At 39.7% G+C, this 57,671-nt stretch carries 52 protein-coding genes and 1 riboswitch (2 of these 53 only partly in view); of the genes, 26 read left to right on the forward strand and 26 right to left on the reverse strand.

The genetic code is table 11. From position 1 onward, the window contains the following. Window positions 1–485, reverse strand: the 5' portion of a protein-coding gene (locus CH377_RS06545) for an alpha/beta hydrolase (protein WP_165780465.1). 370 nt of this gene lie to the left of the window's left edge; only the first 485 of its 855 coding nucleotides appear in the window; the start codon lies at window positions 483–485; the stop codon falls past the left edge of the window. A gap of 163 nt (window positions 486–648) precedes the next feature. On the opposite strand from CH377_RS06545, the gene CH377_RS06550 reads away from it, so the two are divergent. From CH377_RS06550 to CH377_RS06580, 7 genes are all read left to right on the forward strand, one after another. Next, a complete protein-coding gene (locus CH377_RS06550; protein ID WP_100722989.1) occupies window positions 649–1,311 on the forward strand; it encodes a TetR/AcrR family transcriptional regulator in 663 nt (220 codons plus the stop codon). 169 nt (window positions 1,312–1,480) lie between these two features. Continuing rightward, complete coding sequence (locus tag CH377_RS06555) at window positions 1,481–2,386, forward strand: NAD(P)H-binding protein (RefSeq protein ID WP_100722990.1); 906 nt, start codon at window positions 1,481–1,483, stop codon at window positions 2,384–2,386. A 7-nt stretch (window positions 2,387–2,393) separates the two neighbouring features. Further along, entirely contained in the window at window positions 2,394–3,317 is a 924-nt protein-coding gene (locus tag CH377_RS06560; RefSeq protein ID WP_243402002.1) for a helix-turn-helix domain-containing protein, read from the forward strand. A gap of 180 nt (window positions 3,318–3,497) precedes the next feature. Beyond that, window positions 3,498–5,087, forward strand: a complete 1,590-nt coding sequence (locus tag CH377_RS06565; RefSeq protein ID WP_100722991.1) for an ATP-binding cassette domain-containing protein — start codon at window positions 3,498–3,500, stop codon at window positions 5,085–5,087. Continuing rightward, window positions 5,074–6,717, forward strand: coding sequence for a DUF3556 domain-containing protein (locus CH377_RS06570; RefSeq protein WP_100722992.1), 1,644 nt, complete (start codon window positions 5,074–5,076; stop codon window positions 6,715–6,717). The genes CH377_RS06565 and CH377_RS06570 overlap by 14 nt, the downstream gene beginning before the upstream one ends. Then, window positions 6,717–8,168: a phytoene desaturase family protein gene (locus CH377_RS06575; RefSeq protein ID WP_100722993.1), complete on the forward strand. Its 1,452-nt coding sequence runs from the start codon at window positions 6,717–6,719 to the stop codon at window positions 8,166–8,168. The genes CH377_RS06570 and CH377_RS06575 overlap by 1 nt, the downstream gene beginning before the upstream one ends. A gap of 2 nt (window positions 8,169–8,170) precedes the next feature. Continuing rightward, on the forward strand, window positions 8,171–8,812 hold the full coding sequence (locus CH377_RS06580; RefSeq protein WP_100722994.1) for a TetR/AcrR family transcriptional regulator: 642 nt from the start codon (window positions 8,171–8,173) through the stop codon (window positions 8,810–8,812). Here CH377_RS06580 and CH377_RS06585 read toward each other — a convergent pair. The 6 genes from CH377_RS06585 to CH377_RS06610 all read right to left on the reverse strand — a co-directional run bounded on the left by CH377_RS06585 (window position 8,760) and on the right by CH377_RS06610 (window position 19,112). Beyond that, window positions 8,760–9,320: a hypothetical protein gene (locus CH377_RS06585; RefSeq protein WP_100722995.1), complete on the reverse strand. Its 561-nt coding sequence runs from the start codon at window positions 9,318–9,320 to the stop codon at window positions 8,760–8,762. The genes CH377_RS06580 and CH377_RS06585 overlap by 53 nt on opposite strands. 161 nt (window positions 9,321–9,481) lie before the next feature. After that, a complete protein-coding gene (locus CH377_RS06590) occupies window positions 9,482–9,931 on the reverse strand; it encodes a TIGR04452 family lipoprotein (RefSeq protein ID WP_100722996.1) in 450 nt (149 codons plus the stop codon). Between the two features lie 48 nt (window positions 9,932–9,979). Next, window positions 9,980–10,594, reverse strand: coding sequence for a hypothetical protein (locus CH377_RS06595; RefSeq protein WP_243402003.1), 615 nt, complete (start codon window positions 10,592–10,594; stop codon window positions 9,980–9,982). 97 nt (window positions 10,595–10,691) lie between these two features. After that, entirely contained in the window at window positions 10,692–11,360 is a 669-nt protein-coding gene (locus CH377_RS06600) for a hypothetical protein (protein WP_100722998.1), read from the reverse strand. Between the two features lie 10 nt (window positions 11,361–11,370). Further along, a complete protein-coding gene (locus CH377_RS06605; protein ID WP_125172145.1) occupies window positions 11,371–12,033 on the reverse strand; it encodes a hypothetical protein in 663 nt (220 codons plus the stop codon). Continuing rightward, window positions 12,030–19,112 (reverse strand): RHS repeat-associated core domain-containing protein, encoded by a 7,083-nt coding sequence (locus CH377_RS06610; RefSeq protein ID WP_100723000.1) that lies wholly within the window; start codon window positions 19,110–19,112, stop codon window positions 12,030–12,032. Before CH377_RS06610 ends, CH377_RS06605 begins: the two co-directional genes overlap by 4 nt. A 430-nt stretch (window positions 19,113–19,542) precedes the next feature. Between CH377_RS06610 and CH377_RS06615 the strand changes: the two genes are divergently transcribed. Genes CH377_RS06615 through CH377_RS06625 form a run of 3 tightly spaced genes read left to right on the forward strand, consistent with a single transcriptional unit; the run spans window position 19,543 to window position 22,381 of the window. Next, a complete protein-coding gene (locus CH377_RS06615) occupies window positions 19,543–20,409 on the forward strand; it encodes an LA_3334 family protein (protein WP_100723001.1) in 867 nt (288 codons plus the stop codon). Further along, entirely contained in the window at window positions 20,406–21,767 is a 1,362-nt protein-coding gene (locus tag CH377_RS06620) for a Kelch repeat-containing protein (protein ID WP_100723002.1), read from the forward strand. The genes CH377_RS06615 and CH377_RS06620 overlap by 4 nt, the downstream gene beginning before the upstream one ends. Further along, window positions 21,764–22,381, forward strand: a complete 618-nt coding sequence (locus tag CH377_RS06625; protein WP_100723003.1) for a tetratricopeptide repeat protein — start codon at window positions 21,764–21,766, stop codon at window positions 22,379–22,381. Before CH377_RS06620 ends, CH377_RS06625 begins: the two co-directional genes overlap by 4 nt. Window positions 22,382–22,409: 28 nt before the next feature. Here CH377_RS06625 and CH377_RS06630 read toward each other — a convergent pair whose 3' ends face one another. From CH377_RS06630 to CH377_RS06640, 3 genes are all read right to left on the reverse strand, one after another. Then, entirely contained in the window at window positions 22,410–23,048 is a 639-nt protein-coding gene (locus tag CH377_RS06630) for an ankyrin repeat domain-containing protein (RefSeq protein WP_165780468.1), read from the reverse strand. Between the two features lie 95 nt (window positions 23,049–23,143). Then, a complete protein-coding gene (locus tag CH377_RS06635; RefSeq protein WP_100723004.1) occupies window positions 23,144–24,304 on the reverse strand; it encodes a YncE family protein in 1,161 nt (386 codons plus the stop codon). Between the two features lies 1 nt (window position 24,305). Beyond that, window positions 24,306–26,408, reverse strand: a complete 2,103-nt coding sequence (locus tag CH377_RS06640; protein ID WP_100723005.1) for a TonB-dependent receptor — start codon at window positions 26,406–26,408, stop codon at window positions 24,306–24,308. Between the two features lie 26 nt (window positions 26,409–26,434). Next, a riboswitch (cobalamin riboswitch) is annotated at window positions 26,435–26,609 on the reverse strand. Between the two features lie 359 nt (window positions 26,610–26,968). Here CH377_RS06640 and lsa26 point away from each other — a divergent pair. Then, window positions 26,969–27,709: a surface adhesion protein Lsa26 gene (lsa26, locus tag CH377_RS06645; RefSeq protein WP_100723006.1), complete on the forward strand. Its 741-nt coding sequence runs from the start codon at window positions 26,969–26,971 to the stop codon at window positions 27,707–27,709. A 117-nt stretch (window positions 27,710–27,826) separates the two neighbouring features. Here the strand turns inward: lsa26 and CH377_RS06650 are convergent, their stop codons facing one another. Continuing rightward, a complete protein-coding gene (locus CH377_RS06650) occupies window positions 27,827–28,873 on the reverse strand; it encodes a CapA family protein (protein ID WP_207797597.1) in 1,047 nt (348 codons plus the stop codon). Window positions 28,874–28,936: 63 nt separating this feature from the next. Beyond that, complete coding sequence (locus tag CH377_RS06655; protein ID WP_100723007.1) at window positions 28,937–29,449, reverse strand: hypothetical protein; 513 nt, start codon at window positions 29,447–29,449, stop codon at window positions 28,937–28,939. Window positions 29,450–29,606: 157 nt separating this feature from the next. Here CH377_RS06655 and CH377_RS06660 point away from each other — a divergent pair, with 157 nt between their 5' ends. Further along, window positions 29,607–30,476 (forward strand): class I SAM-dependent methyltransferase, encoded by an 870-nt coding sequence (locus CH377_RS06660; RefSeq protein ID WP_100723008.1) that lies wholly within the window; start codon window positions 29,607–29,609, stop codon window positions 30,474–30,476. Window positions 30,477–30,494: 18 nt separating this feature from the next. Here the strand turns inward: CH377_RS06660 and CH377_RS06665 are convergent, their stop codons facing one another. The 4 genes from CH377_RS06665 to CH377_RS06680 all read right to left on the reverse strand — a co-directional run bounded on the left by CH377_RS06665 (window position 30,495) and on the right by CH377_RS06680 (window position 33,131). Then, window positions 30,495–31,205 (reverse strand): hypothetical protein, encoded by a 711-nt coding sequence (locus CH377_RS06665; RefSeq protein WP_100723009.1) that lies wholly within the window; start codon window positions 31,203–31,205, stop codon window positions 30,495–30,497. 98 nt (window positions 31,206–31,303) lie between these two features. Next, window positions 31,304–31,849 carry a hypothetical protein gene (locus CH377_RS06670; protein ID WP_100723010.1) on the reverse strand — a complete coding sequence of 182 codons (546 nt, stop codon included), beginning with the start codon at window positions 31,847–31,849 and terminating at the stop codon, window positions 31,304–31,306. 134 nt (window positions 31,850–31,983) lie between these two features. Next, window positions 31,984–32,718, reverse strand: a complete 735-nt coding sequence (locus tag CH377_RS06675; RefSeq protein WP_100723011.1) for an LIC_13076 family protein — start codon at window positions 32,716–32,718, stop codon at window positions 31,984–31,986. A gap of 50 nt (window positions 32,719–32,768) precedes the next feature. Then, the gene (locus tag CH377_RS06680; protein WP_243402004.1) at window positions 32,769–33,131 is read right to left on the reverse strand and encodes a hypothetical protein; all 363 of its coding nucleotides are present in this window, start codon (window positions 33,129–33,131) and stop codon (window positions 32,769–32,771) included. 23 nt (window positions 33,132–33,154) lie between these two features. Here CH377_RS06680 and CH377_RS06685 point away from each other — a divergent pair, with 23 nt between their 5' ends. After that, window positions 33,155–34,045 carry a hypothetical protein gene (locus CH377_RS06685; protein WP_243402005.1) on the forward strand — a complete coding sequence of 297 codons (891 nt, stop codon included), beginning with the start codon at window positions 33,155–33,157 and terminating at the stop codon, window positions 34,043–34,045. A gap of 68 nt (window positions 34,046–34,113) precedes the next feature. Continuing rightward, window positions 34,114–35,058, forward strand: coding sequence for a DMT family transporter (locus CH377_RS06690; protein WP_100723013.1), 945 nt, complete (start codon window positions 34,114–34,116; stop codon window positions 35,056–35,058). 7 nt (window positions 35,059–35,065) lie between these two features. Here the strand turns inward: CH377_RS06690 and CH377_RS06695 are convergent, their stop codons facing one another. Further along, complete coding sequence (locus CH377_RS06695; protein ID WP_100723014.1) at window positions 35,066–36,796, reverse strand: SpoIIE family protein phosphatase; 1,731 nt, start codon at window positions 36,794–36,796, stop codon at window positions 35,066–35,068. A 141-nt stretch (window positions 36,797–36,937) separates the two neighbouring features. Here CH377_RS06695 and CH377_RS19680 point away from each other — a divergent pair, with 141 nt between their 5' ends. The 5 genes from CH377_RS19680 (at window position 36,938) to CH377_RS06715 (ending at window position 40,096) form a co-directional block, all read left to right on the forward strand. After that, the gene (locus tag CH377_RS19680) at window positions 36,938–37,075 is read left to right on the forward strand and encodes a hypothetical protein (protein ID WP_165780466.1); all 138 of its coding nucleotides are present in this window, start codon (window positions 36,938–36,940) and stop codon (window positions 37,073–37,075) included. Between the two features lie 74 nt (window positions 37,076–37,149). Continuing rightward, window positions 37,150–37,761: a LemA family protein gene (locus tag CH377_RS06700; RefSeq protein ID WP_100723015.1), complete on the forward strand. Its 612-nt coding sequence runs from the start codon at window positions 37,150–37,152 to the stop codon at window positions 37,759–37,761. 21 nt (window positions 37,762–37,782) lie between these two features. Next, window positions 37,783–38,637 carry a TPM domain-containing protein gene (locus tag CH377_RS06705; protein ID WP_100723016.1) on the forward strand — a complete coding sequence of 285 codons (855 nt, stop codon included), beginning with the start codon at window positions 37,783–37,785 and terminating at the stop codon, window positions 38,635–38,637. A 4-nt stretch (window positions 38,638–38,641) separates the two neighbouring features. Then, entirely contained in the window at window positions 38,642–39,160 is a 519-nt protein-coding gene (locus CH377_RS06710) for a TPM domain-containing protein (protein ID WP_100723017.1), read from the forward strand. Between the two features lie 39 nt (window positions 39,161–39,199). Next, complete coding sequence (locus CH377_RS06715; protein WP_100723018.1) at window positions 39,200–40,096, forward strand: TPM domain-containing protein; 897 nt, start codon at window positions 39,200–39,202, stop codon at window positions 40,094–40,096. 35 nt (window positions 40,097–40,131) lie between these two features. Here the strand turns inward: CH377_RS06715 and CH377_RS06720 are convergent, their stop codons facing one another. After that, a complete protein-coding gene (locus tag CH377_RS06720; protein ID WP_100723019.1) occupies window positions 40,132–40,530 on the reverse strand; it encodes a SufE family protein in 399 nt (132 codons plus the stop codon). A 118-nt stretch (window positions 40,531–40,648) separates the two neighbouring features. Between CH377_RS06720 and CH377_RS06725 the strand changes: the two genes are divergently transcribed. Further along, window positions 40,649–42,496: an SLC5 family protein gene (locus CH377_RS06725; RefSeq protein WP_243402006.1), complete on the forward strand. Its 1,848-nt coding sequence runs from the start codon at window positions 40,649–40,651 to the stop codon at window positions 42,494–42,496. Between the two features lies 1 nt (window position 42,497). On the opposite strand, the gene CH377_RS06730 is transcribed toward CH377_RS06725, so the two are convergent. From CH377_RS06730 to CH377_RS06745, 4 genes are all read right to left on the reverse strand, one after another. Beyond that, window positions 42,498–43,388, reverse strand: coding sequence for a DUF4349 domain-containing protein (locus tag CH377_RS06730; RefSeq protein ID WP_100723020.1), 891 nt, complete (start codon window positions 43,386–43,388; stop codon window positions 42,498–42,500). A 135-nt stretch (window positions 43,389–43,523) separates the two neighbouring features. Then, the gene (locus CH377_RS06735) at window positions 43,524–44,939 is read right to left on the reverse strand and encodes a jacalin-like lectin (RefSeq protein ID WP_100723021.1); all 1,416 of its coding nucleotides are present in this window, start codon (window positions 44,937–44,939) and stop codon (window positions 43,524–43,526) included. 90 nt (window positions 44,940–45,029) lie between these two features. After that, window positions 45,030–45,935 carry an aldo/keto reductase gene (locus CH377_RS06740; protein WP_100723022.1) on the reverse strand — a complete coding sequence of 302 codons (906 nt, stop codon included), beginning with the start codon at window positions 45,933–45,935 and terminating at the stop codon, window positions 45,030–45,032. Beyond that, entirely contained in the window at window positions 45,932–47,083 is a 1,152-nt protein-coding gene (locus tag CH377_RS06745; RefSeq protein ID WP_100723023.1) for an LLM class flavin-dependent oxidoreductase, read from the reverse strand. Before CH377_RS06745 ends, CH377_RS06740 begins: the two co-directional genes overlap by 4 nt. Before the next feature lie 188 nt (window positions 47,084–47,271). Between CH377_RS06745 and CH377_RS06750 the strand changes: the two genes are divergently transcribed. The 3 genes from CH377_RS06750 to CH377_RS06760 all read left to right on the forward strand — a co-directional run bounded on the left by CH377_RS06750 (window position 47,272) and on the right by CH377_RS06760 (window position 49,997). After that, window positions 47,272–48,399: a TauD/TfdA family dioxygenase gene (locus tag CH377_RS06750; RefSeq protein ID WP_100723024.1), complete on the forward strand. Its 1,128-nt coding sequence runs from the start codon at window positions 47,272–47,274 to the stop codon at window positions 48,397–48,399. Between the two features lie 65 nt (window positions 48,400–48,464). Further along, entirely contained in the window at window positions 48,465–49,364 is a 900-nt protein-coding gene (locus tag CH377_RS06755; protein WP_100723025.1) for a bile acid:sodium symporter family protein, read from the forward strand. Window positions 49,365–49,379: 15 nt separating this feature from the next. Continuing rightward, a complete protein-coding gene (locus CH377_RS06760) occupies window positions 49,380–49,997 on the forward strand; it encodes a 2-hydroxychromene-2-carboxylate isomerase (RefSeq protein WP_100723026.1) in 618 nt (205 codons plus the stop codon). Here CH377_RS06760 and ygiD read toward each other — a convergent pair. The 3 genes from ygiD to trhO all read right to left on the reverse strand — a co-directional run bounded on the left by ygiD (window position 49,990) and on the right by trhO (window position 52,459). Continuing rightward, window positions 49,990–50,859, reverse strand: a complete 870-nt coding sequence (ygiD, locus tag CH377_RS06765; protein ID WP_100723027.1) for a 4,5-DOPA-extradiol-dioxygenase — start codon at window positions 50,857–50,859, stop codon at window positions 49,990–49,992. The genes CH377_RS06760 and ygiD overlap by 8 nt on opposite strands. 4 nt (window positions 50,860–50,863) lie before the next feature. Continuing rightward, window positions 50,864–51,304 (reverse strand): nuclear transport factor 2 family protein, encoded by a 441-nt coding sequence (locus CH377_RS06770; RefSeq protein WP_243402007.1) that lies wholly within the window; start codon window positions 51,302–51,304, stop codon window positions 50,864–50,866. A 105-nt stretch (window positions 51,305–51,409) separates the two neighbouring features. Then, the gene (gene trhO / locus CH377_RS06775) at window positions 51,410–52,459 is read right to left on the reverse strand and encodes an oxygen-dependent tRNA uridine(34) hydroxylase TrhO (protein WP_100723028.1); all 1,050 of its coding nucleotides are present in this window, start codon (window positions 52,457–52,459) and stop codon (window positions 51,410–51,412) included. A 137-nt stretch (window positions 52,460–52,596) separates the two neighbouring features. Here trhO and CH377_RS06780 point away from each other — a divergent pair, with 137 nt between their 5' ends. From CH377_RS06780 to CH377_RS06790, 3 genes are all read left to right on the forward strand, one after another. Beyond that, window positions 52,597–53,355 (forward strand): DNA alkylation repair protein, encoded by a 759-nt coding sequence (locus tag CH377_RS06780; protein WP_100723029.1) that lies wholly within the window; start codon window positions 52,597–52,599, stop codon window positions 53,353–53,355. 179 nt (window positions 53,356–53,534) lie between these two features. Continuing rightward, window positions 53,535–55,079, forward strand: coding sequence for a DEAD/DEAH box helicase (locus CH377_RS06785; RefSeq protein WP_100723030.1), 1,545 nt, complete (start codon window positions 53,535–53,537; stop codon window positions 55,077–55,079). A gap of 112 nt (window positions 55,080–55,191) precedes the next feature. Then, the gene (locus CH377_RS06790) at window positions 55,192–56,544 is read left to right on the forward strand and encodes a DNA recombination protein RmuC (protein ID WP_100723031.1); all 1,353 of its coding nucleotides are present in this window, start codon (window positions 55,192–55,194) and stop codon (window positions 56,542–56,544) included. 7 nt (window positions 56,545–56,551) lie between these two features. On the opposite strand, the gene CH377_RS06795 is transcribed toward CH377_RS06790, so the two are convergent. Then, window positions 56,552–57,671: the 3' portion of an adenylate/guanylate cyclase domain-containing protein gene (locus tag CH377_RS06795; RefSeq protein ID WP_100723032.1), read on the reverse strand. Its footprint extends 962 nt past the window's final position; the window shows 1,120 of its 2,082 coding nt (coding positions 963–2,082); the start codon falls outside the window, past its right edge — the gene reads right to left on this strand; it ends in the stop codon at window positions 56,552–56,554.

A 57,671-nucleotide genomic window follows, 5' to 3' on the forward strand; every position in this document is an offset into this window, starting at 1 on the left:
AATCCGATTTTACGCAGAAATAGGTCCAGAAAAACTTTTCCAGCAAGTGCCGGAACCGCCTGAAGCGGCGGCGATATATATGGAATAATTGCCAGAATACTTTTTACCCGATTATCAGTCGCTGCCACTACTAAAGAATGACCTCCGGAAAGACTACTCCCCCAAATACCTAAGCGATTTGAATCAAAACGGGTATCTGAAACAAGATAATCTAACGCAGAATAATAAGAAGCATGATGAGATTTGATATCTATATGTTGCCTAGGTTTCCCTTCGCTTTCGCCAAAATTCGGATAATCAATCGCAAGAGTTGCAATATTCTTCTTTAATAAAGCCTTTGCGTAATAAGGAATCAACATTTCCTTTACGCCTCCGAAACCTGGCGCCATAATAACGGCCGGAATTTTTCCCTGATTACCTTCAGGTAAATAGAGATCTCCCACTATCTTCACTCCATTTGCCATTACGTGTATTTTTTCGATCATATACCAACAACTCCTCAGGCGAATTAATTCTTCTTTAAGAGAATAAAATAGATCATGATCTAATTTATGGAAACTGTCAATCTGCATTTTAGATCATGATCCAATTTATCTTGAAATTTTAAAAAACAGATCCATTTATGGATGCAGTTAAAGGTTAAAAGAAATGAAACGAGAACAGCAGTCTGCGGCCGTACGGAAAAAAATATTAGAAACCGCTCGTAAACTTTTTGTTTTACAAGGTTACGAACAAACAACCACCAGAGCGATTATATCAAAGGCAAAAATAACAACTGGGACTTTATATCATTTTTATAAAAGCAAAGACGAAATATTACTGGCGATATCTGAAGATGTTTTTGAAGAAGCAGTAGCTTTAGCTGAAAGCTGGTCCAAATCTAAATCTCCAGCTTTGATATTTGCCTTAGAGATTGGAATCCAACTCCAATTATGCCAACTGGAAAAGATGATCGCCGAGACTTACACAATCGCATATCAAACTCAAGGAATTTCACAAATGATAGATCTAAAAGGATCTATACGAAATTCAATTTTATTCCAAACCTATAGTCCCGCTTTAACCAAAGAAGAATTTCTAATAAGAACCCGATCATTTCGGGGAATGCTCCAAGCTAATATTAAAGAAATCGGAACAATAAAATCTCAGACAAACCAAAATATAATGTCTACAGTATTAGAAATCGGGCTCTCAATTTTTGGAGTACCAAAAAAAGAATGCTCCGAAACGATCAAAAAGGCGTTATCCATTCTGAAAGAAAAGAGAGCAGAAATCGATAAATTGATAAATAATATCCGTCATTTCGGATAGATTAAATCACCATTGCTTAGTTGGCAAGGATGAGCAACCGCAAAACGGCTACATTCATCTGAAGTTCTGCTACACGAATAATCGCAGGAAAAAGAACTTCTCATATCCTTAATAGATCTGAATAGGAAATACCGCTTATACAAAGCATCTCTAATTAAGGAGAATACCTATGAAGATTATTATTACCGGTTCACTTGGACATATAAGTAAACCACTCGTTGAAGAATTGATCACCAAGGGTCACTCAGTTACCGTTATCAGTAGTAAACCTGAAAGAGCTAAGGAAATAGAAGCGATAGGCGCTACCCCCTCGATCGGCAAAATGGAAGATAGCGAATTCTTATCGCAAAGTTTCCAAGGTGCGGATATAGTCTATGCTATGGAAGCGATCGGTTACGAGAGTTTTTTCGATCAAAACCTGGATATAATGGAGGCAATTCGTCGGATTGCAAATAGTTATAAAGCGGCCATCGAACAATCCGGAATTAAGCGAGTGATCCATTTGAGTAGCATAGGAGCGCATACAAATTCGGATAGTGGGATACTTGCTTTCCATCATGAAGCAGAAAATATCCTAAAAAAATTACCAAGTGACGTTTCGATCAAGTTCATGCGTCCAGTAGGATTTTATTATAATATGTTCGCATTCATACAAACGATAAAGACAAAAGGATCGATCATATCCAATTACGGGGGAGATGAAATAGAGCCTTGGGTCTCTACTTCGGATATTGCTAAGGTAATCGTAGAAGAGATTGAAAAACCTTTCGAAGGAAGAAGTATTCGTTATATCGCAAGTGATGAAGTTTCACCAAACGAAATTGCGAAAATTTTAGGTGAGGCTATCGGAAAGCAAGATCTGAAATGGACAGTCATCTCCGATGAAGAAGCATTGAACGGTATGGTCGCAGCCGGAATGAATCCAAAAACTGCAAAAGGTTTTATGGAGATGAATGCTTCCAGAAGAGGCGGAGTATTGTATGCAGACTATTTCCGAAACCGTCCTACATTAGAAAAAACGAAATTAAAGGACTTTGCTAAAGATTTTGCTTCGGCTTATGAGCGAATGAAGTAGGCTTACTGTGAAAGACATCCAAAAACCATATAGAATTAAGACCATCAGCGAGTTTCATCAGTTAAGAGGTTTACCAAAACCTGAACATCCGCTGATTAGTGTAGTAGATTATGGATCTATTGTACATTCTTCAGATTTCAATCTTACAAGCTGGACTCTCGATTTTTATTCCATTTCTTTAAAGAGAAATTCTGCCGTAAAAATGAAATATGGGCAGCAGGAATATGATTTTGACGATGGTATCTTATTCTTTATGGCTCCCGGTCAAGTTTTTAGGATCGAGATCGGTAACGACAGAAAACCGGAACATTCCGGATGGATCTTATTGGTCCATCCTGACTTCATCTGGAATTCCACATTGGCTAAGAATATTCGGAAATATGAATATTTTGATTATTCGGTGAACGAGGCTTTATTCCTGTCCGAAAAAGAAGAAGCCGTATTGAACGATATTGTAGGTAATATTCGGCAAGAATATCATTCCAATATCGATAAATTCAGCCAAGATATCATCATTTCTCATATCACTACTCTACTCAATTATGCTGAAAGATTCTATCATCGCCAGTTTATTACAAGAAAGATCACAAATCACAAACTCTTGGATCGTTTGGAAGAAATTTTAGCCGAGTATTTTCGAGAAGGAGACTTAAGAGAGAAAGGTTTACCTTCTGTCCAGTATGTAGCCGATCTACTGAATGTTTCTCCGAAATACCTAAGCGGGTTACTGAACGTATTAACCGGTCAAAGCACCCAACAACATATTCATGATAAGTTGATTGAACAGGCAAAAGAAAGATTGTCTACTACCGATTTGCCAATAACTGCAATCGCTTATGAACTAGGTTTCGAACACTCTCAATCTTTTAGTAAACTATTCAAAAGTAAGACAAAACTTACTCCAGTGGAATTTCGTCGTTCGTTCAATTAGTATTGTCCTAAGGTCGGAAAATTGCATATTAAAGACGTTAAGTATAGAATTACTTGCAATTTTAAAACATTTCAATTAGTCTAATAGTCCTCTGGGCAACCGGAGTCTTATGGCATCTTAAACAAACCCACCCCAATCGATTTTCTATAATCTGCGCGGAAGTAGCGCAAAGGGTTTGTTATGCAATCAAGTATCGTCGCAAATGACGTCTCTTTCGAATTTTCGGACGGACGTATCCTATTTCAAAATTTCAATTTTTCTCTTGGACAAGAACGTGCTGCTCTTGTGGGTCCAAACGGTATCGGAAAAACGTATCTTGCTAAATTGATCTCGGGAGAGATCGAAACAAGCAACGGTAAAATTTTAAGAAATTCTACGGTCTCTTATTTACCTCAAAGAGAAAAACCGGAACAGATCACTGTGGAAGAATTTTTACAAAATTATTCCTGGTCACTTCACGGAGAAAAACTTTTAGCAGGGATCGATCGAAGCCGTTTTTGTGATCAATTGAGCGGAGGGCAATGGATGAGAGTCCGTCTTGCAGAAAGACTGGATGACCAATTTTTAATCCTGGATGAACCTACAAATGATCTGGACCAAGAAGCAAAAAAAGTTTTGATCCAATTTCTAAAAGAATATGAATACGGATTTTTACTTATATCTCATGATAGAGAATGCCTAAAACTCTGTGAAACCATTTTAGAATTATCTAATCTTGGTTTGAATAAATACGGAGATGGTTGGAATTCCTACGAAGAAACAAAAAAAAGAGAAAGAAAAAATTCCTTAGCCGCCCTGGATAAAGCGAGAAGAGAAAGAGATATCGCTCAGACGGAAAGAATAGAACAGATAGAAAGACAGGAAAAAAGAAATCGAAAAGGTACAAAATCCGCCGCGAAAGGTGGAACTCCTAAAATATTATTAGGTGCCCGCAAAAGAAATGCGCAGGTTAGTTCCGGAAAAATAAATTCCTCCAGTCTAGAAAAAGCGAATGAGAAGATCAGAGAAGTTTATGATGCCATGGATAGAATGAAAATAGATCCGATCATGTACGCGGACCTTTCGGGAAAAGAAATACCCTCTCAAAAATTAGTCGCAGAGGCAAAAGACTTTAATATCCGATTTCAAGACTGGATCTATAAGGATAATTTAAACTTCTCCTGGAAAGGAAATATACGTATCGCGATCAAAGGTATGAATGGATCCGGAAAATCCACCTTATTACAAACTCTACTCGGCTCCAACTTTAAAACAAGAGGTTCAATTACTTTAGGAAAATTGAATACTCTATACATAGACCAAAAATGTAACCAATTAGATGATTCCAAATCAATCTATGAAAACGTAAGAGATGTTTCTACATTAGAAGAAAGCGAGATTCGGAATGGGCTCGCGAAATTCCTATTTTTCAAAGACACGGTTTTCCAAAAGGTGCATACGTTAAGTGGAGGAGAACGTTTGAGAGCTGCATTGGCAAGAGGACTGCTAAGTACGGAAAAAGCGGAACTTCTACTTTTAGATGAACCCACAAATAACTTGGACTTGGGGAATATAGAATTTTTGGAAGGGCTGATCCGTGAATTTAAGGCTGCAGTGGTCATCGTTTCCCATGACGAGACGTTCTTAGAAAACTGCGGGATCCAGCAAGAATTGACTATAAAACACATTCTAAATGTGACCAATCAGTCATTTTTTCTTGACATTTCGCAAGACCCGGGTATATCACTCCCTCTAAATATAGAATACGGAGAGAAAGATGTTCCTTCCTAAAGCTCCCCCCTATGATGCCTTGGCCTGGGCGAAAATGTCGTTCGCGGACAGGGCTCGTTTGTCCTGCCAAGCCTGGGCGGTCCAAGGTTACGGCTCCCCTCTTGGAGCATATATCGTTTACGTTCTAAAGATAGCATTATACATCGCTGGTTGGATCTATTTTTGTTCTTTCAGCCCAGGGCTCGGAACCTGGGGAACCATCTCTTGGTGGTTTGTTCCCGTTGCTTTTCAAAAGGCAATCGTCTGGAGTTTATTATTCGAAGTACTAGGGCTTGGATGCGGAAGCGGTCCTTTAACCGGAAGATATTTCCCTCCTGTTGGCGGGTTCTTATATTTTTTAAGACCTAAGACCACTAAAATGCCTTTATTCGAAGGAGCTCCTATTATCGGAGGAAGAACCAGAGGGATTTTGGAAATCGTAGCTTATGCTTCGGTTTTGGTTTATTCCGTTTTATGTTTGATCCATCCGGCTCCGGGCTTCGAACAATTTTTACCCATCATCATCAGCTTAGTCATTGCCGGAATATTAGATAAAACTGTTTTTCTTGCTGCAAGAGCTGAACATTATTGGGTAACAATAGTTGTATTTGCATTCGCACAGAACTGGATTGCAGGTGCAATGATCGTTCAACTTTCTATCTGGTTATTTGCAGGGTTTTCCAAACTCAACTCTCACTTCCCAAGTGTAGTTTGTGTGATGGCAAGTAATAGCCCATTCACTCCTTTTGCCTGGTTCAGAAAGGCAATGTATAAAAATTATCCCGAAGATCTTCGTCCTTCTTCTACTGCGATAGCAAAAGCGAATATGGGGATCGTTTTGGAAATGGGAACTCCGATCGTTCTATTCACTGCGATCATGACCGGTTCGCAAACGGTTCTATACTTAGGACTCGGAATGATGGTATTCCTACATAGTTATATCACAAGTAACTTCCCAATGGGAGTTCCGATAGAATGGAACTTCTTGGTAGTTTACTCGGGCTTCTTCTTATTCGGAGCAAACCCGACTATCACTCCTTTCCAATTAGATTCGGCACCTGTCGCAGCATTCTTATTCGTATTCTCTTTAGCACTTCCAATCATCGGAAACATCAGACCGGATTGGGTATCCTTCTTACTCGCAATGAGATATTACGCAGGTAACTGGGCGGTAAGTGTATGGATGTTCAAAGAAGATAGTTATAAAAAATTGGAGAAACTTACTAAAACTTCCGGATGGTTGTACGACCAATTGGATATGTTCTACGAAAGAAAAGTTTCTGTAGGTTTAGTGAGTAAGGTAATGGCATTCAGGCTCATGCACTTACATGGAAAGGCTTTCCAAAAAATAGTACCAAAGGCAGTTAAAAACTTTGAAAAGTACGAATGGGTAGAAGGCGAACTGGTAGCAGGAATGGTTGTCGGCTGGAACTTTGGAGAAGGTCACTTACATAGTGAACAACTACTTAGATCCGTACAAGCACAATGCGGATTCAAAGATGAAGAACTACGTTGTATCTTTATAGAAGGTCAACCATTAGGAAAATCTACTATTAACTACAGGATCCATGACGCTGAAAAAGGATTAATAGAGGACGGAAAGATAGAAGTCGCCGATTTGAAGGAACTCCAACCTTGGCCGACTAAATAATGGATTTCACTTCCGAAGAATATGATATTTGTATCATAGGATCCGGCCCGAACGGATTGGCAGCTGCCTCCGTTCTGGCAGGTTCTGGACTTTCAGTTTTAATATTGGAAGCTTCGGATACGATAGGCGGCGGCTTACGAACTAAAGAATTAACCTTACCGGGTTTTCATCATGATGTTTGTTCCGCTGCTCATCCTATGGGAATTTTATCTCCCTATTTAAAAACACTTCCTTTGGAAAAACACGGACTCAAATGGATAGAACCGGAAGCTTCCGTAGCCCACCCTTTGGACGGAGAGTCAGCAGTATTACTCAAACTTTCCTTAGAAGAAACTGCAAAAGAATTAGGAAAAGATAAAAAGTCCTATATAAAACTGATCTCTCCGTTTTTAAAAAATCCGGAAGGACTTTTATCCGACGCGTTAGCTCCTCTTGGAATTCCAAAACATCCATTTTTATTAGCGAGGTTCGGATTACTAGGATTACAACCTGCAAAATCACTCGCAAACTCTTGGTTTAAAGAAGAAAGAGCTAAGGCATTATTCGCAGGTTGTGCCGGACATGCGATCTTTCCATTGGAAAAGTTCTTAAGCGGAGCTCTTGGACTTTTGTTCTCTTTGACTGGACATGTTCGTTCTTGGCCGGTAGTAGAAGGTGGATCCGCGATGATCGCAAAATCTATGGAGTCTTATTTAAAGGAACTCGGAGTAAAAATCAAAACGAACTATAAAGTATCTAGTCTCGCGCAACTCCCAAAAACAAAGGCAATCCTATTTGATACAAGTCCGGACCAACTGGGATCGGTTGCGGGAAATACATTATCTTCCTCTTATATTCAAAGGATCTCATCTTATAAATACGGACCGGGAGTATTCAAGATGGATTGGGCCTTAGATGGACCAATCCCTTGGAAAGACCCGAATTGTTTAAAAGCTTCCACAGTCCACGTAGGTGGAAAACTTTCCGAAATTGCTAAGGCAGAATCGGAAGTCTGGTCAGGAAAACATCCGGATCGTCCCTATATGTTGGTAGTCCAACAAAGCCAATTCGATCCAACAAGGGCCCCCAAAGGTAAACATACAGGATATGCTTATTGTCATGTTCCTTCAGGTTCCACAAAGGACATGACCGAAATTATAGAAAATCAGATCGAAAGATTCGCACCCGGATTCAAGGACGGGATATTGGCCAGACATTCCATGAATACAAAGGACTTTTACTCTTATAATTTAAACTATGTAGGTGGAGCGATCACGGGCGGAGCGGCGGACCTTCCTCAGGCATTCTTTCGACCGATCGCAAGAATGAATCCATATACCACCCCTAATCCTCATATTTATATTTGTTCCGCATCCACACCTCCCGGAGGAGGAGTGCACGGGATGTGTGGATACTACGCAGCCAAAGCAGTATTAAAAAAAATTCATAAACTAAAATCGATTCGTTATTAAAAATGAAACTAGAAACTTCCGGATCCAGAAGACTGGACAATAAAACAAAAAACAGGAACGCGATCCTAAACGCAGCACGTAGAGTTTTTGCTACGATCGGCTTCGAGGCATGTTCCACTCGAGAAATTATCCGAGAAAGCGGCCTTGCTCAAGGCACATTCTATAATTATTACAAAGATAAAGAATCCGTAATGCAAGATATCGCGGATCAATTAGCGGAAGGGATCCGAAAAGGAATTAGAGAAGCGAGAGCAAAAGCAGAGACCCCTTTGGCTTTTTTAAGCGACGCTTATTTTGCAGTCTTTCATGTGATGATGCAGGATAGAATTCATTTAGATTTATTAACGAGAAACAGAGATATTATCCGAGGTTATCTTTTCCAAGGTGGTTCCATGACTTACATCTTAGAAGAATTGGATAGCGACTTAGAAAGAATGGTGCAGAAAGGTGGTTTTCCCGCTCACCCTATCCGGATTACCTCTGTAATGATGGTGGCTGCAGGTTTCGAAGCGATGGTTTTACTTGCAAGAGAAGATGGTTATAATCTTAGAAAATTATCCGATTATTTAGGACTTCTTTTCCAAGGAGGGATCACCAATGTTTCCACGGTGATCCAGGAAGATAGAGAGTTATTGGGGGGTTAAGGATTTCTATATTAGGATTAATCAATTTTTGCACAGATAAATCAGATAATAAGTTTTCGAACCCTTTATCTACCGTCATGGTTATACCCTTAGAAATAGAACCTGCGGCAGCGTAATCTGCATGTAAAAAGGGAGGAATGCCTTGATAAACTTTTCCAGATTCGACTCTCACCGTTCTAACCAATGTTTGGCCATCGTAAAACTCTAATGTTAGAAAAATTTGGAATATAGTATGGCTAAAAAGTCCAGTCGTATTATCCGGATGAAATTCATAACGAACATCATTGATCTTTACCGCAATCGTCTTTATATCCGGATGTTTTGTAAAAAGAGAATCAATTACGATAGCGTTTTCAAACTGAGCTTTCGCTCTTTGCTTCATTGCTTGTTCGAGTGCTTCCCCTATATTGAACGAAGTAATCATTGTGCCGGGATATGAATAGTCTCTTATTGATTTTGGAATTAAGATCGCCACTTCATGAGGATATTGCTCCTTATCTGTTTTCAAATTTTCCGGTTTCTGTACAACTGAAACTGTGCAGTAATTAAAATCTAAAAACAATATTATAAGAACAATTGATCTAATAATCGATATGAACATATATTTATTCATTCAATTTCTACCATTCAAATTTCTACCCCGGGTCACTTAATCCGGATTAGACTTCTCTACTTTGAGCTCTTATGAGGGGTATTCGTACTTGTGCCCATATTTCTGTCCAAGAAAAGATCATCAGGAACCAAACGGCAGGACTTATTACTCAAATAGCTCGTAAAAGAATCAAAGTCTACTGCGACTCCTAAAAATTGGATCACTAAAGCACAAGTGTCCACATCGTGCTTTTTATAATATTTTGATTCATCTAGATTAAAAACCGCTTCATCGATAAAAGAAGCATATATAACTTGAGCAGCTACGTAGGAATCCAATTGAGATCCAGTATAACCTTGGTCAGTAAAGTAAGCTGTTGCGGTCAGATAGTCACCAATTTTCGCTGCAGCCAATAATTTATCTTTCGCAACATCTCCTTTGTATGTATCAGTTAATCCTAATGTATCCACCGCGATACAGTTCGCAATAGATAGTATGATTAGCATTGTGATATAGATTTGTTTCATTGTTTTTCATTTACCTTCGTTAATTTAAATTTATTGCTTTTTATGTGATCAAGATCCGATTTCAAGATCACATGCTGGCTCTTCTTCGCCAGGGCGGTTTTTTTCTATAGTGAATTCTATTTCGAATCCTTTTCTGACTAGTTCAGGGCTTTTAGGACGTTCCCCAATCGGCATCCTTGTCGGATCGGAACCCAAGGTACGCATTGCCGGAACTATTTTCATTCGGACTGAATAACCTTCCGGAAGGTCGAATTCAGGCTCTGCGCCATCTCTCCTTTGATCAGTTATATCATTTATAAGAATTTTATATTGGTTTTTACCTGGCAAAAGAGGCATCCAGTATTCGCAGTCATAAGCAAAGTAATCCCTGCGATCGCCTTCTATAATTTGCCTAAATAGATTTCTATTAAGAAAATCTTTCTTATTTATATAATAATCTTCAGGAGGGTTTACGTTACGTAGAATTCGATCTTTTTCGGTATATGGAAAATAAACATTCGGATCCATCCATTTTATAAGAAAATAATATTGATTTATCTCGAAAAACCACCGATCCGGTTCATAATTTTTTCGATCTTTGTAATTTTTAATTTCGAATTTTAGATAATTTTGATAAAACTCTTTAGGAGTCCATCCTCTATCATAACTCCCCAATCCGGCCAAAGGTATACAACCCAGAGAAAAACATATAGATAAAAAAAAGAGAAACTTTATTTCCATAAGCTTACGTCGATAGCTTTCATAATTCCGCCTCTTAGAATTATTTCTCAAATTCGCAACCTGGCTTATCCATGTGCAACGGAGTTGGCTCAATGGAAAATAAAATACGATCGCCCTTTGTATAACTTATGTATTTGTTTGGATCTATTTTATCTTCAGTTAAAATTTCAGGATTTCTAAAATGAACTCGAACAGATTGGCCAGGCAGAAGTTCTACAACTTTAGTCATGCTACCGCCACCGATATTCGTGCTATTACGATTATAGCTATATACGGAATAGATAGATTTTCCAACTGGAACAGGTATATAATATTCGCAGCCCGAAATGAAATTAAATCTTGGAGCAGACTGAACGACTGGTGGAAGTTTTTCCCAGTTCGAATAAAATTTTTTCCAATACCATTCCTCCGGTTGTAAACTACGATCTGGCAACCAATCATTTCCTAAAAATATTGTAAGATAATAAGTCTTCTTATCTCTTTCCGAAAGAAAAAGACTTGGTTGAGAATATTGAGATTCAGGCCCAAGATCCGGAAAATTAAATCTCAAGTAAGTACTATCGAAACTTTCAATATCCCAATAGTTATAGTTCGGCCCGATCGGACCGCAAAATAGCCCATTCAAAATGCTCCAGATTAGAATAGAACGAATGAGCATTTGTTTATAATGAAAATATAAACTACTCATTCTATAAACTTTCTCTGCCATCAATTTATACCTAAGGTTCGATCCCAAGATCACATACTGGTTCTTCTTCACCAGGGCGGTTCTTTTCTATCGTAAATTCGATGATGAAGCCCTTTCTAGTAAGTTCAGGATCCGTGGAATACCAGCCGGTAATACGGTTTAATGGATCAGATCCCTTGGTTCTCATGGCAGGAGTAATTTTCATTCGGACAGAATGATCTTCTGGAAGATCAAATTCGGGCCAAGCCCCATCCACTCTAACATCACTTCGATCAATTATAGAAAGATCGTATTGATTCCTACCCGATAAAAGAGGCATCCAGTACTCACAATCGTAAGCGAAGTAATCCCTACGGTCTCCATGAAAAAATTGATCAATTTTACTTCGGGTAAGACCGTCTTTTTTATATTTATAATAATCTTCCATAGGATTGATGGCACGAGGCATCTTATCCCCCTTACGATACGGGAAATGCACATCTGGATCTAACCACATTAGGATAAATCTATAATTATTAATTTTATAGAATATTCTTTCCGGTTCATAATTTTTCCTATCTTTAAAATTCTTAATTTCAAATTTAAGAAAATTATTCTTCGGATTTACAATCTGTTTACCCCTGTAATATGCAGGAAGACAATTTAAAAAAATTATAAAGTTTACTAAGAGCAATGGAAGAATCTTTATTTTCACAAAGTTCCCCCACATGTCCGGTTAGCTGCCTTTCCGGCTTTAAGTAATAAGCCAACCGGGATATCCTTTTCCCAGAGTATCTTTATTCCATATCCAATAAAATCTGCCCCTACGGACGACCAGTCATGATCTAAAATTCCCTTAACAGTACCTGCATAGCCTAAAAATTCAGATATCCGATCTACCGCTATGTAGCTGCCAAGTTCAAGGTAGCCTAAATATCCGAAGTATCCTCCCACAGCAGCCACCTGGCCCGCGACTGCATAACAAGCAGCAGTTCTTGCGTTCTCTTCATCCCAATGTATATTATTGAAACTTGATTTAGAGTATCCACCTGCTATATATGATTGTATGGTAATAGGAGATAATGAAACTAATGCTGCCGCAGCGCCTACCCCGCTATAAACCAAGACAGGTATGAGATAACTCACAAGTAGTGCAGTCGCAACTGCAAGTGCGAGAGCCGTGGTCACCAAAGCAGACACAACTGATAATGCGGCCATGGCTACATAAACCACTGTTCCTGCTACGGATGCAGCCAATGCGGCTGCCAAGGAAGCAGCTGCAACTCCTGTAACTGCTGCCACAACTGCGAGTGCGGCACCCACAGTAATAGCGGTTGCAGCCACTAGGGTAGCGGCTCCTAAAGCGACGATCCCGGCTCCCAATGCAAGTCCGATCCCAGTAGCTACAACAGCAACTGCTGCGATGGAGGCGACTGCGCCTATTCCCAAGGCAGTTCCTATCACTGCCATAGGATTGATTGCAAGCGCTACTCCTAGTCCTGCATCACTCCATCTCTGGGCACTCACATAAAACGCATTTTGAAAGAAGCTACTTAATGAAATGCTAAAGTTTAAAAATCCGAGTCCGTTCCTATCAAAAAAGCTACTCAAGATACTATTCCCGCTCGGATCCGTGTATTTAATTGGATTTCCCTCGGTATACATGTACAGATCCATTCCCATCGGCCTTGTTGTGTCCATAACCGAGTCTGCCTGTAAAAATCTACCGATCAAAGGATCGTAATATCTTGCTTTGAAATAGTATAGACCTGTTTCTTTATCTTCTTCTTGTCCGTTGTATTTATAACGGAACACATCCGGTCCTGAGGAATCGTTTCGCTGGATCTCACCGTATGGTTTATAAGAAATATGTGATGCTCCTCCCTGGTCCCCGCCTGCGATCCGATTTCCATTTCCATCTGTGGCCATTGTGATGGAGCCTAAATGATCCGGATGAAGGAATAAAAATCCACCAACGGGAAGCCCCGCTCCGGAGCCTGGTCCTCCGGGTTCATATGGAGTATTTACATTCGGAGTATTTGAATCGAACTGTGGAGGAACTAACCAAGGTGGATTTCCATTACCACCAGGCATCAATATAGAACAGTTAGAAAAAGAAACGATCAGAATCGGAGAAGTAAATTTTAAGACGGATCTCCAGAGCCCTTCTCTAAAGGAAAGAAGCCCGAATCCTAAACCTAATAGGATTGTAATATACAAAAATCCTAAATTAGTTCCCGGAACTAAAAATAGATATTTAATCCCTCGGATTGAATTATCTTTTGTTGCCCAGGCTAAAGTTTTCCAAGCAGTTTCTAACCTCGAACCTCCCGAAGAAATGCCATCACCTTGGTAATTTACAAGTACCGCATCCGTTCTGGTCCATTGTGCCACCAGATCTCCGGAATTTCCCCGGAAATACAATGTATGTTGGGGAGATTTTCCTGGAGAGATCGAAACCTCATACAATCCGCCTAAACTGATTGTTTTGCTGGAATCACTTGATTTTGTTTTTCTGATCCTGGTTCCTGAAAAATCATAATCAAATCGAATACTATCCTGATCCTCCGTTTGAATCTCTCTTAATTTTTGGAAAGGATCATAATGGAAATTTTCACCATTTCGAGAGATAATATTTCCGGAACCATCATAAGAATATTGATAGGATTGATTTTGCCCTGTTACCTTAGTGACCGCATTTTTATGAGAAGGATTTTCGTAAGTATAGGATAAATTTCCTTTTTGGAGTAATCTTCCGGAATCAGAATATGTATATTCTTCCGTTCCATAAACTCCGGAAGCCGCAGCCAACCTATTTACCGAATCATATTGGAAGTTTTGTGTCCTGCTCGGATTCTTTTTATCTAAAATAGAAAGATAATTTCCGAACTGATCGTAATTATACTCTATACTTTGGTAAATTTCAGTATCTTTAACAGAAACAAATCTGCTAGGTCTACGTTTTATTAAATCATAATATATATCCGTTCTGACACCATTTCCCAATTTTCTCTGGATCTTAAGCTCTCCATCTTCTATGATAGGGCCTTGGTATTGAACAATCGGGAAATCGGAACCGCTTCCATCTCCAGGAGTCAAGGTAATCCCGGAAAGAAATCCTGCCTCGGAATATAAGTTTTTTGCAATACTTCCATCCGGATAAATAGTTTCCTCTATTTGGTTTTGTAGATTATACTTTTTACGGATTACGAATTTAAGGTCCTCTTCGGTAAGTTTTTTTACGATTAAGTTTTGGTTCCCTCTTAGATCGTATCCGAACTCTGTTGTTCCTAGTGGGTCAGTGACCTTGGTCAATCTTCCGATCCCATTCTCTTTTTCCGGATCATCATATTCGTATGTATAATATACTGCCCCGGTTTCAGGAGAATCTCCTTTAACTTGAGAAACTCTGCCTAAACTATCGTAAGAATATTGAACACTGGAACCATTTTGGTATTTTTGTTTGGTTAATTTTCCGGAATTAGGATCGTATTCATATTCTATCTTGCCCGAATCCGGATGAACAACCTTGGTTTTTCTTCCTCCAAAATCGGTTTCTATGGATGTGATCCCGCTTTCCGGATCTATGATCTCAGAAATCCTTCCTGTAGGATCGTAAGAATAACGTGTAGTTTTCCCTAGCTGTGTGGAAGAAATTACCTGGCCAAGGTTATTTCTCTCCTCAACGATTTCCTTAATTAGATTTCCGTTAAGAAGCTCCCTGGTCTTAGAGACCAAACCTGAATTCTCGGATTCGATCACTCTGCCGTCATTTCTTTCACTTTTGGTTTGGTTTCCTTCCTGGTCATACGTATAATCCGTCCAGGAGAAAGGATTGGATCCTTCTAAGTATGGATCGATTTTCCTGGTAACCTGACCTTCTAAATTCCGGTGAGTCTCTTCTACCAGGACATATCCGTTTACCAGACTGCTTCTTTTTTTAGAAATCTTAGTAATATTATTACTCAAATCTTCCTGCCAGGTCTCACCATTACTACGGCGGAAGATCTTTCGGACAAGCTGATTCTCTAGGTCACCGGTGTTTTCATATTCGATTTTTTCCGACCAATCGTTTTCTCCCGGCAAATAACTTTTGAATGCTCTTCCCTGAGAATCGTATTCCGTTCTGGAAATTCCCCCGTTTTCGTCCGTGCTGGATAATTCCAAACCATTCGAAAAATCATAGGTTTTTGATGTGACCTGCCCGAGACCATTGGTAATCTTAAGGGGATACTTATGTAGAATATTATCATATTCTACAGTGATCAAATTGCCGTTAGACTCTTTTACAAGATTCGGATTCCCATACGAGTCGTAAGCCTGGATTGCCTCGGTTTTCCAAACGCCGGGGCTCATTTCTTCTTTCACTGCGGATATTTGAAAATTAGAATATTCTATTTTTTTATGGGAGACTATTTCTCCATTCTTCAAAACTTGTATGTCTATAGGTTTTCCTAAAACGCCCTCATTCCAATCATTCAGATAAGAGACTTTTTCACTGGCAGTAGTCCCATTGATACTCGTATCCTTTCGAATAATATTCCCATATGTATCATAAGTTTTAGTTATTGTAGAAGATTGGAATAACTGTCCTGCTCTGTATGCAGTCTCCAAACTATCCGTTTCTAAGATTTGTATTCCACCGTTTTGGGAAAAAGATTTTTGGAAATTTTTATAAGATTCTGAAATTTTGATCCCATTTTTGAATTTTGTCTGAGCAGTAGAAATTCCAGCAGCTTCTAAATAAGGAGAATCATATTTGGTTTCCGTAATTGAATTGGAGATAGTATTCTTCTCCTCCACCTTCTGGAACCCTAGATATCCGGAATTTCTGAACCCACCTCTATACAATCTGGAAAAGAAATACTTGTATGAATTTTCTCCAAAAATCGTAGCCCCCGCCCTTTGTGTAAGTTTGGTTATTAGAAAATCAGGAAATACTAAAGGGAGAATTTCAGGATGATTCGGATCATATAAACCCAATCCATTAGCCGTCGGATGATTTTTAGAAAGGGAATATTCTAACTGAACACTTACATTTCCTTCGGAAACATAAGAACCATTTTCTATCTTGGTCAAAAGCCCTTCAGGAACTTCGGAATGAAATCTCAAAAGATGTAATTCTAAATTAGACTCATGAGGAAACTGACGGTAGCCAACTGTTTCCACAAACGGAATACTGGAAGGCAAGGAATACTGAAGAGGTTTTTTATCCCCGTTCAAACCCAAAAGTTCAGGTTTACCGTCCCCATTGATATCTAAGGGAAGAAGGTATCCTCCAGTCACCCAAGACTCGTCTCCATCCGCGGAATAAAATAGATTTCCACCCGAATCCGTTTTAGAGTAAGAAACTATCAATTTAGACTCGGATGAATCATATCGAATGAAATCCGCTCTTCCATCTCCGTTTAGATCTATGAATTGTTTTCTATTTCTCCAATTGAAATATGCGTTGTCCGAAGTACTTCCGTTGGTGTTTACTGAGGGAAGATAATCTTTCAGATCTATAGAAGTTTCATAATATGTTATATTCGTAATATTTACTGAAAAATTCCTAGTCGTTATAGTTTGTGGAAGGGAATCCTCATCCTCATTATCCGGTTCTTCTATGGTGCTTACATTTGCTCTTAGAATATCCGGAACCCCGTCTCCATTTAAATCCCTAACAAAATCCTGATTCCAATACAAGGAAAAGCCAGGTAGATAATCTTCCCCGGAAGTATCATAAACTTGTACTGTAAAATATGGATTTGCTAGATCAGAATAATTATAAGTGACTTTATCTTTTACCCCGTCTCCGGTAAGATCTATTTCTACATAAACCTGACTAGAACCAGTAGAATTCTGCTGCTGTCTAGTAGCAAAGGCGCCATTCACACTCACAGTTTGGTAGGCAGCACCACCATTGGTCCTAAACTTTCTTCCATCGAATGGATAATAGTGAATCGTACCTTGGCTTGTAGCTCCGGAGAAAAATGCAAAATCCGGATAACCATCCCCATTCAAATCTGAGATGAATTGGTCCCCATCATTTCCAAAAGAAGATCTGGAGATTTCAGTTTCCTCCAATTCTGCTAAATTTCCGTTCTTAAAATCGTAGAATGTTAAGATCAACCTCGGATCGGAAGTCCCACTGATCCTAAGTAGATCCGGAACCCCATTCTTATCCATATCTACAAATCCTTGGAAAGAATTTCCTGGATCCGTAATATTCAATAATTGTGATTTTTGAAAACCTGAACCGGTAGAAAGATAAATTTGGATCTTAGTAGAAGTTTTTGCCTGTAAAATATCAGTCTTTCCGTCTCCATTTACATCCGCTAAAAAATGAAAAGGTGTGCTTTGCTGTAGATTTTCAGCAATAAGTTCAGGATATTCTACTGAGCTCAGATCCGGACCGTAATACACAATTCCCTTGGCACCGTTTGATTTTAGTACCAAAAAATCAGTCTTACCATCTCCATTAAAATCTCCCGGGAAAATTTTACCCTCGGTGGTGACTCCAATCGGATTCCCCTTGGATTCTCCACTCAAAGAGAGTGGATCTAGGTTTTCAGTATCCCAAGAAGAAAGTTTAGAAACTGAAAACCTTTGGTTGTCCATATTTCCCAAAACACGGACCATCTCAGGACTTCCGTCACCATCTACATCCGCAGGAACTGCAAAAGACATTTCCACACCATTTGTGCAAACATCTTGGAAGCTCTCCACTCCCATCTTACAAATATAGGGAGCAGCGTAATGACTCGCAAGCATACAACCTGCGTCAACAGTACAGGCACAGGCTGCGGCAGTAGCGTCACAGAAAGATTTTACACTCGGGTTAGGAGCTCTATAAGAATTTTGGAATGTTTTTCCGGAAGATTGTACATACTGAGCCTGAATAGACCGAGTCGAATAAGAAAATACGATTGGTTTATAATTTTTACGATGAAAAGAAGAAAGAAACGTTTCTCCGTTTACTGTATCGTAATCAAATTCATATAGCTCACTTAAATTTTCGGAACCGGACGAATCTTTCGCATATACTTCTATTTTTTCTAATATTTTCTTTCGAGAAAGAGGTTTGGTTAAAGAGAAAATTTTCTCTCCAAATCTTTCGGAACGGTCCTCATAGATAAAAAGTATCCTTGCATTTCCCCTGGCATATACGATTTCCTTTGGCAAAACATCAGGAGATTGTAAATTTTCCGAATCGTATCGGATATCATAACCGTTCCCGAACCTATCTCTAACCTTATCTAAATAGAAAGCGATAGGGACTCCATCCGAATCCAATCTAGAATTAGAACCTCCGGAAAAATTTTTACCATATTCGTAAATGACTCCGTTTTTATCTCGGACCTTCCAAACAGAACCGTCGAACTCTGTCTTAGAAAAACTTTCGATTTTGAATTTATAATTTCCATTCGTATCCGAGATCATCTCACCGAATTGAGAAGAAGTGTATCCATCTGAAGAACCAAAATGAACTCCCAGATTCGGATTTTTAGAGATCTGAGGAAATCCACTCAAGGACCAACCCTTCCCTAAAATCCCGGAACCGGAGCCGGAATATTGGATATTTACCGAAGGAACTATATCTCCGGTTCCAGGAGGAACTTGGATAGAAAGCGAAAACCCAGGCTTACCATAAGAATTCACACTGACATCCGGAAATGGAAGAGGGATCTCAGTCTCTAATCCGAATAATGTGGAGAAAAAAGAATAGATAGGACGAATAGGGTTCCAGGCTAAAAGCAGAATCGCACTGCAGAATATAAGAATTACATAATATCTTCCGGTCCTAAACATTAGCTTGCCAAATCCTTCTGTAAATTTCCGGATTTTACTCCGGAATGGAATTAGCCGAGCTGTGAGCAATTCACCTAAAGGTGATCTTTATATATAAAAGCACTAACACGTTTAAAATTTCCTATGTCAAACATAAATATCCCAATTTAGGATATTAAAAGTCATAATATCCACATTCTTTTTTCAAATATCCTGAATCAGGATTCAAGCTAACCTCTTATTTTGGAATTTAGAATCAATATTCCGCATAGATATCCCAATTGAGTAAAAAAACAGAAGTTCCTCAAAGGAACATACAATATTTAAAATATACTAAATTGGGATATTTTGTAGGAATTAAAAATAATTTTCTTTCTTTTTACTCCAGGAAGTCACATCCCATCTAAATAAGATGTTCTGAATTTTCTTTTCGGGCCCTCTTCCGTGTTGTATGTCTAAAAAAATCGCCCTTGTTTTCTGCGGAATCGTCTTCCCTTCTTATCTTTTTGCTTCTGAAATATTATTCAAGAATGGAGACGCTTTTATCGCGGAAGAAGTTTCCGAAGAAAGGGAATATGTCCTTCTTTCCTGGAAAGAGAAAAAATACAGGATCCCTATATCGGAACTCCAACGAATAGATCCAAGGAAGAAGGGCCCGGATTCTTCTTATCGTTATTCCGAATTCAAATTAACGGATGGAACCCAACTTAAAGGTATTTTGATAGATAAAAAAGAGAACAAACTTATCTTAAAAACGGAACTCGGTTTTGTTGAGCTGGATAGATATAAAATCCTCTCTCATAATTTTGACGAAATCTCCTCCGAACCTCCCGTCATTCCTGAAAAATATCTATTAGAAACTTCTAAACAAAAAGACTGGAGGATCGGCCTTTTCGGCTCCGGGTATTATTCCTGGGGTCCATGGGGACAGGCATTTCCTATTACATATGGAGGAGGTGTATTTTTAGAAAGAGATACAAACTCAAAGTTTTGGTTTTACGGAGTTTCTTCCGAAGTCTCGATCGGAAAAGGTAAAAATGGAAACCTAGGTATATGGAGCCAATCCGCTTATTTAGGAAAACATTACGGAAGTTCATCCCCTTATTGGTTATTAGGAGCAGGTTTCAGTAATCTAACTCGGACTGGAGACGAAAACATCTCCGCGACCAGTCCTGATTTCATTTTTGAATTCGGTTGGAATTGGCAAACTGAGTCCAGATCTTCCATTCGACTCGGTATCCGTTCTCAATGTACAATAGAAGAAGGTTCCAATTTTTGCAGATCGGGCCTCCGATTTTCCTGGGGGTTTGCGATATGAGAAAAATATATTTTGTTTTTATAATTCTTTCTATAACCTTACACTTTTTCTTTTGCACCGCCTCCGGTTTATCTGAAATTTTAGGAGAAGAATCTGCCAGAGCGGAATTCGCATTTGTAGCAAAATTAGGTCCTAATTCCGCAGTTCTTTCCTGGAATTGTTCGCATCCTGCAAAAGGTACAATGTATACAAGCGATGGAATACTTCCTAGTATCCAATCATCCAAAACTCATTTTTTAGAATGGAAACATTTAAACGTAAATACTTCTTACAGAGTAATCTTAACCTGCGGATCTCAAAAGATAGAAGAAGGTAGTGTTTTAGAATTCACAACTTGGATCTCGAATGATCCTCCTAAAACAAGAGGGATTTGGATCTTAGGTGGAATTGGGAATGACGGGCTTCCTATCAAAGAAGTGGATTTATTCGATCCAGTGGCGGAGATCTGGTATTCTTCCATTACAAATATTCCTAGTCCCAGGATTCTCGCTTCGATCATTCATCATAAAAACAAAATATATATTATCGGCGGAATGGAGAATATTTCCGGGACCTATATCTCCTCTTCTAAGGTAGAAGTTTATGATCCATATGCGGACGTATGGGAAACAAAATCTTCTTTGCCTTCTGGTTCTATCGGTGCAGTGGCAGGTTCTGTAGGAGATGAGATCTATATTCTTTCCGGTTCTAATTCCAGCGATATGACGAACGGCCCTGTATTTAATACAATTATAAAGTTCTATCCGGAACTTGGAATAAGCGGCCAATGGATCTCTTTTTCTTCGGCCTCTACTATATTCAGCAGAGTCGATATGTCAGGTTGTGCGATTAACGGTATTATTTTTTATACTGGCGGTAGGACTTACAATAGCGGAAGTGCAAATTCAAGCACGGACGGTTTCGCTGCTTCTGCAAACACTACTACTTCTTTTAGTGAGCCTAGTTTAGGAGAATCCAAACATGGAGCTGCTGGGGTTTGTATTTTACCTTCTTCCCAGGATCCGTTTCCTGCTGACGGAGTTTATTTTGCGGTTGTAGGAGGTTCAACGGGTTCCGGAAATGTATTCCAACCCGCGACTTTCATTATTCCCACAAATAGAACTGAGTTTTATCAATTAGGCTCTTCTTCTTTTTCCTTGGGACCGAGTCTCCCTTCTTCTCTATATTTTCCTGCAGTCCAAACTTCTTATGAGACTCGTAAAATTTTTTCCTTTGGAGGAGCTTCTTCCATTAATATTCCTGAAAACACCGTGTATTCTTTGGATTCCGGAAATCCATTAGGTTCTGCTTGGGCAACCCATTCTTTGCCTATGCCAAGAAGAAGATATTCTCATAAAGCGATTCGAATCGACAGATGAAATTGCCGTTTTCAGAATCCAAAATTTTTAGAATAGCAACCTTCTCTATTCTTCTCATCTCTCCATTATTTCTATTATCAGAAGAAGGTAATGTGGAAAGTAAATGGATCCAAGAAGGAAACATCTTATTAGAATCCAAACAATTCGAAGAAGCCTTAATATTGGCAAATTCCATTTTAGAATCGGATCCTTCTAACTCTAAGGCTGAATTTATTCTAACCCAAGCCTGGATCGGGATTGGCAGAGAGGAAAAGAAAAAGGGGAATTTTAATAAGGCAAAAGAATATTTAGAAAATGCTTATAAAAAATGGCCTCTGAATGAAAATCTTCGAAAGGAACTTGCGGAGTTAGAAAATAGTCCTCATCCATATAAAAAATCGCCCACATCTTCCGGACACAATTCTTACATACAAAATGTATTTAATAAAAACACGGAAGATCTAACTGCCAGTATCAACCTTCTCCGCTTAGAAATTGAAAAACTAAAAGGTGAATTGGAAATAGAAAGAAAAGAACGCGCGAAAGAAAACCCAAATGAGATCATCTTTTACTGGGTCTATTTGCTTTTAGGAATACAAATTGTGGCCTTATTTGCAATATATAGGAAAATATAATATTCTTCGGCCCCAAACTTTCTAAAAATTAGGCACTAAAAGCAACTCCCCTTTCCGCCGCAATCTCTCTGGCCGTTTTTCCATCTTCCGTTTTTAGATCCGGATCCGCACCTTTCTTCAATAATAAAGTAACGATCTGTTCATTTCCCTGTCTGGAGGCTGCAATATGAAGCGGAGAAAAACCTCCATCTTGTGTGAAATTCGGATCCGCGCCATTCTCCAAAAGTAATGCAACTGCATCCGCTCTCCAAGAAGCAACAGCGGAATGTAATGCAGTATTACCTATCGATAATTTACTTTTAGATTTAGCGTGTATGTCCGCGCCCTTCTCCAATAAAAATCGAATAATGGAAAGTTTTCCAAAATGAGAAGCAAGATGTAAAGGTGTCCAGCCATCAGGACTATAAGACTGAACTATACTTGGATTGGAGTCTACGAGTTCTTTAACTCTTTCCTCATGTCCCAAAGCAGCTGCTTCGAATAGATTGAGTGGAATTCCTAGGGTAAGATATGAATTTACTATATCCTCTTTGCCGTAATAAAGAGCGAATAGTACGGGGGTGATCCCTTCCGGATTTTGCTTGGAAGCGAGATCCGGACTTTCTCTCAATGAATAGATAACTTGAGCTTTATGACCGGCGGCGATCATTTGGAACATATCGGAAATCAAGCAATAGGCCTCCGAAAAACAACGAAGGATCATCCATTCTTTTAGTGTTTTGTCAATCCGGTTTCGACCGAAGGTAACGAATTCTACTGGAATTATTCTTTGAGCTGTATCAGATCAAAAGGTTGGAGATCCACAGAGATCGGCGCCGGAGTTAATAACCGATTATCTCTAGTATCGAACATTGTAACACCCGGTTGAGAGAATTGAGTATTGGAAACGTATAGTATTTCGTCATCCGCAAGTAAGATCGTCGTCAAACTCGCATCATAGGAGGAAGGAATAAAAAGTAGAGTCGCCAATTTCTGACCTGTGCTTGGATTAAATACTTGTAATGTTTTATTGAAGGAAGCGTCCAAAACACTTGCGTAACCCAGTTGATCGTTTTTGACCTGCACTCCTAATATATCTCCTCCTGCAGCAGCTTCCGAAAACAAAAAGCCTGAGCGGAAAGTCCGGGAAGAAAGCCTAAATGCCACCACCCCGCCGTCAATCTGGCTCAAAAAACCCATTCTATTTGCCGCGGCAAAAATTATATGAGTCTCCCCGAAAAGTTCCAATATCTGAGGTTTGCCTACCGGGTTTGGAACAGGAAATGTATAAACGGAAATAATAGAATCAGTTACAGTATCTATTTCCAAAAGAAGGGATCCCCAAGGACCAGGTGGAAAATATCCAGTCGGATCATTTCGATCCAATCTTTGTAATACTACAAACAGGCTGGAGCCAACGATTTGTATACCGGACATTTCAGGTAAATTATCCGGAATCGCACTAGGCTCAGAATAACCCCCCAGATCTATCTGTCCTAAACTTGCTCCTGTTAGAGGATGAATAATCCTTAATATTCTAGACCCATAAAGTGATACATAAGCCTTGTTCGGACCTAGGATCGCAATATCGGCAGGATTTGTGCCTGAGCCCATAGACCATTCCGATATGGTTTGGAATCCGAAATTAGGATCCAAAACTTGAATACTATCCCTATTTAAACGATTTAGAATATATACTTTATCGTTCCCGTATCTGGCGATAGCATCAGAATGAATCGGCGTCAATCCAGGATAAGAAAGAAGAAGTTCAGGATTTACTACCTTAAATCTGCCTCCGCTCGCAAAATCCGTGGTCACCACTCCGATATTATTCGGAAGATTTGGAGTTAAGAATAAAGTATATAAAGGTGGTCTTTCTATATCTCCGCAGAAGGAGAAGAAGATAAACAAAGAGGGAAGAATAGTTCGTGATAAAGATCTCATCTTAAAACCTCCCGCTCAAGGTGATAAACCAATTTCTTCCCGGTAGAGGATATCCTACAATATCCTCCACTCTTTTATCTCCCATATTCCTAAGATCTATACTTAAGAGCAGTTCTTTAGGAGTCTTTTCTCCTTTTTTGGTAGGATCTTCTTCCTCGGGAGAAGAATACAATACAAGTGTAAGATATGCGTTCCAAATTTGACGAGCAGGTTGGTAATTTACATATTCATTTGTCCTATCCTTAAAAACTGCTCCTACATACACACCTTCAAATCCAAGTTCCCATCTTTTTCCCCTATATGCGATCGTTCCGGAGATTTCATGTTTAGGCCTAAGAGGAAGATATTTTCCATTTAGATAAGGCGCAGGAGAAGTATTGATCGCTTCTTGGTAGGTATATTCTAATAAAAATTTCCAGCCCTTATATTCGGTCTTATGAGAAACTTCGGCACCGTCAATCCTTGCAGAATCCACATTTTCCGGCCTCAAGGTAAACTGCGAATTCGGGATGAATAGGATCATGTCCTTGATCCTTTTTCTAAAATAGGAAATCGTAATATTAGATTTGAATTCTCCGTTTTTATATCTTCCGGTGAAACCGGCATCCCCATTCTCACTTCTTTCCGGTTTGAGAGAATCGTTTGCTATGATTGTTCCAACTTCTCCGAATAGTTCTAAAAAACTCGGGATCCTATATTGTTTTGCGATATTGGATTTAAATTCCAAAGAATAATTTTCTTTTTCCCAAAACCTCCAAAGAAGTCCTGCTTTAGGATTCGAAAACTCAGTGGTTTTTGTGGCAGAAGCAAACGGATCTTGTTTTCTATACCAAGGTTCGTCGGATTGGAATTTGTCTCTGTAAGAATCCCAAGAAACCCCGGGAGTCAAAACTAGTTTTCCATCCAAAAATCTGAACTCGTCTTCTACTTGAAACGTAGTATAGGTCCTTGTTTTTCCCGGTTCATATTTTAGATCTATATTTTGAGGTGTACTTCTTGATCTTTCGAATGTTTCTCTTTCTATCCCAGCGTGGAATTTCAGAATTTGATAATATTCTAATAAATAGAGTGTAGGAGTGATCTGGAATCCGGACTGTCCCATAAAAGCGGTAGAGTTAGGAGTCCCTTTGGAAAATTCTGATTTCGGATCGAATAGATCGTCGTTCGTAAATGAGGTAAAAGCCCGAGTTTCTAATCTCAATAATCCGTCGAATAAACCTTTTGTATCCGTTCCGAGAGAAGTAGTATTTCTAAGATATCTGCGATGGACTTGTTGTGTTTGGTTGCTTGCAGGCCCGGGAATTCCATGAAATCTATAATTTAGATCATTCCAAAACTTGATCTTGGTCGCTCCGATATCCCCGCTCAGGCCTAACATCCCGGAAGTTCTTTCGTACTGAGCGTTCCTTCTTTTATCGATCGTATCGTCCAGAGGATTAACGAGTAATGTACCATGAGTATTTAGGTAAGAAAAGTTTTGATCCGATTTTTCTCCGAGTAAGAATACACTAGTGCCTATTCCTCCGTAAGTCCCCGTATGCGTTATGCTACCTTTCCCTGTATTAAAACTCCCGGCACCTATATTAACACGAGTTTTAGGAGGACCACCGCCCGTTCTTGTGACTAAGTTCACACTTCCACCGATTGCGGATCCTGAAAATCCGACAGGAGCGCCACTTCTGTAAACCTCTATACTTTGTAAATTGTCGAATGGAAGATCTGCGAGGTTTACTTCTCCCCCTTGCGCATTATTAAAAGGAACTCCGTCTATAAAGATCCTGGATTGGTTCGGGTTTGTTCCTCTAAGAGAAAGAGTTGAGTAAGAACCGAGGCCACCGTATCTTCTGATCCTGACCCCTGCTTCCCTTTCTAAAACATCGGGAAGATTCGTATAACGTGCATTGTATTGATCCAGATCGATAGAAGTCTGGAAGCCAGTCGGGTTCTTTCTGAAATTTTCAGGCTGAGAATTAGAACTGGTCTTTCCCACTACTTTTACAGTGGAAGTTTCAGTCTTCTGGGGCTCTTGAGAAAATATTTGGACGGAAAATAGAAAGAGCCCTAGATGAAGTATTCTGCCGAATTGTTTGGGTCTTTTATACATTGAGGCCTTAACTCCCGAAAGCCAGAGAATTGAAAGCAGCTCTGATAGGTTTTCTGACTCACGCCCGATTCGGACCCTTCCCGTCTTTCGACAGTGGTTTTGTCCGATCGTTTAGGCGTTTACAGCTGCGGGTACAGCTCCGGATTCTCACCGGATTCCCTTTTCCGATCTACTTGCAAAACCAGGTTCCCAACCCAAGTTGGTGGGGCAATCTCAAAAAGGTCTTGCCGCCTCTTGCTTACGCAAGACCGGGCTGCTCCGGGCTCGGACATACGTCCTCGTCCCTCGCTTACGCTCAGGACGCTTCGCGCCCTACACATCCCTGGCGGATGGAAGATTCTCGGTAACCTAGCGCCTTTTTCGAAGACATTTTTCACACAAAGTCACTAAGCCACAAAGTTAAAGAAGGGGTCTTGTTCGAGCTCCAATAGATGGATATTTTCGAATTCACAAAGAAATATTTTCTTGATGTAAGATAAAAATCGGAAAGGATTCACGAATTCGCGATCCGAAGGGAATTCCTTCGGGTCTACCTACATGACAGGGAGCACCGAACTCGAATGAAACGCATTCCATCCTTAAGATTTCTTTTATTAGGGATCTTTCTTTTAACTACCTCATCCTTATCAGCAGCCGGAACTTATTCCGAAGGTTGGACAGTTGCAAAATTGATCCAATTCGAGAGCAGAGGGGTAATCTTTGAATCTTACGAAGGTCTTTTAGAAGTTTATACTATAAACGATTCGGAAGCTTGCGACGAAATGAAAGACGAATGTTTTGTTCCGGCAAAACAAAAGATCGAATTCAGTGTTCGTCCTGAAAATGCAGACGTAGTGAATTTCTTAAGCAAAAGTTTAAACCAGGAAATTTTAGTCCAATACAGAATCCATAGATTGGAGCCTATCGCATTATCTTCTGATTACGAAGTGGTGGGAGCTCAACTCCAAGAGAAGTCCCTTCCTAAAGGTTTGCCAGATAAGATAGTAAGCAAAACTAAAAGCGGAGGAAAAAGAAATTTTTCCGTTACAGGTCGTATTCTAAGTTTAGAATATAAGGGAACTATGATCGGAACCTGGGAAGGATTATATCTGGATGAGACCAGAAATAAAGTTCACCCATTCTCGATCACTGATGAAGAGATCGCAACCTTCGCAACAAGCACTCTTAAATTCGGACTTAGATATTTCTTAGGAGTTTCCGTTGCTTATGTAACCGGCTGGAGAGATTCTCATTATGATATTTATGAGATTAACTTCAAAACCCCTGCAGGCGCGTTGGAGCCGGCTGGCAAAACCCAATAATTCACATTAAGGTTTTATTAAGTGAAAGGCCGATGTAGGAGTTCCTATATCGGCCTTTTTTATTTTAGAGTGTTACGAGAATGTCGCCGTAGGAGTTCCGACATGAAGCGACTTTAATTAAGGATGGAAACTTCCGTCGGACTGGATTTTAGGTCCCTTTCCCGGAAAATCGGATTTAGTTAAAGTCTGGATCAGCTCAGTAGTCTTAGCTTCTGGATCCGGAGCAGGAATTCCATTTTGGCTTAATTGTAATGGATGGATCTTACCTTTGATAAAATTCCCTTGTTTATCCAAGTCTGCCTCTAAGACCAACGAATATCCACCGTATCCTTTTGTAGAGAATACTCTATATCCTAAAAAGTTTCCTAATGAGTAAGCTATTAATTTTCCTTTATACAATTCAAATGCTCTAGGCAAATGAGGTCCATGTCCGATGAATAAGTCTGCACCTGCGTCGATCAAGGCGTGAGAAAGAGCGACTAGGTTTCCTCTATATTCTCCGTAAAATCTTTCCTGCTCATTTTTCACATGCAAAGCTGGTCCACCTTCTGCACCGCCGTGAACTGATATAAAAACCAATTGTGCTTTTTTCTTAGCTTCTTTTACAAGAGCCACACCTTCTTCAATATGGTTCACATGATTATGAGCGCTTTCCATATGGCTGAATCCGATCCAAGCCACGGAAATTCCTTTTGCATTCATATAAGTGATCGCACCTTTTTTTCCGGTATATCTAACTCCGGCTTCTGAAAGATTTTTGCCTGTATCTTCAAAACCTTGTTGGTGAAAATCCAAACTATGGTTATTTGCGATGGAAACGATATCAAATCCAACATCCTTTAGGATTTTTGCATATGATGGAGGAGTTCTGAAAGCAAATATAAGAGGACGATTTATATTTTTAGCACAATGAGGATAATCGGTTAGAGTACTTTCGAAATTCGCAAATAGTATATCTGCCCCTCTCAAACTTGGTTCCACCTGAGAGAACAAAGTGTTTCTAGGATCGGAAGGAAGTTTATTCTCCGGATAATTGGTTCCCATGACCAAATCTCCCACCGCTTTGATCTTCAAAGTTTCAGGTTCTACAGATTCAATCGGCTGGCATTGGGAAAATAAAAGAGAGAGCCCTAAAAGAGAGGACAATGTAAGGATTCTATACATAGGGGAAGGATTTTAGAAACCCTATCCCTGGCAAAGCGGTTTTTCTTAGGTTAAAGCCCCTTCTTAAGGACCTACAATAACTACAGGAGTAGTAACTATTACAGGAATAACTCCAATAAGTAAACCTTCGGGAAGATTTATATCTGAACTAGTGCTGATAGCTCTGAATTCAATCACACAACTGCCAGTGAAGAAAAACGTGGTAAAAAGCGTCTGAGAAGCGTAACTATTTGAACCAGAAAACATGACTGAAGTAGAATTTTCACTACTCTGAGAAGGGCAATTTATATAATCCATAGAAGCTTGCAGAATAGACTCCGAGTTTCCGCTCCACTCGGAAGGGATAGGAGATTTGATAGAAGCTGTAAATGACCCATTTTGGTTTTGCTCTAAAGTCAAAACGGGAGGATTAAATTGTAAAAGATAAGGACTCGAAATTACTCCGAGCACTGATAATAAGGCTGCGGCTTGTTTATCCGGATCCTTTTTTTCTTGTTCAGAAAGACCCAAGAACTCTTTGCCCACATCTGTCCCTGTAAGCACAAGTCCACAACTTACGTTATGGGCAATGAGCATAAGGAAGATAAAACTTGTTATAAATTTTTTTCTAAGGGGAAGAGATATCCGCATCTTCTACGTTTAACAATAAATTTATCCAAAAAGCAAGCCTTAAAAATCGGATCAGGTCCCCATTTTATGTCGGAAAACCCCGTAAATCACCGATCCTTATAGTATGCAATCCATTCCTTGCAATACTTGTTCTAATTTGGAATTTATACCACTTTTCTCCAAGGCCAGCCCCAAAGGTGAGATATTCCAAATAGTAGAATGCAAAAAATGTAAATTAGTTCAGGTCAATCCCCAACCTAGCTTGGAAGAAGTTTCCAAGTATTATGAAGATTCTTACTTCACCCAAAGGACTGACAGAGGTTACGATAATTATTATTCTGAAGAAACCAAAAAAGAGATCGCAAGGGTATTCAATCTAAATCTGCAAGATTTAGGTTTCTTTGATTGGGAAAGATTATTAGGTTCCGAAAGATCTGCATTAGATGTAGGCTGCGCTGCAGGTTATTTTTTAGATTATCTTAAGAGCAGGAATTGGAAAACCAAAGGTTTGGATATTGCAAGTGGACCTGTTCGTTTTGCGAAAGAGACATTAGGTTTGGATGTGGAACAAAAAGATTTTTTGACCTGGGATTTGGAAGGAAAAGAAAAATTCGATCTGATTACTCTTTGGGCAAGTATAGAACATCTTCATCATCCCAAAGAAACACTTCAAAAAATCTTAAAACACTTAAAGCCGGGAGGAAGGATGATACTTTCTACCTGCAGATATGGAGTTCTTGCAAAATATCTGGGACCTAAATGGAGATATTTAAATGTTCCAGAACATCTTTATTATTATAGTTTGCCTGGTATTATTTCTTTAGGAAACGAATTGGGTTATATCCCACTCGAACATATTTCATATGGAAGTGGACTTACTGCTAAAAAGGGATCCGGGATCTTCTACAAAACTTCTAAGAAGGTAGCAGATTGGGCGGTCAAAAAATTTGACCAAGGAGATATGATGGCGGTTTGTTTCGGAGTAGCGAGATAATCTGATTTTAGTCGCGGCTTAAGGAGTAACGTTTACTTGAAGATCGCCGATATCGGTCCCAACGGGCAGAGCAGTTCCGTTGGAAGATATTATAACATGCTTAAACAATCCGCTTGTGACTATGCCGCAGGAAAAACTGATTCCCCCTCCGCCTAAAGTTAGAGGGAAGATATCATCACTAGCAACCATATATGTTTGACTTGGAGCCAAACACGAAGAACTTCCGGTCCATTGTATCCCAAAAGTAAAGTCTCCGCTTGTACCACCCGGTGCTGCCTGCGCCCCTAAATTTAAACCGACGACTGCAGTGCCGCCGCCAGGCCAGGATGCAAGCGTAATGGTATACAACCCTTTTCCAGATGCAGCACTAAAACTGAGTGTATTTGGATTAAATCCAAGTATTCCAGATGAGCCACTGCCGCCACCCTCACTTAAACCTAGAGCCGCAAGTATAGCGTTGGAATTATCATCTCCGGAAGCGCTTTTTGCCGCTTGTTCGGATTGATATTCCAAAGCAAGACCGCAATTAAAAATAAAAACGAATGAGAATAATATTATAAATTTATAAACTATCCCAAAAGAAGAATTAAGTTTCATAAGCCCGTTCCAAACGACCAGTTTTCTAACTATATAAGGATAATCACTTGAAACAAGTTGTATTTCAAAAGAAGGGAATTTATTATCGATTTGAAAATATTTTTCATCCCCCATTCGAGGGATGCGGAACATTCATATTTTTTAATATTATTCGAATCAAAGGAATCGATGAGACATGATGGCGATTTGTTTCGGAGTGGGGAGATAACAGTTTAAAAATTGCGCGATTCTTAAGGTGTTATAGTGATGTTCAATGTTCCCAAAACTGTGCCATTCGCTGGAGCGCCAGTACCGAAAGAGGAAGAAACGGCATACTGAATAGTTCCTGTTCCGACATTACTACAAGAGAATGTAATTCCTGACTGCTGAATCGGATAAAAAGAATCACTTACCATTGACACTGTATTAGGAGAAGGAGCCGGGCAACTCGCTGTTTTTGGAACCCAGGTCCCCACCAAATCAATTTGGCCACTACCTGCCAATGGCCAAGTTGCAATGGTAAGCGAATAAGTTGTCTTTCCAGACGCGGCAGTAAAAGAGATATTAGATGGTGAAAAACCGATCATACTAGAAGCTCCACCACCTGTAGCGCCTCCCCCGGAACTCAATCCAAGTGCGGCTAAAACAGGGCTATTATTATTCTCTTGAGATGCCTGAGCGGCCTCTTCTTCCGCTTGGTATCCTAAAGCAAGTCCACAATTTAAGGCAAAGGCAACAAATAGAAATATTATAAATTCATAAAGTATAGAATTGGAAGAAAAACGATACGACAACATAGGAGAATTCCCCTTACCAGTATGATAAGCGAATATCGGGCCTATACACAAGTAGGATTTTCGTAATGGGAAAATTTATTGACTGAAAGTGAGAGACCGCATCCCTCATTGGAGGGATGCGGCAGTAGTAAAGGTCAGTGTTTTTCTTTGCCGGATTCTTTTGCAGGAGGAGGAGTATCTTTTACTTTGATGATCTTAGTCGCGAAGATCACTTTATATACTTCCTTTTTCAAAAGAGTAAATTCATGCTTTTGCCCGTTGGAATCTTCCGTTTCCAGCTTAAGGGAATCCACATCTTGGCCAACTACTCTGGCTTCAGTTGTTTTACCGGTTCTCAAAATGATCATGCTGTAATTTTTACCTGCATGCTCCGCCGGGCTAGTTTTATCCAAATACTTACGTAGAGCATCTTCCAATTCTTTTTCGGTCTTGGAGAAAAACTCTGCATGAGCTCTAGTCTTTTCTTCCTCGAAGAATTTTTCGTATTGGTCTTTATGAACAAATCTGGTTCCTAAATCACATTCATTAACAGTTACTCTATAGAATACAACTGTGCCGAAAAAACCGGTGAAAAGGTTCAGGGTCGCCTGCCATCCATTCACTGAATGTTCTGCGAAGTAAACCTTACCTTCTTTCTTTTCAATCTCAATATCCCTCGAACCAGGGATACGCCATAGACCATAAAGAGCGAACCAACGATTATAACGTGTTAGTTCCTCGCAGGGTTTACTCCCTACTTCCAGGCCCAGTTTATCCTCTCCTGCGAATTCTATCCTTTTATCTAAAGTACAGTTTTGGAGAAATAATGCGGTTATACCGATTAGGGTAATAATTTTACAAAAATTCGAATATCGTCTACTTGGAAGCATACGACATGTTCAAAACGCTATAATAACGTAATCAAACCTATTTTAATTCTTTACGATTTTTTTTGGGGGAGTGTAGAAGTTTTTCTGATTTTAGGATCTGTATTTAAAGCCACTGGCCATAAAGTCTTCTTCTTTGGTTTGTCCTTAAACAACCTTACAAAAAAGTAAAATGGCACTGCGATTGCCAGAAACAGAAAAAGGTATCTAGGAAGAGTGGATTCTAGAATGGATTCTCGTATTAAACCTAAGGCTCGTCCCTCATTCTCCGGGATCTTATTTCGATAATCGGAGCCGTATTCATACGCATAAACTTTCAATTTCAGTCCTCTCCAAGCCTTTTCAATCGGATTCAATCTATTCTCAAAAGCGGATTCTGAACTTACCCGATCTAACTTTAATACGCTACCAAGCATTGCGCTTATCAGAAAAAAGCAAAATGGAATTCCTACCAAAAGAAGGAATAAAGGAGATGAAGATCTGTTACGAGATGGGACCTTCTTTATTTGCTTTTTATTCTTTGGTTTTGCAGAATTCATCACTTAAAACTTTGACTGCTCGGATACAAGCTTCCTCTATTAGTATCGAACGAAAGTCCTTGCTTTTCCAAGGAGTTTTTCTAAAGTTCAAAAGAATTCCAAACATGCGACATATTCGTTTCCTTCTTCTTATCTTATTAACCTCCTGCACAACCGTTGGATTTCATAGGTCCTCTGTGAGAGATACATATGAATACGGAAAAATGAAATTCATCCGAGTCTGTGTCTGGAAGGACGAAAACGTCTCCAAGGAAAGAATGAATTATCTATTCGATTCTTGGAATGAAGAATTAATCTTATATAATTTGCAAGCAAAGGTAGCTCAGGTAAAGGATTGGCAAAGACCTGGGTGGACAGGCAAAGCAATCATGGAAGAACTATATAATGCAGAACTTCCCGAGGGTTGTGATCGGATCTTGGCATTGGCAGGAGTTAGATTCTCCGACATTGCATACGAATTCGCCTCTTATATACTAGCATTATTTTTCATACCTACATTCGAAGTTTTAGGGGCAGTGGATAGTCCCACAGGAACCAGGGGATTTGTTTTAGCTCATACTGCATCTTTAGGGCATTTACTCGTAGGCGGAGCCTCCAATACTATAGTTCACGAAGGATATCATCTATTAGGATGCGGACATGCATTTTATCTTTCAGAATGTTACGGGCAGATCAAAGAACTAAAAACAACCTCAGAAATTGCAGGAGATTCTTTTTTCCCAGCCACTTATCCTGGAGGAGGGTTCATCACTTCCAGGAAACAATTGAATTATTTTTTTTTAGGGCGTTAAACGTTTAGATCCGCTCTCTATTTCTGATTCCTACTTTAATCAAATCGAGCTTATAAAAACCTGGAAGAATGAGCCAAACTTCCGAGAAAACTAAGGAACATTCATCTGCCGGACTCAGTGAAGAAACCTTAGGTTATCTATACGCTCTAGCAGGAACAGTATTATTCTCCTCTAAAGGAGTGATCGTAAAGCTAGTTTATAAATTTGGAATAGATTCAGTCACAGTTCTTGCACTCAGAATGATATTTGCCATCCCATTCTTTGCATTTGTTCTATACCAAGAATCCAGGAAAAGTTCGGACAAACCAATCTCTCAAAAAGATTATGCGATCGTAGTTTTACTTGCATTCATCGGTTATTATATGGCTAGTTTTTTCGATTTCTGGGGTTTAGAATACTTATCCGCCTCTATGGAAAGACTTGTCCTATTTACATTCCCTGCACTTGTTCTTCTTTTAGGTTTTGTTTTTTTAAAGAAGAAGGTTCACAAGATCGAGATCTACTCCGTGGCTCTCACATACTCAGGCATATTATTGGCATTTTTACCTGACGCGGAAGCCCAAGGAAAATCCGCTTGGATCGGAGCAACCCTAGTGTTTCTTTCTGCTTTAGCCTACGCAGTCTATTTAATAGGAAGCGGGCAGATGATCCCTAAACTTGGTTCTCGAAAATTCACCGCACTTTTGATGATCTGGTCTGGAGTTTTTGTATTAATTCATTTCTTCTTCACCAAAAATTATGAAATCCTAATACAACAACCTTTGCCTGTCTATGGTTATGGATTTGCCTTAGGATTTTTGACTACGGTAGTTCCCGCATTCTTAACTACAGCCGGTATCCAAAGGATAGGTTCCAATAAGGCATCCATCGCAGGAAGTGTTGGCCCGGTCTTTACTTTATTTTTAGCAGCAATTCTCTTAGGAGAGATCATCACCTGGGAAAATGTGGTCGGAACAGTTATCGTTCTTTCAGGAGTGTTTTTGTTAGGAAGAAAGAAAAAGGCTTTGGAGTAAAAACTCCTCAACCTTTGATATCAATCACAAGCATTGCCATATCGTCTCCGAAAACACCTTCTGAAAATTGGAATACATCGGAGACAACCTGATCCAAATATTCATCTAAATTCCCAAGATCTCTATGCTGAAGAAGTATGTCTTGAAAACCCGGAAGATCCAAAATTCTACCTTCCGCATTGAATACCTCATACATTCCATCGGAATAGAATACTATTCTATCATCTTTTTGTAATTTTATAGATTCATTAAAATATTCTATAGAATCAAAGATTAGAAGAGGAAGATTCATACCTTTCAATTCCATCTTCTCTTCACCCCTAAATACTACAATAGGAGGATGACCAGCATAAGAATAGACGAGCTTCTTCTCTAATGGAAAAAACCTGGCCCATACTGCAGCAATATGGTGTTCTACCACCATCGGTTTTAGATCTTTTACAAATTGTTGGATACCTTCTGCAGGAGAAAGACCTGCTTTTGCATGATGCCTAAAAGAAAGGACTGCCATTCCGGAAACCATTGCAGAAGAGATCCCATGACCGGAAACATCTCCGAATAAAATATCCAACACACCGTTCTCATGTTGAATATACGTTATAATATCACCTCCCACTTTTTCGAATGGGCGGAAATAACTATCCATTTTATAAAAAGGTGAACTAGGAAATTCTCTGGAGACTAAGGATCTTTGTGTGAGACGGGCTAATTCCAGATCATGGTTCATTCTTTCATAAAAATCATTCAGATCTGATTCTCTTTTTTGTCTATCGAATGCCAGAACGATCAAGTCGCCTACCAGTCTGAGGACATAGATATCCTCTTCCGTCCAAAGTTTTTGACCTTTTACCGAATCAAATCCGATAAAACCAAGTTCTTCGTCCCTTGAGGAAAGACCTACCACTACTAAAGAACGAGTTCCCCTTCTTTCCAAAAGATTTCTTAAGGAAGCATGTGTAGAAGGAACATTATCCAAAGAATCATAAACGATATGACCCTTATTACTAATTGTATCGTAATCCGATTTAGGAAATGTTTCTATAGGAAGATTTTGTAATAGATGGATCCTATGTTCTATTCCATCAGCACACCATTCATTCGTATTAGAAATGGTAAGGCCTGCATGAGTGTATAAAAATAAAAACGCTCGATCTGCTCCGCAGAATTTTCCGAGTTCACCTAAAGCATGATTCACGGCATCAGTGGTGTTTCCCGGTTCTACACTTAAAAAATATCGGGAGAGTTGTGTGAGTAAACTTTCTAAAGCGATTGTTCTTTTCAGCCTGGATTCCGCAGCACGAATCGAAGTTACGTCCTTCTGCACTCCCCAAGCTCTAAGTAAAAACCCATTCTCCACTACACCCAAAGCAGTGCTTAAAAAATATTTACGTTTTCCTCTTCGATCTATCTCTTCAGATTCGCTATCGTGTATCTTATAACCGGAACGAATAAATTCGTTAATACCGAATATATTCATCTTATTAGTCGGTCCAACAAGATCTTTTAAAAGAACACCTTTGATCTCTTCTGCGTTATGATACCCATAGATCCTTGCCATGGTATCGTTGCAATGAGTGAGTCTTGCATTCTCATAGATCAATTTGCACTGTTCCTCTATTGGAAGAGTGATATCTAGAGGAGAATCCAACTCGTAGGACCAGATCCCTTCCGGGGACCTACGAAAATAACCGTCTACCTTCTCGATTTCCTCGAGTCGGGTTTTGTAATCCAATTCCATTCGTACCAGGCGGCCCTTGCCATTTTTCTATTTATTATCGGGTGTGGCAGTCGGGGAATTTTCCCGATTTTTTTATTTTCTGCCCGCCCAATTTGTCCGGGGCCCGCTGTATTTTTATATACGGACCACAAGGAGGCGCCAATGAAAACCAAATATAGAAACTCGATCAACCAAGAAAAAATATCTGCTCTTGCCGAAATGCTCGCAGACAAACTCATCGAAGAAATCCGCAAAAGAGCCTTGGAAAAACACGAAAATTTCCCAAAAGAGGCGGCATAAAACGGAATGTTGTCAGAAAAAACCGATTGCCAAGGGACGTTTTCCTTACAGAATTCCGCTGGTCGGAGGTGGGAATGTCCCAAGGCACTTTTTCAATTTTTCGCAAGATCGCTATTTTTAAGCTGGTCCTTTTCTTCTCTCTATTCGCAAATTCCTGCGGCTATAATGAAATCCAAATACAAGACGAACAGGTCAAGGCGGCCTGGGCCGAGGTATTAAACCAATACCAAAGAAGAAACGACCTGATTCCGAATTTCGTGAATACCGTAAAAGGATACGCGGCACAGGAAAAAGAAGTACTGATCGAGGTAACCAGGGCGAGAGCCAGCGTGGGATCAGTTCAGGCCACTCCCGAAATTCTGAATAACCCTGAGTTATTTGCGCAATTCAATAAGGTACAAGGCCAAATGAGTTCCGCTCTATCTAGACTTATGATCATTGTAGAGAAATATCCGGAATTGAAATCCAACGAAAATTTCCGGGATTTGCAGGCGCAATTAGAAGGAACCGAAAACAGAATTGCGATTGCGAGAAACCGGTATATCAAATCGGTTCAGGAATTTAATATCACCGTAAGAACTTTTCCGAACGTGATCACTGCCAAAGCTTTAGGATACGGGCCGAAGCCTAGCTTTACTGTAGAGAACGAGGCAGAAATTTCCAAACCACCTAAGGTCGAATTCTAAATCTTATCACTACTAAGTTCTATGAAGAGAATCTGGGCATTTCTTCTATTCACATTTATAACCGGACCGGTTTTTTCCCAAACGGTCCCTATTCCGGATTTAGAAGGAAGAGTGACGGACCAAACCTACACACTCTCCTCTTCCGAAATTTCAGATTTGGAAATCAAGTTAGGCAGATTCGAAAAAAGAAAGGGTGCCCAGATCGTAGTATTGATCGTGCCCACCACCGCGGAAGAAACCATCGAAGAATTTTCCATACGGGTTGCAGAATCTTGGAAGATAGGCAGAAAGAATATCGACGACGGCGTGATCTTTTTGATCGCTAAAGACGATCGCAAATTTCGATTCGAAATAGGACGCGGTTTAGAAGCTGCCGTCTCGGATGCCAAAGCAAAACAAATCCAAACAGAATATGTGGTCCCGAAATTTAAGAAGGGAAAATTCTACGAAGGGATCGATGCTGGGATAAACGAACTCTTCAGACGTATCAATCGAGAACCCTTACCTCCTCCGAATCCGGAAGATTTCCGTGTATTCGAAAAAAAGGAAGAACCTAAGGAAGATGGCTCGACTTTCCTTTTTCTTATCTTATTCGTATTCAATCCTATTTTGGCCTTTCTTCTATTCAAATATCGAAAAGCAATCGCACGATATCTCGAAGATTATCAAAAACGGCATCCAGTCACGGATAATCGTTCTATCTGGTCGGATGATTCCGGGAGCAGAAGACGAGAAGAAAAGGAAGAGGATGACCCCCCATCTAAACGCTCTTCTTACTCTGGTTCCGGCTCGTCCTCTCCGCCGGAAGAAAAAGTCCCTTTCCAGGGAGGAAAGGGAGGAAGTTTCGGTGGAGGCGGGGCCTCATCCAGTTGGTAATCATATGAATAAATTTAATAGAATATTAAGAAATCTTACTGTAGGTCTTAGTGAATCCGTATTCTTAAGCCCTCTTGGAAGATATTTCAGCAAAGCCGATCGGGAAGAACTTAGCCAGGCAGTGAAAAAGTCTGAATCTCAGCATAGGGGAGAACTCCGTATTTGTATAGAATCCAGACTCTCGGCCTTGGAAATTTTACAAAACGTAACCTCCGAAAAAAAGGCGATCGAGATGTTTTCGTTCCTTAAGGTTTGGGATACGGAAGAAAATTCCGGAATTTTAATTTACCTTCTATTATCCGAAAAGAAGATCCATATACTGGCAGATCGCGGGATCTACAAAAAAATCGGACAGAACCGATTGGACTCGATTGCTTCCAAAATAGGAGAAGGTTTCCGATCCGGAAAACCTAAAGAAGCCATTTTACTCGGGATCTCCGAACTTACCGTGGACCTAAGCCGCCACTTCCCTGCCGGAAAACATAATCCGAATGAGCTGCCTGATGAACCCTATATCAAGTGATAGGGCTATTAGTACTTTACATTTTCGGAATATAATAATATGAAACGGATTTTTCTTTCTCTTCTCTGCCTTTGTATCGGCCCACTTTTTGCAGATCCTATTTCGATACCTAAACTCGAACATAGGGTCACCGATCTGACAGGAACTCTAACTTCCGAGCAAACCGATTCCTTAGAGTCCAAACTAAAGGCCTTTGAAAAAAGAAAAGGAAGCCAAGTGGTTATCGTGATGATCCCCACAACGGGAGAAGAGCCCATAGAGGATTATTCCATCCGACTTGCAGAACAATGGAAGATAGGTCGTAAAAAAATAGGCGATGGTTTCATCTTTCTCATAGCAAAAAACGATCGCAAGATGAGATTCGAGGTAGGAACCGGACTCGAAGGAGCCGTTACCGATTTCAGTAGCAAACGGATCCAAACCGAGTTCGTCAGACCTTTATTCAAAGAGGGAAAATATTTCGAGGGTATTGAAACTGGGATCGATAAGGTGATAGGACTTATCGACGGAGAAACCTTACCTGAACCGGAGACTCATACCGGATACGAATCCTCCGAAGAAGAGGACAATTTCGGATATTATATCGGAGCCCTAGTCGTCATCGGAATTCTTGCAGGTATCTTTCTCAGGAAAATGTTCAGCATCCTGCAAGCGGGGGCTGCGACTTATGCAGGATATTGGTTCGGAGGTATTTTAGGATTCTCTCTTGAAACTATGCTTCCACTTCTCGTTATATTCTTTGTTCTTCTTTGTATTATATATATAGCGGCCAAAAGTTCCGGAGGCAGTGGCGGAAACTGGTCTTCCGGAAGTTGGAGTTCTTGGAGCTCGGGATCATCCGACTGGGGTTCCTCTTCTTCCAGTGATTCTTCGAGCGATTCATTTAGCGGAGGCGGTGGAGACTTTAGTGGGGGCGGCTCTTCTTCGGATTGGTAGGGCAAAATTGCCGGGAATCTAACCTATTCTTTACTTTAGAAACTTCTAATCTTATTTACCATGGAATAAAGTCCGTTACGTCGGCTCATGGAAAGATGTTTGTCCAAACCGATCTCTTTCAAAAATTCCAAAGAAGCAGACTTGATCTCTTCTTTTGTCCTTCCGGAAAAAACTCTTAATAATAATGCGATCATTCCCTTTGTGATCGCAGAATCACTGTCGGCTTGGATAAATAATTTGCCCTCTTTTTCTTCCGGGACAACCCAAACTCTGGACTGGCAACCTGGCACCAGCCGATCTTCCGTTTTTAATTCCGGGGCCAATACAGGAAGCTCGTCACCAATCTCGATCAGCATCTGGTATCTTTCTTCCCAATCTGCAGCTTCCGAAAACTCGGCGATAATTTCTTTTTGAGCTTCTTCCAGAGTCGGCATCTTTATCCCCAGACCGTTTTTTTCTAGGCTAAAAACCAGGGTTTCCCCGGAAACAAAATAATTTGGAATACTTGTGTTTCGGCAAATCCTTCTAAAGGTGGTCCTCGAGATATATCAGGTGTTTAACTATATTGACGCAGTCATTTTCCTATCAACCTTGGGTTTGGTCTTAGGAGTAGGATTTTACGTAGGCCGAAAAGAAAACTCAGGAGAGGATTATTTTCTAGGAGGGAGGTCTCTTCCATGGTGGGGAGTGGCGGGTTCTCTTTTTGGAACAAATGTCTCTGCAAACCATATCGTAGGTATGCTTGGAATAGGTTACTCTGTAGGCTTTGCTCAAAGTAACTATATGTGGGGAGCCATTCCTGCTTTATTACTTCTTTCTTATATATTTCTTCCATTGTATAGAAGGAAAAAAATTTTCACTCTCTCCCAATTTTTAGGGAATAGATATGGAGAATCTTCTAAACTTCTATATTCAGGAATACTTCTGGTATTAATCGCAATCCAACTTGCCGCAGGACTGTATATAGGATCAAGATCACTTCTCCCTTTCTGGAAAGATCTAGGATGGGAGAATTTAGGATATGCAGAAGGTGTACTGTTACTCGGGATCTTTTCTACCGCCTATACTTGGTTTGGCGGACTAAAAGCGGTTGTCTATACGGATGTAATCCAATCCGTTCTAATATTACTCGCCGGAGTTTTACTCGCTTATCTCACAATCCAACATCCTGCAGTAGGAGGCTGGGAAGGTTTATGGGCCAAAGAAGCTATAACCTCTGCATCTGAAAAAAGAATGGATCTATTTTTACCGAGCGATCACTCCTCTCTTCCTTGGACGGGAGCTCTGACCGGATTATTTTTTCTGCATATATTCTATTGGGGAACGAGCCAATTCATTGTCCAAAGGACTTTAGGCGCTAAAAGTTTAAGAGAAGCAAGGGCCGGGATCTTAGGAGATGGTTTTTTAACTTTAATCATTCCATTTTTCACAGTGCTTACTGGAGTTGCTGCCTATCATCTTTGGAACCAAACGAATTTAGTCTCTGAAGTAGATCCAGACGAAGCATTTTCAAGATTAGTGTCCATAGTCGTTCCGAGTGGTTATGGTTTTGGAGGATTGATACTCGCAGGACTATTAGGAGCTATTTTTTCTTCAGTAGATTCTATGTTAAACTCAGCATCAACATTATTCACTGTTGATTTTTACTCCAAAACGAAAGAGACTCGCTTAGGGAAAAAGTTTTTCGGAGAAAAATTAGAAGACGAAGAAGTAGTTCGCGTAGGTAGAATGTTCCTACTCTTCTTCTCTGCCTTAACTATCTTTTTGGCATTATTTACTTATACTCCAAACTCAAAAGGGAATTTTTTCTTAGAGATCTCTGGTCAAAGTGCTCATTTCACTTTAGGATTACTTTCCGTATTTTTAGTCGGAGTTTTCTGGAAAAGATCTAATTCAAAAGCTGCATGGATCACAATACTGATCTGCCCGGTCCTATCCATTTCTCTACCTTTTCTGTATTCGATTCTATCGTCCGGAATCCCTGAAATTCGTGCCGGATTCGGAGAAAAATTAAATTTTCTGCATAGAGTGTTTATCGTGTCTATTTTTGGGATATTGTCCCAGGTTCTATTAAGTTTAATTTTTTCTAAGAATGAAAGTGAGAATAGATCAAAACCTGGGCTTTATATCGGAATTCCAATAAGAACGTTCTATTTAGCGTTCATCTTTTTACTTGCTCTCGGACTTGTCGTATATTCCAGAGTTGGATTCGGTTTAGATGCGAAAACATGTGCTTGGACAAGTTTTGTTTTTTCAGGCTTATTCTTTTTAGGGATTTCCTTACATAAAGCAAAACGTTTTCCTAAAAACCATAGAGTTAGAGGATTTTTCAGGAATGATATATGGGCCGCAGGACTTTTGATCTCTACGACCCTTTGGTTATATTTTATATTTTCTTAATTTATTTGAACCATTTATTTCTGGCAAACTTTACCAGATAGAAAATCCCGAAAGCAATCAATGCCAAAGGAATAATATAGATCAAAGAAAGTATTAGTTTTAATCCGAGACTAGCCAGATCAATAAATGCATCTCCAAAACTAGGAACTTCGACTGCCTTTGGTTTTTTAGGACCATACATATGAATGCTGATCTTTGCCCAAGTAACTCTATCCATAATTTTCCATTTTTCGAATTCAGCAGAGTCAGCAGAATCTTCGGATTGTCCGATAAGCTCTTCGATCTCAGCTGCATTTCGTGGAGTGGATCTGGCACCGAGATCTGTTCTTCGAGCTATCCTGATCTTCTCTCTTTTGGCATGGATCTGTTCTAATGTATAATTTTCAGTATGATCTTCTACTTGGATATTTTCAGAAGTGAGAGTTCCTATTTTTTCCAATTCCATCAAAACCTGATATAGATCTGAAGATTTTACATGAATAATAGCTGTCATACTTGGTTCAGTATCTCCTCCCCAATTTTGAAGGCTTTCACTCTGAACGAATCCATACTTGCCTGAAAGTTCTAATAAGAATTTTCGAGCGGCAATAAAATCCTTGGTCTCGAAATTTAGATCTACCTTATATTCTAAAAGGCGACCTATCTTTAAGTTTCCGATTTTAGGAGTGGCAAAGGTCTTGACCTGATCCTCTGGTGCTTCTTCCCTTTCACCTGCCTTGCCGGCCACTTTTTTCTCGGCCTCTTGCATTGGTTGTTCATCTGCAGAAGGCATTGGAGCCGACGCGGATCTAGAGCGTAAGTCCGAAAGATCTTCAGATTGTTTTTGAGAATTTTCGGCCTTACAGACGAAAAGAAAAGATACGATTAAGATTGAAGTTAGAAAGCGAAACATTCATTTCTCCTAAAAAACCTATACGTCCTGCATCGAACCTCGGACATATTTAGGAAACTTTCTATTAGAAACAAATGGATCGCTTTTTATTTCTTCGATTTTTATCGAATGTTCGACCTAAATACTTTCCGTCATTTATAGAACGGGAGCAAAGATTACACCCAGTTTATCAATTTCATCCCCGCTTCTTCCATGAAATCCTACAATTCCCCAACCATTAGGTGCAGTATATGTAGTACAACTAGAGGTGCTGGATCCTCCCGTGAGAAACCTCCCTAGGTTCGTATGAAATTGAGCGTAAAAAATACGGGTTTGGCCATTTTTTTGCCCACTACAAAGTTTTACTTGGTCTAAATACTCTGCGGCTCCTAGGGTTAAAGTTTGCAAACTTCCTCCTGTACCTCCATGGCTCAACATTGTTCCATTCGTTAATTGTAAAGAAACTGCATCGACTCTAGATCCTGATCTTAAACTTAATTTAGATGTAGCTGGAGAAGAAGGTAGAGAATTCGCATCGTTGAATGCAGTCCCATGCGGCCCACCAAATGCATCACTATACAATAAATTCTGCAAAAGAGAATAATTGAATGTAGAAGAGACAGCGTAATGGTCCGAAAGTGGAACCCCAGTTACAGGATGTACAAATCTCGAATCCTCTATCAAATAAGAACTAGGGGACAAGGAAATATAGGAATTACCACGATAGAATATTTTATCGACTACCTCACATCCCGCACTTGTTCTATGACCTTCACAATCCATCAAAGCATCTGCTCCTTGCGTGGGATAAGATCCTCCTCTGACCAATTGGATCCAAACATCCGTAAATCCATGATTGATAAATTCTCTGATATTGTCTCCAGATCTAGTGTATCTTGTATTCGTATCTCCCATCACGATCACTGCATTCCCTGCGGAATTGGATTCTATAAAATTCAGAATTTGTAATACATTCGACCTTCTTGCGGCAAGATCCGCAGTTTCCGTACTCGCGTTCGTATGCAAATTATACACGTCCAAGAACACTCCTGGGGCAACTTTATGCCTTGCTAAAGTAAATCCCTTAGGAGTTAAACAATCAGTTCCGTTGCAAGCATCCCAATCCACTCTCTGGAAATCCGAAAATGGAAAATAGGAGAGAGTATTTAAACCATCGCCTATTCCCATTCCCCCGCTTGTGGCGGATCTATAAGGATGTACATCATTTGCATACAAACTTGCGTGATAATTAAAATCTTCTTGGACTTGGATCAGATCGAATGGGGTCATTAAAGGCCCCATATAAGGAGTGTTCTCACTAGGATTCGAACTGGAAAAAGGTTCCAGTAGTCCTGCCACATTATAAGTGAGTAAAGAGAATGTTCCGGTCCCATTTACAGTATCGATAACTGCCAGATCCGAATAGCTTGTGCCAATTTTAGTTTGGTCCGGCTTCTGGATCAGTCCCAGTAAACTTTCCGTGTTTATAACCTTTTCCCCATTACAATTGAGCAGGAATAATAAAATTCCTGTCAAAAGGGGGATTCCCTTTCTGCTTAGTTCGATTTTCATTTTTCGTTCTCCGTTTTGATATCGAACGGGCAGTATAAATATAAGTATTATATTCTAATTAGAAATTTCTTATATGGTCATTTTTTTATATTAAGGAACTCGTTTACCTGTTCCTGCTTCTAAAATTTGAAACCATTCTTCTCTTTCTAGCGTAACTTGAAATGATTTTGTGGCGGATCTAATACGATCCGGCTCATTCGTCCCCAAAACTGGGACCAATTGTGCTGGATGGAATAAATACCAAGAGAATAATACAGCATCAATAGTTGTATCCTTCTTCTTTGCGAACTCTTCTAATGTTTTATATAAAACAGTTTCTTGTTCCGTTTTAGGCTGGAAAACCCTACCGCCAGCAGTTGGGGACCAGATCATCGGCTTAATGTGCAATTCTTGGGCCTGATCGAATACTCCATTTGTTAAAGGATCTGGAAAAAATGGATGGAACTCCACTTGGTTTGTAACCAAAGGAAAATCCAATCTGGACTGCAAAAGTGAGAATTGGGAAGGAGTGAAATTTGAAACTCCGAAATGTAAAACTTTTCCACTTTCTCTTAGAGATTTAAAGGTTTTTGCGATCTCATCCGCATTCATCAAGGGATCAGGCCTATGGATCAGAAGTAGGTCTATTTTATCTATATTCAGTTTTCTTAATGAATTTTCCGCAGAACCGATCAAATAATCTCCCGATGTATCGTAATGTTTCACCGAAATCCCGGGACGATTTGGCCCAGGAAGCTGGATTCCCGCCTTAGTGACTATCTTGATCTTCTCTTTTAGCCCAGGTCTGGACTTTAATGCTGCGCCGAATTTCTCTTCATTTCCGTATTCTCCGTAGAGATCCGCATGATCGAAAGTATCTATCCCTGATTCCAGGCAAACTTCTATCTTTTCTAAAATTCGATCAGCACCTGATCCTTTGGGATCTGTATGTAGTCTCCAACAACCATAGACTAATCTGGAAAAACTTGGGCCTTCTTTAGAAAGTGAAATTTTCATTTTCTTTCTCCAGTTGTTAAAGGAGTCACCGGTTCTCTATCCGGAATTCTTCCTTGGGCTTTAGGTAAAGAAACTGTTTGTATATGGGGGAGTACTTTTTCTGCGAATATTTTACATTCATCCATCAAAGGATATCCCGAGAGTATAAATGCTCTAATTCCCATATTTATATATCTATGAATTTTTTCTAATACCTGTTCGGGAGTTCCTACAATTGCCGAACCACAACCTGATCTGGCAAGACCTATGCCGGACCAAATATTAGGTTCTATGAATAGATCGGAGCCTGCATTCTTTCTAAGTTCGTCTTGTCTTTTGACTCCGGCTGAATTAGAATCCAAGGCCCTATGTTTTAGTTCTTCTGCTTTTTGTAGATCCAATTTGGATAATAATCTGGAAGCTGCATCTTTTGCTTCTTTTTCGGTATCTCTCACGATCACATGGATTCTTAAACCGAAATCAATTTTTCTTCCAGCGATCTTCGCTCTCTCGCTCAGATCTTTCATAGTGTCGGCCAATCTTTCTTCCGTCTCTGGCCACATTAAAAAAACATCACAATATTCTGCGCAGAGTTGCCTTGCATCTTCAGAAATTCCTCCGAAGTACAACAAAGGCCCTCCATTTGTCTGGTAAGATTTAGAAGGATCAGAACTCAATTTGATCTTATAAAATTCTCCTTGGAAATCTATCTCATCCTTAGTCCAGGATTGTTTTAATATTTCTATAACTTCTTTAGAGATCTTATATCTTTCTTTCGAATCTCGGATCGTACCGGGAAGATCGGATGAAATAATATTAATATTTAATCTTCCTTTTAACATATGATCCAATGTGGAAATGGTTCTAGCTAGCATTGGAGGATGTATTTCCCCACAACGAACCGCAGTGAGTAATGAAATGTTTTTAGTAAATTGAGAAGCTGCAGCGGCGAATGTCAAAGTGTCCTGCCCCACTTGGTAAGAAGAAGGAAGAAGAATATTTTGGTAACCGAGCTCATCGGCGACTCGGATGATCTCAGCACAATGTTCGAAACTGGATCTTAGTTTTGGATCTGGGATTCCCAGATATTCGTAGTCACCGTTACAGAGATCGCAAAACCATGCCATCTCAACTTTAGGATCTTCCGAACGAATTACAATAGAACTCATGGTATACGTATTTTAGAAGAAGCCATCGAATCAAGACGGATTTGTAGGAATTCCTACAAGAGTGGAAACTGGATTTAACTAAAAATGGTAAGCTTCATTAAACCGACCTCTAGTTCAGAAGATGAAAAGACTTGCCTTTCCCCTCTACGGTTTTATAAAAGTTTTCATTCTCTAACGGGAGAGCCTCTATGAAAACAAATACAATTTCCCGATCTGGCAAATCCGCAATTAAGAAAGTTTCCGCTAACAAAACTAAGCCGAAAGGTATAGGCCGGGTCGAAAGATCTTTTTTCCCTGGTAAAGAACTTCCCAGAATTTATGGCCCCGGAGACACGAACGCTTTAGAGTCCGGATTTTTACCTGCATGGATCTCTAAAAATAAAAAATCAATCGAAGCTGATCTATTAGAATACGGCGCAGTATTATTCAGAGGTTTTCAAATTTCTTCCGCCCAAGAATTCGAAGACGTTGCTCTCAGCTTGGACAAAAACTTAAAGACGGACTATTTAGGAACTTCTCCCAGAAACAAAGTTACTCAGTTTGTCCATACAGCGAGTGAACTTCCTCCTCATTATCCAATCATGCAACACGCTGAGATGAGTTTTTTGGACAAACCTCCTCGTAAACTTATGTTTTTCTGCGCTGTTGCACCTAATGCACATGGAGAAACTCCGATCGCAGACCTACGAAAAATATACGAAGACCTGGATCCCGATCTATTGAAGAAGTTCGAAACTAAAGGAGTAAAATATATCCGTAAATACGACGGACCGAATGCTTCTCGTTATAATCTTTGGAAAACAAAACGTTGGGACGAGATGTTCTCTACCAAGGAGAAAAAACAAGTAGAGAAGATTGCCGCGCAGCAAAGATTCCAAGTGGAATGGCTACCGGAAGATGGCCTAAAACTCACCAATAAGCAAGTTGCAGTCCGTAAGCACCCCATTGCCAAAACAAAGGCATGGCACAATCATAGTCAGGTATTCCACCAAGACGCGGCAAGATTAGAATATGCAAAAATCCTAAAACAGCAAGGAACTATCCGAAGCTTTATCCTAGCGGGAGTTCTATACGTTCTTACATTCTTAAAGAAGAAGTTAGTGGAACCGAAAGACCAAGACACGAATGTAATTTTCGGAGACGATTCAGAGATCAGCGTTTCTGAAATCGGTAAGGTGAGTCGGACATTCTGGAAACACTTATCCATATTCTCCTGGCAAAAAGGGGACGTTCTTTTGATAGACAATTATTCCGTTTCCCACGGAAGATTACCATTCTCCGGCCCAAGGGAAATTTTAGTCACCTGGACGGACTAAAATATAGTTTAAAAAAATCTAAAATATTAAACGGCAGCGGATTATTCGTCTGCTGAGGGAAATACATGCAAGATTACGATTTAGTCAGATTGAATTTCAGTCCAGGAGGACTTTTTGTCCTGAATATCTGTTTGGGACTGATCATGTATGGAATCTCTTTAGAATTAACGATCGCCGATTTTACGAACTTAAGAAAACAACCTAAAGCGGCAATTGTAGGTCTATTTTCCCAATTAGTATTATTACCTGCGATCACTGTAGGATTACTTTATATTCTAAAACCTCACCCAGGTTTGGCTTTAGGAATGATCTTAGTGGCAGCCTGCCCCGGCGGGAATATGTCCAATTTTATCAGCCTTCTAGCGAAAGGAAATGTCCCTCTTTCTATTTCGTTAACTGCAACTACTACGGTTCTAGCTTGGTTTTTTACTCCATTTAACTTTTTCTTTTGGGGAAAACTATACTCTCCTGCCGCAGATAGATTAAAAGAGATTAGCTTAAATCCAGTTGATGTATTCCTTTCTATTTTTCTAATATTGGTCTTACCTTTAATTTTAGGAGCACTAACGAATCGTTTTCTTCCTAAGGTCGCTTCTTCTTTAAAAAAGCCTATGAGGATTGGTTCTACGGTCCTATTAGGCGTTTTTATATTGATCGCATTTGTTGGTAACTGGAAATCCTTCGTGGACTTCGGACCTGTTTTGTTTTGGCTGGTTCTTCTTCATAACGGCTCCGCTTTAACAGTAGGATATCTTGCCTCTTGGATCGCAGGCCTTGCTCACAAAGAAAGAAAAACGATCTCTTTAGAAACAGGACTCCAGAACTCGGGGTTAGGACTTATCTTAATTTTTACATTTTTCCAAGGAATCGGATCCATGGCACTCATCGCTGCTTGGTGGGGAGTATGGCATTTGATTAGTGGGCTTTTCTTAGCTGCTATTTGGGGAAGAGAGAAAACAAGTTAAGATCGTAATATCTGTATGAGCGAGAAAAATTCGCCGATTCTTTCCTTCTGGTTCGAATTTGCCAGTACCTATTCTTACTTAACTACAGGAAGGATCAAATCCTTAGCCGACAAAGAAGGTATCCAACTCGAATGGAAACCTTTTCTATTAGGGCCGATCTTTAAAGACCAAGGAATGTCCGATTCTCCTTTTAACCTCTATCCAACTAAAGGAAAATACATGTGGAAAGATTTAGAAAGAAGGACCGCAAAATACGGGCTCCCTTTTTTGAAACCAGGTATTTTTCCTCAAAACGGATTAAAAGCGGCAAGGATCACAATAGCAAATCTGGACAAACCTTGGATTTATGATTTTATATTAGAAGTTTTTAAAGTAGAATTTTCCAAAGATCAGGATATTTCAGATGTTTCTGTTCTTTCGATGATCTTAAGATCCTTAGGACAAGATCCCGAAAATATATTATCCTATTCCGAGTCGGAGGAAAACAAAAAGAAACTGAGAGAAAATACGGAACAAGCCCGGAGCTTAGGGATTTTTGGAGCTCCGAGCTTTATTGTAAACGGAGAATTATTCTGGGGAGACGATCGTTTAGAAGACGCGATCGAATTCCTAAAAAAAGTAGATCCTAACTGATCTTCATGCTAGTTAGAGATACCGAACTCTGGATGATATCATTGTAAAAATGGATCTCTTCTTTTTCCTCCGCCAATGCCAAAGCATATAACATCGGAAAATAATGTTCAGGTGTAGGAATTGCGATCTGCACTGCAGTCCCTAATTTTTGGTAATTCGCGAGGCTTTTCCAATCTCTTTTCTGGATCAGATCCTTGAATGTTTCATTTGCATCTAAAGCCCAATCATGCGCCTTGTCTTGGTTTTTCCAATCATAAAGACGTAAGTTATGGACCAGGTCACCACTTCCCAAAACCAAAACACCTTGTTCTCGCAGCTTAGATAAAGACTTCGCAAATTCGTAATGCCATTCTCCGGATTTAGTGGCATCTAAACTCAATTGAACTACCGGAATATTCGCCTTAGGATACATATTCCTAAGGACACTCCATGTCCCATGATCCAATCCCCAAGAATCGTCCTGGATCACTTGTGCATCTTTTGATTTTGAAAGTTCTTCTGCTAACTTCGGATCTCCAGGCGCAGAATATTGCACATCAAATAATTCCTGAGGAAATCCGTAAAAATCGTGAATTGTAGGAGGAGATTGGTTAGAAGTAACGTATGTTCCTTTCGTAAACCAATGCGCAGAAATGCTTAAGATTGCTTTAGGTTCCGGAAAATCTTTCGTAGATTCAGCCCATGAATCGGCTAACGGATTCGGTCCGAGAGCGTTCATTGGACTTCCATGGCCTACAAAAAATACCGGTAACTTTTCCATCTTTCTTTCTCCTTTTATACTGTTAAAAAATCTATAAATCGCAGCTGAACCGAATATTGCTGCGACTGTTCCCAATAAGAATTTTTTTCGGTTCAGCTTCATACGATTAGAACATTGTATTTTCGTTCTTTGGATCTTCCGGAATATCTTGGAGTACATCCCAGTGTTCCACTACCTTATCGCCTTCCACCCTAAAAATGTCCACAACTGCGATCCCTTTACTCTTAGGATCGATTTTTAAATGAGCATGGACAATGACAAAATCCCCATCAGCAAAACTTCTTTTAATTTCAGTATTTGCTTGGGGGGCCTGGGACGCAAAACCGTCAAAGAACTCTACAAAAGCCTTTCTACCGGTAGCCGCATGGGGATTATGCTGTATATAATCCTCTGTTAAATATAACTCGGCGGCTTCACGATGTTTATGATCGATCAAAGCCATTTTATAAAAATCCAAAACGAGCTTTTTATTTTTCTCTTCTTTCGAAGAAGAATTACAACTCAAGATCGTTAGGAGGATCGAGAAGATCAATACTACATTTTTCACAGACTATTTGCCTCAATTTTCAGAATAATACCTTTTAGACAACTTGTAATAATTAAAGTTACAAGAAATTTTATTTTTTACCGAGAATTGAAAATAAAATTCGAATTATTTTCCTTTGTAAAGTTCGAAAACCTTAGGTCTGATCTTGGACTTGGAAAAATGTTGGTTGGAAGCTGCTTTACCTTTTCTTAATTTTTTCTGTTCTTCCAGAGGCAAAGAAGCGATCTTTTGGCATTCTATAGAGCAACAATTATCGAATTTTTCCGCGCATGACAAACATTGGATGAATAGAATATGACAGGCAGGATTTGCACAATTGATATGCCTTGCAGATTTTTGATCACACTGGTGGCATTCGCTTAGGATCTCATTTCCTACGGTTTCCTGGAGCCTTGCGTCGAACACGAAATTTTTCCCCTTAAACTTGGAGTCCAGTCCCTTCTCCTTAATTTCAGAAGCATAAGAAATAATCCCTCCATGCAACTGATATACATTTTGGAATCCATGATGTTTCAGATAAGCGGACGCTTTTTCACATCGGATCCCTCCGGTGCAATACATTACAATTTCCTTATCTTTTTTATCCTGCAGAAGATCTATGATCAGAGGTAATTCCTCTCTAAATGTATCTGCCTGAGGAAGTAGCGCTCCTTCGAAATGTCCTATCTCAGATTCGTAGTGATTTCGAACATCCACTACGATAGTTTCAGAAGATTCTAATTTTTTATTAAATTCTTCCGCGTTTAAGTGGGTTCCCACGTTGGTTACGTCAAAAGTATCATCTGCAAGACCATCCGCTACGATCTTGTTACGAACTCTAATATCCAATTTTAAGAACGAATAAGAATTTTGTTCCACAGCGACCTTGAATGGAACGTTTTTGAATTCTTTCCTTGTATCTATTGAATCCCTGAATTTTTGAAAATTGAATTCAGGCACAGATAATTGAGCGTTAATCCCTTCTCTTGCTATATAGATCCTTCCGAGCACCCCTAAAGATTCCCATTCTCTATATAATTCGTTACGTAGAAGATCCGGATTTTCTAAAATCACATATTTATAAAAGGAAATAGTAGTACGCTTAAAATCCTCTGCCTCGATCTTTTTCTTTAGAATATCCTTACTATAAATATTATGAAGAGGTTTATGTTTCATACGAGACTAGATCTTTCCTAAAAATTAGGATTTGTTGGACCTCCTAACTGGCAAGCCCAAAAACCGGGATTTAGAACATGACATTTGTCCTTCTATAATGCTTGCCTTCCCCATCTGCCAAAAATAGATTTTGTCCCATGCCCAAATCCAAATCGATATCCCAAAAGAAATTATTGGGAGGAGAAACTTCCAGGGCAGAAGAAGTGATCCGAGAAGTCCGAAAATTCTCCGATCCAAAAGCGGTCGAAATACTCTCTCGATTTTTCAAAACCGGAAAAGGGCAATACGGAGAAGGTGATCTATTTTTAGGAATAAAGGTCCCACCACTTCGAAAAATTTCCAAATTATACAGAGGTATTCCGTTATCCGAACTTCAGAAAATCGTAAAATCCAAGTATCATGAAGAAAGACTTTTAGGTTTTTTTATACTATGCGAGAAGTTCCAAAAAACTCCCGAGGAAGATCGTAAAGAGCTGCACCTATTCTATTTAAAAAACTTAAAATACGTGAACAATTGGGACATTGTAGATCTAAGTTCCAGGGAAATGATCGGAGATTATCTTATAGATAAAAAAAGGGACATCTTATACGAACTAGTTAAATCTAAAAGTATGTGGGAAAGAAGGGTCGCGATCATCTCCACGTATGCTTTCATTCGTAATGGAGACTTTAAGGATACCTTAAAGATCGCAGAAAACCTCTTAACTGATAAAGAAGATCTTATTCATAAGGCAGTGGGTTGGATGCTAAGAGAAGTTGGTAATAGAAGTTTAAAACCTGAGACTGACTTTCTGGATAAACATGCTCACAAAATGCCTAGGACAATGCTTAGATATGCGATTGAAAAGTTTCCGACTAAGTTAAAGTCGAAATATATGAAGGCTGGAAAGGAATAAAAGACCTTTAATGCTATGCGGCACAAGCCGCTTTGAATTCATGGAAGAAACGATACCAGAGCCTAAATCTTTCCTTTATGTTTAAATAGGACCATTCTATAAAGATCCAAGCTCTTAGCCAGACAGGCATATTCGTAGGGATAACGTAAAAATTTACGCGGACATCCCAGGAGCAATCTTTGAAACCCAAAAAAACATTCCAAGAACTCGGACTATCCGAGGACGTCTTAAACGCAGTATCCGATCTTGGATTTACTGAACCTTCTTCCATTCAATCCGAAGCTATTCCACTCATTCTTTCTGGGAGAGACGTAATCGGTCATTCCCGTACTGGAACAGGTAAAACAGCCGCATTTGCAATTCCAAGTTTAGAAATATTGGAAGAAGGAGAACAATCTCCACAAGTATTAGTACTCTGCCCAACCAGAGAATTGGTAGTCCAAGTCGCGGAAGAATATAGAAAATTAGGAAAATATAAAGAAGATTTCGAAGTAGCTGCAATCTATGGTGGAGACGATATCACCAAACAATTCAAGGCATTAAAAAGAAAACCACAAGTAATCGTTGGAACTCCAGGAAGGACCATGGATCATATGGACCGCAAAACCTTGGTTCTAAATGGGATCAAAATGGTGATCCTGGACGAAGCGGACGAAATGTTAGATATGGGATTTTTAGAGGATATGGAAATCATCCTCGCAAAAGTTCCCGAAGAAAGACAAACAATCCTATTCTCCGCTACTCTTTCTGCAAAAGTAATGGGAATTACTAAAAAATTCCAAGATTCTCCTAAGATCGTAGATGTCACAGGTGGAAAAGCGGACAGACCTAAGATCCAGCAGATCTATTTTGAAATGAGAGAAGGCCTTAAACCTGAGGCATTAATCCGTCTATTAGAGTTCCATAACCCAAAAGCTTCATTAGTATTTTGTAATACTAAAGTCAGAGTGGACGAAACAGTGGAATTTCTAAAATCCAAAGGAATATTCGCCGAAGGATTACACGGAGATCTTTCCCAAAATCAAAGGAACAAGGTGATGTCCGGATTCCGCTCTGGGCTTGTAACTGTTCTTGTGGCAACGGATGTGGCCGGAAGAGGGATCGACGTAAGCGATGTAGAAGCTGTAGTCAATTACGATATTCCTAGAGATTCTGAAGACTATGTTCACCGTATAGGTAGAACAGGAAGAGCTGGAAGAAAAGGGCTCGCACTCAGTTTTGTTTCTAATAAAGACTTCAAAACATTACGCAAGATCAGAGAAGACCACGAATTTGAAATGGAACTCGGAAAAGTCCCTGATATTGCAGAACTCACTGAAAAGAAATTTTTAGAATTTTCTCATATAGTTAAGGAAGTTTCAGAAGAAGGAGATGTTTCTGAATATTCTAAACTTGTCAAAAAACTTACCTCGGAAGGAATTCCTGCAGAACGTTTAGCTGCGGCTCTATTCAAATTGGCCCTCGCAGAAAAGTCAGAAAAATTCGACGCAAGTACCCGTTTCGACCAAGACCAAAGGGGATTCAGAGAAAAAGAAGGTTCTTCTCGTAATGATCGTGACAGACGTTTTGGTGGAAAATCCAAACAAAAGGGAAAACGGGATCATAAGGATAAAAACCGAAACTCTAATCAATTCCATCGTGGTGGCGGCGGCAGCAGCGGTGGTGGAAGAAAAGGTTCTAACTCTGGTTCAGGCGGCCCTTCTCGCAAAAAAGGAAAACGTTAATTTTCTAAATTAAAACAAAAGACCCCGGATTTGTCCGGGGTCTCTATAAAATGGAAATTCTATCCTGGAATATGGTATCCTGAATTGTACCGAATTCCAAAAAGGAGTCAAAATGGAATTTGCAATCGTATTACTCACAGGTCTTCTGATAGGTTTTGGCCTAGCATTCTTCTTGGCAAAGGCTCTCTATTCCAAAGAGTCTGGGATCAATCCGAATGAGCACGAAAAGTTAAAATTAGAAAGAGCGGGACTTCTCACATCTGAACAAAGATCCAAGGAAAGGATCCAGCAGTTAGAAAAAGAATTTAAAGAGAATTCTGAAAAAACGGAAAAAGCAATCGGCTATTACCAAGCCATGAAAAAGGAATCCGATCTTTTAAAAGAAAGATTGGAGAACCAAAAGAAAGAATTCGAAGATCTAATGTCCAAGTTAGACGAAAAATTTAAACATGCAGCCAATCAGGCGCTGTTAGATAATTCCCAAAAATTCAACCAGCAAACTCACGAAAAGATGAATGACCTACTTCGTCCTTTTAAGGAAGAAATAGAAAAGTTCGGAGTAAAAGTAGAACTTTCCCATAAAGAGCATAAGGACGATACGGCAAACTTAAAGGCTCAAATCAATAATCTATTAGAAATGAATAAAACACTTTCTGAAGACGCCAAAAGTCTAGCGTCCGCTCTGAAAGGAAATTCAAAAACACAAGGAGACTGGGGAGAAGGAATACTCGAAAATATTCTCCAAAACAGCGGCCTTGTAAAAGGAAGAGAATATACCGCCCAGGAATCCATACAAACTGAAGACGGAAGACTAAGACCGGATATAGTCGTCAAACTTCCTTCTGGAAAATCAATCGTGATAGACTCTAAGGTTTCTCTAACCGCTTACGTGGAATATGCTTCTGCAGAATCGGAAGATATAAAAAAAGCAGCACTACAAAGACATCTCAAAAGTTTGTATGAACATGTTTCCGGATTATACAAGAAAAATTATCAATCCTTGTATGGGATAGAATCTCTGGACTTTGTGTTGATGTTCCTACCGGTGGAACCTTCTTATTACGAAGCTGTTCGAACAGATCCTAAATTTTTAGAAGATGCATACGCAAAAAACATTCTGATCGTCACTCCTTCTACCCTGATGGTTTCCTTAAAGATGGTCGCCAATCTTTGGAGAAAGGAAAAACAAAACAAAAACTCGGAACAGATCGCAGAAGAATCCGGTAAGATGTACGACAAGATCGTAGAGATAGTTACCGCATTAGAAGTTTTAGGCAAATCTTTGGATAAGTCTAAGGACAACTATGACGCTGTTCTCGGAAAATTAAAATCCGGCAGAGGGAATCTTTTAGGAAGAGCGGAGAATATTCGAAAACTAGGAGCAAAAGTCCGTAAGTCATTAGATTCTGCTTCTGAGGATTCCCAAGAAGATGCAGAGGAAACTTTGTTTTTAAACGGAGAATGATCTAATGTTAAGCTAGATCCGGACCGGGCTGTACTTTAATATTGGAAGCGTAAATTTGTTCAGTGCAACGTTTTAAGTATAAGTTCGCGGCCCTGTCTCCGGAGTAAATCCTCAAAGCCTCTCTAAAAGATTCTCCTGAATCTAGATATTTCCCGTAATAAAACAGCTCGACTCCCCTTTCAAAATTACTTTTGGATTTCAGGAATGCTTCTTTTTCCGTTTTAGTTAAATGATCTCCGAGTTCATAAATCGCTCTATGTTCGGCTTTTCCTCTAAACTTAAGTTTGTCCAATTTACGAAGTAAAAAAGTGTTCGGAGATTTTAATTTAGAATACGTATCTTCACTGATCAATATGCTGGAACCGTAATATTTATTCAAAGTTTCTAACTTAGAGGCAAGATGAACTGCGTCAGAGATCACTGTACTTTCCATACGATCTCCGGAGCCCACAAGTCCCATCATCAAGGAACCGGTATGTATCCCTATTCCAACGCCAATCGCACGATTTCCTTGGTCCATTCTTCTTTGGTTATAATCCAAAATACGATTTTGCATAGAGATAGCGGCATTCACTGCATCGTCGGAACTTTCGGGAAAGAGAGCCATGATTGCATCGCCGAAATACTTATCCACAAAGCCATGATTGGAATGAATAAGAGGTTCCATCTCAGAAATATAAGAATTTAATAATTCGAAACTTTCCTTAGAATCCAGGCTTTCTGAAATTTCGGTAAATGACCTAATATCCGCGAATAAGATGGTCATCTCCTTTTTGATCTGATCTCCAGGTCTCATATCCTCCAGATTTCCTTTTCCTAAAAATTCCAAAAAGCTGATAGGAACAAATCTGCTGTAAGTTTCGTTCAAACGTTGCAGGCGATCTGAAAGTTTTTCCTTCTCTCTATATAGATCCCTGTATCTGGAAGAAAGAATGAATGTCTGGGTAAGAATCGCCACAAACAATCCGATCGGAATAATAAATCTTGCGAATATGATCTGTCTAGCGGCTAGCATATCGAAGATCCCGGCCAAGATCAAAGCCAAGATCGCAAATCCGATAACAAGGGAATATTGTTCTTTGTGGATGATTGCCCTAAAAAGCACCACAATTGCAAATGCCACCCCT

Source organism: Leptospira haakeii (assembly GCF_002812045.1).
In the GTDB taxonomy this organism is placed as follows: domain Bacteria; phylum Spirochaetota; class Leptospiria; order Leptospirales; family Leptospiraceae; genus Leptospira_B; species Leptospira_B haakeii.

Coding starts and splice junctions, on each gene's coding strand:
- CH377_RS06690 (WP_100723013.1), top strand. CDS start 34,114: ATGAGCCAAACTTCCGAGAAAACTAAGGAACATTCATCTGCCGGACTC.
- CH377_RS06620 (WP_100723002.1), top strand. CDS start 20,406: ATGAGAAAAATATATTTTGTTTTTATAATTCTTTCTATAACCTTACAC.
- CH377_RS19680 (WP_165780466.1), top strand. CDS start 36,938: ATGAAAACCAAATATAGAAACTCGATCAACCAAGAAAAAATATCTGCT.
- CH377_RS06665 (WP_100723009.1), bottom strand. CDS start 31,205: ATGTTCCGCATCCCTCGAATGGGGGATGAAAAATATTTTCAAATCGAT.
- CH377_RS06755 (WP_100723025.1), top strand. CDS start 48,465: ATGCAAGATTACGATTTAGTCAGATTGAATTTCAGTCCAGGAGGACTT.
- CH377_RS06600 (WP_100722998.1), bottom strand. CDS start 11,360: ATGGCAGAGAAAGTTTATAGAATGAGTAGTTTATATTTTCATTATAAA.
- CH377_RS06570 (WP_100722992.1), top strand. CDS start 5,074: ATGTTCCTTCCTAAAGCTCCCCCCTATGATGCCTTGGCCTGGGCGAAA.
- CH377_RS06565 (WP_100722991.1), top strand. CDS start 3,498: ATGCAATCAAGTATCGTCGCAAATGACGTCTCTTTCGAATTTTCGGAC.
- trhO (WP_100723028.1), bottom strand. CDS start 52,459: ATGAAACATAAACCTCTTCATAATATTTATAGTAAGGATATTCTAAAG.
- CH377_RS06650 (WP_207797597.1), bottom strand. CDS start 28,873: ATGTATAGAATCCTTACATTGTCCTCTCTTTTAGGGCTCTCTCTTTTA.
- CH377_RS06635 (WP_100723004.1), bottom strand. CDS start 24,304: ATGAGATCTTTATCACGAACTATTCTTCCCTCTTTGTTTATCTTCTTC.
- CH377_RS06680 (WP_243402004.1), bottom strand. CDS start 33,131: ATGCTTGGTAGCGTATTAAAGTTAGATCGGGTAAGTTCAGAATCCGCT.
- CH377_RS06580 (WP_100722994.1), top strand. CDS start 8,171: ATGAAACTAGAAACTTCCGGATCCAGAAGACTGGACAATAAAACAAAA.
- CH377_RS06790 (WP_100723031.1), top strand. CDS start 55,192: ATGGAATTTGCAATCGTATTACTCACAGGTCTTCTGATAGGTTTTGGC.
- CH377_RS06615 (WP_100723001.1), top strand. CDS start 19,543: ATGTCTAAAAAAATCGCCCTTGTTTTCTGCGGAATCGTCTTCCCTTCT.
- CH377_RS06705 (WP_100723016.1), top strand. CDS start 37,783: ATGAAGAGAATCTGGGCATTTCTTCTATTCACATTTATAACCGGACCG.
- CH377_RS06715 (WP_100723018.1), top strand. CDS start 39,200: ATGAAACGGATTTTTCTTTCTCTTCTCTGCCTTTGTATCGGCCCACTT.
- CH377_RS06655 (WP_100723007.1), bottom strand. CDS start 29,449: ATGCTCATTGCCCATAACGTAAGTTGTGGACTTGTGCTTACAGGGACA.
- CH377_RS06750 (WP_100723024.1), top strand. CDS start 47,272: ATGAAAACAAATACAATTTCCCGATCTGGCAAATCCGCAATTAAGAAA.
- CH377_RS06735 (WP_100723021.1), bottom strand. CDS start 44,939: ATGAAAATCGAACTAAGCAGAAAGGGAATCCCCCTTTTGACAGGAATT.
- CH377_RS06710 (WP_100723017.1), top strand. CDS start 38,642: ATGAATAAATTTAATAGAATATTAAGAAATCTTACTGTAGGTCTTAGT.
- CH377_RS06660 (WP_100723008.1), top strand. CDS start 29,607: ATGCAATCCATTCCTTGCAATACTTGTTCTAATTTGGAATTTATACCA.
- CH377_RS06780 (WP_100723029.1), top strand. CDS start 52,597: ATGCCCAAATCCAAATCGATATCCCAAAAGAAATTATTGGGAGGAGAA.
- CH377_RS06685 (WP_243402005.1), top strand. CDS start 33,155: ATGGAATTCCTACCAAAAGAAGGAATAAAGGAGATGAAGATCTGTTAC.
- CH377_RS06740 (WP_100723022.1), bottom strand. CDS start 45,935: ATGAAAATTTCACTTTCTAAAGAAGGCCCAAGTTTTTCCAGATTAGTC.
- lsa26 (WP_100723006.1), top strand. CDS start 26,969: ATGAAACGCATTCCATCCTTAAGATTTCTTTTATTAGGGATCTTTCTT.
- CH377_RS06610 (WP_100723000.1), bottom strand. CDS start 19,112: ATGTTTAGGACCGGAAGATATTATGTAATTCTTATATTCTGCAGTGCG.
- CH377_RS06640 (WP_100723005.1), bottom strand. CDS start 26,408: ATGTATAAAAGACCCAAACAATTCGGCAGAATACTTCATCTAGGGCTC.
- CH377_RS06550 (WP_100722989.1), top strand. CDS start 649: ATGAAACGAGAACAGCAGTCTGCGGCCGTACGGAAAAAAATATTAGAA.
- ygiD (WP_100723027.1), bottom strand. CDS start 50,859: ATGAAGCTGAACCGAAAAAAATTCTTATTGGGAACAGTCGCAGCAATA.
- CH377_RS06695 (WP_100723014.1), bottom strand. CDS start 36,796: ATGGAATTGGATTACAAAACCCGACTCGAGGAAATCGAGAAGGTAGAC.
- CH377_RS06670 (WP_100723010.1), bottom strand. CDS start 31,849: ATGTTGTCGTATCGTTTTTCTTCCAATTCTATACTTTATGAATTTATA.
- CH377_RS06730 (WP_100723020.1), bottom strand. CDS start 43,388: ATGTTTCGCTTTCTAACTTCAATCTTAATCGTATCTTTTCTTTTCGTC.
- CH377_RS06760 (WP_100723026.1), top strand. CDS start 49,380: ATGAGCGAGAAAAATTCGCCGATTCTTTCCTTCTGGTTCGAATTTGCC.
- CH377_RS06555 (WP_100722990.1), top strand. CDS start 1,481: ATGAAGATTATTATTACCGGTTCACTTGGACATATAAGTAAACCACTC.
- CH377_RS06625 (WP_100723003.1), top strand. CDS start 21,764: ATGAAATTGCCGTTTTCAGAATCCAAAATTTTTAGAATAGCAACCTTC.
- CH377_RS06590 (WP_100722996.1), bottom strand. CDS start 9,931: ATGAAACAAATCTATATCACAATGCTAATCATACTATCTATTGCGAAC.
- CH377_RS06675 (WP_100723011.1), bottom strand. CDS start 32,718: ATGCTTCCAAGTAGACGATATTCGAATTTTTGTAAAATTATTACCCTA.
- CH377_RS06745 (WP_100723023.1), bottom strand. CDS start 47,083: ATGAGTTCTATTGTAATTCGTTCGGAAGATCCTAAAGTTGAGATGGCA.
- CH377_RS06700 (WP_100723015.1), top strand. CDS start 37,150: ATGTCCCAAGGCACTTTTTCAATTTTTCGCAAGATCGCTATTTTTAAG.
- CH377_RS06575 (WP_100722993.1), top strand. CDS start 6,717: ATGGATTTCACTTCCGAAGAATATGATATTTGTATCATAGGATCCGGC.
- CH377_RS06720 (WP_100723019.1), bottom strand. CDS start 40,530: ATGCCGACTCTGGAAGAAGCTCAAAAAGAAATTATCGCCGAGTTTTCG.